This is a genomic window from Cystobacter fuscus DSM 2262 (genome assembly GCF_000335475.2).
Taxonomy (GTDB): domain Bacteria; phylum Myxococcota; class Myxococcia; order Myxococcales; family Myxococcaceae; genus Cystobacter; species Cystobacter fuscus.
Genome location: NZ_ANAH02000074.1, coordinates 56,506 through 114,176 on the forward strand (window position 1 = coordinate 56,506; position 57,671 = coordinate 114,176).

Below are 57,671 nucleotides of genomic sequence, written 5' to 3' on the forward strand. Positions count from 1 at the left end.
CGCGCGATGTACCCCGCGAAGTCGGAGCAGAAGGATATGGAGGGGAATCAACCCGGAATCCCCTCGGTGAGTGGTCCGCCGTCACCAGATTCACAGGAGAGCTGATGACGAGGTTGCCTTCAGGCACACCCCATCCTCCGGCTCGCATCCTTCATCGCGGGCTATCGCGCCTGCCAATCCACGAATGGCCTCCAGGATGAGGAGTACATGCTGTTTCGCGATTGGCTGCGCGACGTGAAGGGAGAGTTCCCGCCGGAGGGATGGGACCAGAAGTACCTGAGCGACTGCGCCGGAGACCACGAGCGCGCCATCCACAAGTTCCTCGACTTCGTCGCCGAGTTCGTCGCCCTGCGCGAGCAGCAGCGCCCGCGCCGGGGATGAGACAACTCCCACCCATGGGAGGGGCAGGCCCCTACTCCGTGGGGCACTCCTGGGACCGCGGTTGGAACGCGGCAGTCCCCATCCCCTGCGGCGCCTCGGGCTCGGCCGCGGGCGCGTCTTGCGAGTCCCGGGGCAGGCGCACGGTGAACGTCGTGCCGTCCTCCGCCGTGGAGCACACCGACACCGTGCCCTGATGCGCCAGCACGAGCTGCTGGACGATGTACAGCCCCAAGCCCAATCCACTCCCCCGTCCCGTCCTCGCCGGCCCCGCCTGCCGGAAGGGATCGAACAGCGTGTCCAACAGGTGGCTCGGAATGGGCGTCCCCCGGTTGGAGATCTCCAACACCCTCCACCCCGCCCCCTCGTCCCGGCACCGCACCCGCACGGGCGTGTCCAGCGGCGTGTGCTCCAGCGCGTTGCCCACCAGGTTGCTCACCACCTGCGCGAGCCGCTCGAAGTCCCACACCCCCTCGCACGCCCCTTCAATATCCAACAACAGCGTGCGCTCGGGGTGCACCGCCATCATCTCCTCCACCACCTGCTGGCACACCTGCGGCAGGCCCGTGACCGACAGGTGCAGCGGAATGCGCCCCGCCAGCCGCGCCCGCGTCAAATCCAGGATGTCGGAGATCATGTTCCCCATGCGCGCCGCGCTCGTCTCGATGCGCTGCAACAGCCGCTGGTGCAGCACCGGCACCCCCCGCCGCCCCAGCTCCCGCGCCGACAACGCAATCGCATGCAGCGGCGAGCGCAGGTCATGCCCGAGGATGCCAATGAAGCGCTCGCGGAAGCGCGCCTCCTCCGCCATGCGCTCCAGCGCCCGCTTGCGCTCGGTGATGTCCATGATCGAGCCGATCATCCGCTGCACACCGCCGCGCGCGTCTCGCGCCGCCCGGCCCCGGTCCAGCACGTCCACGTACGTGCCATCCTTGCTCCGGAAGCGGTACTCGGCCGTCCACGACTCGCCCCCTTCCGCCACCAGCCGGTGCAGGCTGCCCACCACCCGCTCCCGGTCCAACGGGTGGACCTGCTCCGCCCACCAGGACACGTCCCCCATCTCCTCGGGGTGGTAGCCGAACATCCGGTGGCAGGCCTCGCTCCAGTAGATGTGGCCCGTGGCGGGCAGCCACTCCCAGAGCACGTCGTTGGTGGCGAGCGCCGCCAGGCGGTAGCGCTCCTCGGCCGCGCGCACCGCCTCCTGCGAGCGCAGGCGCTCGGTGATGTCCATGGCCACGCCCAGCACGCGCAGGGGCAGGCCCTCCTCGTGGAAGGACTGGCCCACCACCTCGTAGGTGTGCACCGTGCCGTCCGGCCACGGGCCTCGGAACTGGAAGGCATGCGCCCCCGCGGTGGAGCGCATCCGCGCGAAGGCCTCGGCGATGCGCACGCGCTCCTCCGGTTGGGCGCGCCCCAACAGCCACTCCACCGTGTTGCCCAGCCCCTCCGGCGGCGCCCCGAAGAAGTCCTCGGCGTTGGCGGACAGCGAGAAGCTCCCCCGCGCCTCCGACCACTCCCACGTCACCATGTGCGCCGTCTCCAGCGCCAGCGACAGGTACGCCTCGCGCTCACGCGCCTCGCGCTCCTGCTCCAGCGCCTCGCGCGCCCGCTCCAGCGCCTCGCGCAACACGCGCTCGCGCTCATGGGCCTCGGTCCGGTCGGACAGCCACAGCGCGAACCCATCCCCCTGCTTCACCGCTCGCGCCTGGAACCAGCGCTCCTCGCCGCCCCGCCGCACGTGCAGCTCGAAGCCGAGCGGCGCGCCGCCCTCCACCACCGCGCCGAGCACCTCCGGCTCCGGCAGGCCCGCCACCCCCTGCCACGCCGACAGCGCCCGCGACGGTGCCGACACCCACGGCTCGGCCGCCGGATTGAACGCCGTCCACTCGAAGTCGAGCAGTACGCCCGTCTCACCCCGCACCGACTGGAACAGGATGTATGGGTCGGGATACTCCCCATGTAACGCCCCGGTGTGAGCGAGCCTGGCCATTCCCGATGAATTCACGCGCTTCCCCCCGTCGACCCGCTCCCAGTCGAGCATGGAGCCTCGGGGGAGGCGCGGGTACGAACGCGCGACAGTATGGCACGAGAGCCGGCTCGAAATCCCGTCCACCCACGCAGAACTCCAGCTTTCCCCTTAAAAACGGCCCTTGAGCCCGAGGATGGGCAGGGCGATGGGGACGGAGGTGGGCGTCTTGTTCAAGGGCACGCCAAAACCACCCTCGTAGCTGAAAGCCAGCACCTCCTGGCTGAGGGTGACGTTGAGCATGTCCAGGTAGGCCTCGAGCGAGAAGGTCTCGTAGGCCCACGCCTTGGACAGCCGCAGATCGAAGCGGAAGAAGGGCGGCAGCCGGTCCGCGCGGTCCAGGTCCACGGGAACCCACGAGGGCCGGCCAAGGAAGTCCGTGCCCTCCACCTGGGTGCGGCTGGTGAGGTTGCCGGTCTCGGGCCGGCCGCTGTTGAAGTGCAGCACGCCGCCCAGGGTGATGTTGTTGGCGAACTTGTAGCTGAGCACCAGGTTGGCCACGTGCGTCTGGTCGAAGACGTAGGGCAGGTTGCCCTCGGCCTGGCCGATGACCTGCCCGCTCGCGTCGTAGCGGTAGAAGCGGGTGAGGCGGGTGCTGCGCTGCAGGGAGTAGGACAGCCAGCCGAACCAGTTGCCGCCCAGGGGACGGCGGATGAGCAGCTCCAGGCCATAGGACAGGCCCCGGCTGGGGTCGCCCTGCCCCAGCCCGCCGATGCCCGGAATGGGCTGCTCCTGCCGCGCCAGGCCACGCACGGAGCCCTGGCCCACGGTGGTGGGGGGCGGCCGGGGACGTCCGGGCTCACCTCCACCGGGATCCGGGGGCGGCTGCGGGTTGGACGGCGGGGACTCGGCGCCGAAGGGCGTGAGCTCCACGGTGCGCGGCAGCGGGTTGACGTAGCCGTCCAGGCTCACGTCGAAGCCCGCGAGGCCCTGGTACTCCACGCCCGCGGAGATCTGCACCGCCTGCTGCAAGCCCTGCTTGAGCGCGGCGATGTCGATGACGGGCAGGCTGATGAGCGTGGTGGGCGTCTGGTGGTAGAGGCCCACGCCGCCCTTGAGCGTGAGCGTGTCCGTCAACTTGTGGCGCGCCGTCACCCGCGGCTCGGCCACGAACGCGTTGACGCCGCCCGAGAGGTAGTAGTTGTCCAGGCGCAGGCCCGGCACCAGCGTCCAGCGCGAGCCCTCGGGCTTCCACGTGAGCTCGGACCACAAGCCGCTGAAGGTGGCGATCGCCAGGGGCTGATCGATGCGCACCTCATCGATGCCGCCGTCCGGCAGCTGGCTGCGCGAGAGCAGGTACACGAGCGCGCGCGTGTTCTCCACCTCCAGGCCACCGCGCAGTGACAGTCCCTGGCCCAGCTCGCGCGCGTAGCGCAGGCGGGCGGTCACGTTGCGCTGGTCCACGTTCACGGTGAGACCGTCGCCGCCAAAGCTGTCGCCCTGGACGGCGAAGCGATCCAGCCCCACGGTGACCCCGCCCTCCAGATCGCCGCCGGCGACGGGTTGGCCGTAGCGCAGGTCCAGCCGGTGGAAGAGCACGGACAAAAGCTGGGTGGAGCCCTCGTCCGTCACCGCACGGGAGCCGAAGGTGTCCGAGGAGCCGAAGGCGAACAGGCGCAGCCGGCCCGGCCCCACCTTCTGCTCGACACGCGCCTGGTAGTCGTAGAAGTCCAGCACCAGCTTCGAGTCGTTGAAGCCGGGCGGCTGCAGCGCGTTGGCCGCGAGCGCGATCAGCCAGGGCGTGTACGACAGGCGCCCGGCCACCGAGACGTTGGTGCCCGTGGACTGGAAGGGGTACTCGAGGAAGAGGCCGGCGTTGAGGAAGTCCGCGTAGGCGCTGCCGTGCAGCCGATCATCGCGCGGGCGCGTGAGCCGGCCCTCCACCGCGCCGCCGGTGATGCGGCCATACGGGGTGGGCGGGTTGCCGGGGTAGAAGTCGATGGTGTCGATGAAGTCCGGGTGGATGACCGCGGGCCCGAGGAAGAGGTGGAAGAGGATGGGGACGCGAATGCCGTCGAGGAAGTAGCCGGTGGCGGCCGGCTGGCTGCCGCGCACCACCGGGTAGGACACGCCCGAGAGCATGCTGCCCACGCCGGGCATGAGCATGACGACGCGGAAGGGGTCTCCCAGGGTGCCGGGAATCTCGCGCAGCTCGGCGTCATGCAGGGTGACGCGGGACACCTCGGTGCGCTCGCGATCGCCGCGCACCACCGTCTCGTAGGGATTCACCACGAGCGGCTCCAGGCCATACACCACCTCGAGCGCCTCGCCGGCCTGGAGCGCCTCGCGGAAGAAGCCGGGTTTGTGGCCGGCCGCGGTGACGCGCACGGTGTGCGAGCCCGGAGCGAGCCGGGCCTCGAAGCGGCCGTCCGCTCCCGTCTCCACGGGCGCGTCGCGCACCCCGTCGAACTCGAGCACGGCGCCGATGATGGGCTGGCGGTTGCCCTTGGTCCGCACCAGGCCGCGCAAGGAGATGGGCGGCAGGGGCTCGCCGGAGGAGGAGACGTCGGCGGGGGCCACGGGCGCCTGGAAGTGGTACTCGAAGGTGAGCCGCACCGGCACCGGCACGCCCTCCACCTTCGCGGGGGAGAAGCGCAGGCGCGTCGCGGCGTGCAGCGCGGCCTGATCGAGCAGCGGGTGGGCCCCCTGGAGCAGCCGCGCCTCGTCCACCTCGCCATCCTCGGCCACCAGCAGCTCCAGGCGCACCGTGCCCGCCACCGGCTGGGCGGCGAGCGCCTCGGGGTAGCGCGCGGGCGAGTCGGCGAGGAGCGCCGGGGGCTCGAAGCGCGGGGTGCCGCCATCCGAGCCCTCCGCGCCGCCCAGGGAGAAGCCGCCGTCCTCGCGCAGCACGTCGCGCTCGGTGGACACGACGCCCGCGTCCTCGGTGGAGCGGGGCACGTCCGTCAGCTCGCCGACGCTGCCCTGCGGCGAGGTGGGCATCTGGGCGCGAGCCGGCGCGAGCGGCAGCAGCACGGCGAACAACACGCCCAGCAGAGGGAGAGCACCGCCCATGCCGCCTCGCCGCTCGTCGACCACCATGCGCGAACCCCCATTCGGGAAAGGGGGACCATGAGGCCAGGGCTCGCCCTCCGAAGACAAGTCCCAAAGCGCGACGGGTGTGCGTCCGCTAGCGCTTCTGCAGCGCCGAGGCCACCAGGCCGATGAGCTTGAGCTGGGTGCCATCCAGCTTGCGCAGGGTGCGCATGAGGCGGCGCAGCTCGGGCACCTCGTCGTACTCCTCCGGCGTGGACTCGGCCGCCCACGTCGGCACCTCGCCGGTGTTGAGCCCCAACAGCGAGTCGGACGGCATGCGCAACGCGATGCACAACCGCCGCAGCGACGGCACGCTCGGCAACATCCGGCCCCGCTCCAGCCGCCCATACACCTCGGTCGCCAGCCCCACCCGCTCCGCCACGTCCGCCTGGGTCAATCCCGCACGAACCCGCGCCTCTCGCGCGAGCTCGCCCACATTCGCTGCGAGCTTGCTGGTCGAAGGTTGTCCCATCGCGGTTTCCTGGCCCTCCGTAAGCCGACCCATCAGGCCGTCTGCTTAGGGTCGGACAGGTGGCCCGTGACAGGATGAGAGGGGTAGTTGGAAGAACGGGGGACTCTAAGAGTGCTCGGATTCCCGAGGGGAACCCTCGTACCGCCCCACGGGTCCACCGGGCACGCGCCTCAGAGGCGAACCCGATGTGTCAGGTGGGATTGTGGACCAGAGCCAACAGGTGAGGGGAGAACCCTTCACATCCTGGACTTGGTTGAGGACCTGTTACCTCCACCCCGAAACCACCTTCCAATGTCATGTCGCTGGCTATCCTGGTTTTACACGTCTGTCGGACGCCATTTCACCGCCGGGCCCCGGGTCCGCCTAGGCTGTGCGGCGTGCAGACTCCGGGTCATGCGGTACTCAACCTCGCGCTCCTGGGCGGCCATGCGTCCCCCGCGCTCGCCGTCCCCATCCTCGTGGGAGCGGTGTTGCCGGACGTGCCCATCGCCGTGCTCTACCTGCGCGAGCGCTACGTGCGCGGCCTGAGCGACGAGCGCATCTGGAGCGAGAGCTACCAGCGCCCCTTCTGGCTCAACCTCATCCATGGCGCGCACTCCCTGCCCCTGTCGCTCCTGGGAGGAGTCGTGGCGCTGGCACTGGGAGTGGCGCCCCTGGCCGCCTTCTTCGCCAGCGTCTTCCTGCACGCCCTGGCGGACTTCCCCCTGCACGTGCATGACGCCCACCGTCACTTCCTGCCCTTCAGTCAGTACCGCTTCATCAGCCCCATCTCCTACTGGGACGTGCGCTACCACGGCCGCGCGGTGGCGCTCGGCGAGGCGCTGCTCGTGCTCGGCGTGTCGGCGTGGCTGTGGCCGCGCGTCCCGGGGGCCGCGCGCGCGGGGCTCGCCGCCGTGACGGTATGGTACGCCATCAACTACTGGAAGAGCTTCCCGAGATGATGACGCCGCTGGCCTCGTGCGCCGCGCACTGGGTGGAGCTGAGCGCGGCGGCCGCCGCCCTGCTGGTGCTCGTGAAGGCCGTCAAATACCGCGACTTCACCGAGACGCCCGCGCTGCTCTGGGAGGACGTGGGGTGGGTGGTGCTCGGGGAGCTGGCCGTGGCGCTGCTCGCCCTATGCGGCCCGGTGGGGCACGTGGTGGGCACGCTCGCGGGCACGCTGCTCTTCGCCGCGCTGTGGCTGGACGCGGTGCTCTTCCGCGTCTTCACCATCGAGCTGGGCCCGGGGGGCGTGGGCAGCGTCATCCTCTCCGTGCTGTACCGGGAGCTGGCCGAGCTGGCCTTCGCCCGCCGCTTCTTCGCCGCCCACCGCTTCTTCGCCACGCTGCCCCTCACCGCGCTGCTCGTCCACGCGGGCGTGCCGCTCGCGCCGCCCGGAGCCCCCTCGGTGGGACTCGCCCTCGTGCTCGGCGCCGGGCTGAGCCTCACCGCCGCCACCAGCGCGCCCGCGCGCGCGCGCCGGCAGGTGTTCGCCGCCAGTGCGCTGCTCGTCCTGGCCGCCCTGGCCGGGGGGTTGGCGCCGCCGCTCGCCCTGGCACTGGCCGTGGCGGGCCTGGGCACGTGGGCCGGGGTGGGGCTCGTGCCCTCGCGCCGCGCGGGGGGGCCCCATGGGGTGCGCCACTTCTTCATCGAGCGGCCCCGGCCCGAGCCCCCCGGCTTCCAGCCCCGGCCGGAGCACGCGCCCCTGCTCACCCAGGCCCCGCGCCCTCCCCGTCCGAGCGCCGCGCACGGCCTGCTCCGGGGAGAGGACGTGCTGCTGTTCACCTTCGAGTCCGTGGGCCAGTGCCACCTGGACGCCGTCAGGCCGGGGGGAGCCCGCGCGCCCTTCCTCGAGGGGTTGTGGCCCCGGGCGCTGCGCTCGCGCCACCACGCGTGCGTGTCGCCGACGACGAACAACGCGCACCGGGCGCTCTACACGAGCGGCTATGGCGAGGGCCCCTCGGCGGGCCTGCGCGCGCTGCGGGAGGCGGGCTACCGCACCGTGTACCTCACCACCGCGCGCACGGCCGACTATGGCCTGCGGGAGATCCTCGACGCGGCGGGCTTCTCTCATGTCATCGACCGGGAGGACCTGGAGACGTCGGCGGGGGGGACGCCGCCGGATCAGGCCCTGCTGACCCGGGGCCTCGAGCGGCTCGCGGCGGTGCTGGCGGGACACCGGCCCTTCCTGCTGCACGTGCACGCCACGCACACGCACGTGCCCTACCGGGTCGCCGAGCCGGAGCGCTTCCACCGCTTCGACATGGCCGAGGACCGGGGCCGCTTCTTCAATGGCATCGAGGAGGCGGACTGGCTCTTCGGGGCGCTGCGCGACGGCTTGCGCGAGCGGGGACTCATCGACGAGCCGCTGGTGGTGCTCAGCAGCGATCACGGCCAGGCGTTCGGCGCGCTGGGCTACCAGTCCCACGGCAGCGCGGTGACGCGCGAGGAGCTGGACGTGCCCCTGGTGATGCACCACCCGCGGCTGCCCGCGCGGGAGGTGGCCTTCTCCTCGCACTTCGACGTGCTGCCCACGGTGGTGGACCTATTGGGGCTCGGCCATGACACGCCCGTGTGGGGCGAGTCCCTGCTGCACGAGGACCGACGGCCCGAGCTGCTCGTGTGGGCGGGCCATCCCTCGCGCCGCACCACGTCTCATTATGGTTTGTTGCTGCGGGGGGAGAAGCTGATGGTGGACCTGACGCTGGGCCGGTGCCTGCGCATGGACTGGGAAGAGGAGCACGTGGAGACGGTCGAGGGGGCGGAGAAGGCGTATCTCGAGGCGCTGGTGTCCCGGTTGATGAGCCTGCGGGGTGTCACGTGAGGGTCGCACCGCTGTCGCGTCCCGAGCGCCCCCGGGTGCTCGTCCTCTGCCCGGGAGCATGGGACAAGGTGGCGCTGGAGACGCGCTTCGATGGGCGCTACGAGCTGCTCTACGACGGGGAGCGCCTGGTGGAGAGCCCCTCGCTCTGGGAGGGCCTGCGCTTCGACGTGTTCCGCTGGGTGGAGCGCACGGCGGAGGCGTGGCGGGACCAGGGGCTCACGGGAGTGGTGGGCACGGGGGACTACCCGGGCTGCATGCTGGCCTCGCTCGTGGGCGAGCGGCTGGGCCTGCCGGTGCCCCCGCCCGAGGTCGTGGTGCGGCTGAGCCACAAGTACTACAGCCGTCAAATCCAACAGACGTGGGTGCCCGAGGCCACGCCCGACTTCGAGCCCCTCCATCCCTTCGCCGGGCCGCCCCGGATGAAGCGGCTCGGCTATCCGCTGTTCATCAAGCCCGTGAAGGGCACCATGTCCATCCGCGCGCGGCGGGTGAACGACGCGCGGGAGTGGCGCGAGGCGGTGCGCTTCTCGTGGCGCGAGCGCCTGGAGAAACACCTGCTCTTGCGGCCCTACCAGCACCTGCTCGAGCGCTACACGGATGCCCAGGTGCCCGCCTGGTATTTCATCGGCGAGACACCGCTCGCGGGCGCACAGGTGACGGTGGATGGCTTCGTCGAGGGGGGAAAGGCCGTGGTGATGGGGATCGTCGACTCGGTGATGTACCCGGGGACGATCAGCTTCCAGCGCTTCGAATACCCCTCGGTGCTGCCCGAGTCGGTGCAGGCGCGGATGCGCGAGGTGGCGACGCGGCTGATGGAGGGCAGCGGCTTCGACCACGCGTGCTTCAACGTGGAGATGTTCCACGACGCGGCGAGCGATCGGGTGACGGTGATTGAAGTGAACCCGCGCATGTCCTACCAGTTCGCGGACCTCTACGAGCGGGTGGACGGGATGAACACCTACGAGGCGCAGCTCGCGCTGGCGGTGGGGCGGCCGGTGCCCTGGAGGAGGCGGGCGGGACGGGACGGCGCGGTGGCGAGCTTCGTCATGCGCCGCTTCAGCGACGCGCGGGTGGCACGCGTGCCCTCGGAGGAGGAGCTCGCCCGGGTGAAGGAGCGCTTTCCGGGCACCGTCATCCAGGTGCTGTGCGCGCCGGGGGAGCGCTTGTCGGAGCATGACCAGGACGTGGGCAGCTACCGCTACTGCATCGTCAACCTGGGCGCCCCCACACGCGAGGAGCTGCTCGCGCGCTACGAGCAGGTGGAGCGGATGCTGCCCTTCACCTGGGAGTGATTCACGGCGCCCAGCGCTGGGGGCGCGAGCGCAGCGTGGTGAGGCCCATCGCGTCACACCACGCGAGGTAGCGCTCGCGGGGGACGCCCGCCCAGGCCAGATCCTCGAGCGACTCGCGCAGGGGCGCGTCCGTCACCACGGTGGCGAGCCGGCGGTAGAGCAGCGCCTCCTCGCGGTGGGCGCGCAGGGTGGCCGCGAGCTTCTCCGCGCCCCGGGGCCGCACCGTCCACGTGGCCGCGTCCTCGGGGATGCGCTCCAGGTGGCCGTACTCTCCGAGCAGCAGGCTCGCGCCCTTCTCGCCGAAGCCGGGCAGGCCGGGGATGCCATCCGCGGCGTCGCCCACGAGCGCCAGCAGGTCCGGCACGCTCGCCGGCGCCACGCCCAGCCGCGCCCGCACCGCCGCCTCGTCCATCTCCTTGTGTTGCTTGCGGTCCACCTGCACCACGCGCTGGCCGCGCACGCACTGCCCCAGGTCCTTGTCCGGGGTGAGCAGGCGCACCTGCTCCACCTGGCCGGCCCAGCGCGCGGCGGCGGTGCCCAGCGCGTCATCCGCCTCCAGTTCCTTCATGGACCACACGGTGAGCCCGAGCGCGCGCACCGCCTCCTCGGCCGCGTCGAACTGCGCGAGCAGCTCCGGGGGGACGCCCTCGTCGGACTTGTACCCGGCGAACAGCTCGTTGCGGAACGAGTGGATGGGGTTGTCGAAGGCCACCGCCACGTGGCTCACCGCCTCGTGCTCGTCGTGCAGGAGCGCGAGCAGCGAGGCGGCGAGCCCCACCGTGGCCTTCACGTCCCGACCGTCCGGAGATTGGACGCCAGGACGAGGTGAAAAGTGGGCACGGAACAGCTCATAGGTCCCATCGACGAGGTGCAGGCGCATGGGCCCCAGGTGTAGCCTATCCGCCGTACCTGCGCTCCCAAGCCGCATGCCTCCGGACATCTCCCAGGCCCCGCTCACCACGCCGCGGTTGCTGCTGACCCTGCTGCCGCCGGATGCCGCCGCGCGCGTGCTCGCCTATCACCTCGCCAACCGAGAGCACCTGGGACCCGTGTCACCCGCGCGCCCGGACAACTTCTTCACCGTCACCTGGTGGCGCTCGCGCCTGGCCCAGGACGCCGAGGACTGGCGGCGCGGCCTGGCCCTGCGCCTCTTCCTGCTGTCGCGCGCGGCCCCGCCCACCACGAGCCCGGTGCTGGGCAGCGTGTCGCTCAACGACATCCGCCGCGGGCCCCTGCAATGCGCCGAGCTGGGCTTCGGGCTCGACGCGCGCCACCAGGGCCTGGGGTTGATGAGCGAGGCGGTGAGCGCCGTGTGCGACCATGCCTTCGGGGCCCTGGGCCTGCACCGGCTGATGGCCAACCACCTGCCGGACAACCACCGCAGCGCCGCGGTGCTGCGCCGCGTGGGCTTCCAGGTCGAGGGGCTCGCGCGCCAGTCCGTCCTCATCGAGGGCCGCTGGAGGGACCATGTCCTCACGGCACGCGTGGCGCCCGAGCCGCACGAGGACTGAGCCTTACTGGGAGCGGCGCTGGGCGAAGAGCCAGGTGCTCACCGCCTCGTCGAGGTAGACGGTGTCGAAGATGTCATGGCCCAGGCCGGGCAGCTCCGTGTAGCGCACGGAGGTGTTGCCCACGGCCTTGAACAGCTCCAGGAAGGCGCGGCTCTCGGAGACGGGCACCTCCTTGTCCGCGTCGCCGTGCCACATCCACAGGGGCACGCCCTTGAGCCGCTCCACCACGGTGCGGTCCGCCGAGCGCTCGGCCACCGACAGCACGGCGGCGAAGCGCTCCGGGAAGCGCGCCGCGAAGCGCACCGCGCCCTGGGCCCCGATGGACTCCCCCGCCAGGTACACCCGTCGGCGATCTCCCCCGTACTCGGCCAACGTCCTGTCCACGGCCTGCAGGGCGAAGTCCGCCACGTCCCCGCTCCAGTCCGCGCCGGGCGGACACTGGGGAAGCACCAGCAGGGCCGGGTAGCGCTCGGGGTACAGCCGCACCGCCGCCGCCAGACGCTGCGAGCGCTGCCGCGTGCCCTCCGTGCCGCGCGAGTTCGCCCCATGCAGCGCCAGGATGACCGGCCATACCTGTCCGGGGCGGTAGTGGGGTGGGAGATAGACGGAGTAGGAATACGACACCCCGCGCACGGTGAGCGTCTTGGCGACGAACGAGCCCGGAGTGCCCGGAGGAGACGCTTCCTGCCCCGGCGAGCCCGTCATCAACCACGCCACCAGCACCATCGTGACCGCGCCCATGGAGCTCCTTGGACTGTCCGTCCACCGCCAGCGGCGAGGGTCGAACGAGCGACAGAAGCTACCTCCGCGCACGAGTACCGGAAGCCCCCGCCAGAGGGACCGCGGGGCAAGGGTTGCGTTTCCATCACCTCGGCCGCGCGGCGTGACAAGCCGGGAAGAAAAGTGCGGCCACGCGCGGACCCGGTGGTTTCCCATTCAACGAGTCCGTGCGCGGCCAGCCCGCAGCCAGAAGCACCTTGGAGGGGTTTTGCGCTGACTGCTCCTCCAATATACACGGAGGTATTCCGTTTTTCACCGTCTTCGCGGCTTTTTTCGTTCTGGGCGGTAATCCGGGCCAGAAGCGAATCCGATGCCTAACGTCTGCCGGACATCATCGAGCCGATGAAGAGCAGCACGATGGCGCCGATGATGGCGCCGATGAAGCTGCTGGCCTGGAAGAAGCGCCAGCTGCCGCCGCGGATCACCGAGGCGAGGAAGCCGCCCATGAACGAGCCGCCGATGCCCAGCAGGGTGGTGGCGATGATGCCCATGGCCTGACGGCCCGGCATGACGGCGCGGGCGATGAGGCCCGCGAAGAATCCCAAGATGATCCACGAACACAGGCCCGAGCCCATCTCCGCTCCTCCTCGACCTTAAAATGGGTGACGAAAACCCCAGTGTGCATGAAGTACGACCGGGGGCGAGTTTCCATTGCGTGCCGGCGGATCAGCCGCCCGCGCGGGCCACCTCGCGCAGGCTGGCTTCCACCCCCGCGAGCAGCTCGTCCAGCGCGGCGTCCGGGATGTTGAGCGCGGGGGCCACGTACACCGTGTCGCCCAGGGGGCGCAGGTACAGGCCGCGCCGCCGCGCCGCCTCGTACACCCGCCAGCCCGCCCGGGCCAGGTAGCCTCCGCCGCCCAGGTCCACCGCGCCCACCAGGCCCAGCGCCCGGGGCCGCGTCACGCCGGGGATGTCCGCGGCCATGCGCTCGAAGGCGGCCTTCACCCGGGGCGCCTTGCGCGCCACCTGCCCGAGCACGTCCTCGTCCCGGTACACCGCGAGCACCTCGCGCGCCACCGCCGCGCCCAGCGGGTTGCCGCAGTACGAGTGCCCGTAATACAGCGCCCGCTCGCTCCCGCCCCCGAAGCCGCAGAACACCCGCTCGGTGGCCAGCGTCGCCGCGAAGGGCAAGAGGCCCCCCGACAGCGCCTTGGCCAGACACAGCAGATCCGGCACCACGTCCGCCAGGTCGCACGCGAAGCGCGCCCCCGTGCGCCCCAGGCCCGTGAAGACCTCGTCGGCGATGAGGAAGGTGTCCACCGCGCGCGTGGCCTCGCGCACCGCCCGGAGGAAGGCCGGCGCGTACACGTGCATGCCCGCCGCGCCCTGGATGAGCGGCTCGAGGATGACGGCGGCGATCTCGTCCGGGTGCGCGCGCAGCGTGGCCTCCACCTGGGCGAAGGCGCGCTCCCAGCCCGCGGGCTCGGCGGGGGAAGGCACGTGCACCACGTCGAAGAGCAGCGGCCCGAAGACGTCGCGGAACACCTCCACCCCGCCCACGCTCGTGGCGCCGATCGTCTCGCCATGGAAGGCCCCCGAGAGCGTGATGAAGCGCGTGCGCGCGGGCCGTCCGTTCTGCGCCCAGTACTGGGCCGCCATCTTGATGGCCACCTCCACCGCCGTGCTCCCGTTGTCCGAGTAGAAGACGCGCGAGAGCCGCTCCGCCCCGGGCCCCCCCGCGCCCGGCGCCAGGGCGACGAGCTCCGAGGCCAGCCGCGCGGCCGGCGCGTGCGTCACCCCCGCGAGCGAGGTGTGGGGAAAGGCCCCGGCCTGCTCGGTGAGGGCGCGCACCAGCCGCGGGTGGCGATGCCCCAGGGTGGACACCCACCACGAGCCGTTGGCGTCCAGATAGCGCGTGCCATCCGCGTCGAACAGGTAGGGCCCCTCGGCGCCCACGACGACGAGGGGATCCGTCGTGGCGATGTACGCGTCCATGGGGGTGTAGGGGTGCCACACATGCCGCTTGTCCAGGGCGACGACTTCCGAGCGCTGCATTCCACGTCCTCCGACTGCCACCGGGGCGCGCGTGCCTACCACGGGGCCCGGCCGGGAGCGCGTCCGGAGTGGACCCGGGGGAGGAGGCCCATGCCGCCGGGCGAGGGGTGGCCTGACTGTCCGCCGAGCAGCACCGGGGGTGCGGAGGAGCGGCGCGGGCGGGAGGGACACGTTAGATGGAGCCCGTGGCCGCCAACCTCCGCCTCCGCCTCCTCGAATCCATCACCGATGTCTCCGCCACCGAGTGGAACGCCCTCGCCGGACCCGAGGCGCCTCCGTTCATCCGCCATGAGTGGCTCGCCGCCATGGAGGAGAGCGGCAGCGCGACGCTCGAGTCGGGGTGGGAGCCCCAGCACCTGACGCTCTGGCGCGACGGCAAGCTCGTGGCGGCCTCGCCCGCCTACCGCAAGCACCACAGCATGGGCGAGTACATCTACGACTTCTCGTGGGCGGGCGCCGCCGAGCGGCTCGGCGTGGAGTACTACCCCAAGCTCGTGGTGGGCGCGCCGCTGTCGCCGGCCACCAGCGCGCGCTTCCTCATCGCCCCGGGCGAGGACGTGCCCGCGCTGCGGCTCACGCTCCTGCGCGCGGCGGTGGAGAGCGCGAAGGAGAGTGGCTGCTCCTCGGTGCACTTCCTCTACCCGCGCGAGGACGAGGCGGACATGCTGGGAGCCGAGGGGCTCGCGCGCCGCATCACCCTGCAGTTCCACTGGAAGAACCCGGGCTATCGCACCTACGACGACTACCTCTCGCGCTTCGACGCCAAGCGCCGCTCTCAAATCAAGCGCGAGCGGGCGGCGGCCACCACCCAGGGCATCACCGTGCGCACGGTGCGCGGGGGCGAGGTGGGCGAGGAGCATGCCCGGCGCGCCTTCGGCTTCTACGAGGCCACGTGCGCGAGCCGGGGCCCCTGGGGGCAGGTGCAGCTCACCGAGGACTTCTTCGTGCGCATCTTCCGCGCGATGCCGGACACGGTGGAGCTCGTGCAGGCCGAGCGCGCGGGCAAGGTCATCGCCGGGGCCTTCAACCTCGCCACGCCCGAGCGCCTCTATGGCCGCTATTGGGGGTGCCACGAGGAGCATCCCTTCCTGCACTTCCACGTGTGCCTGTACCACTCGGTGGAGGACAACATCCGCGCGGGGCGCCGCGTGTTCGAGCCCGGCGCGGGGGGCGAGCACAAGATCGCCCGGGGCTTCGAGCCCACGGCGGTGCACAGCGCGCACCTGCTGTTCAACCAGACGCTGGACAAGGCGGTGCGCGACTTCCTCCACCGCGAGCATGCGCACCTGCAACCCGCCGTCGAGCAGGCCGAGCAGGTCGCGGGGCTCAAGCCCTGGCCCCTGCCCGGCCGGGCCTCGGGGACGTGACGCCCGCTCGCCCGCCCTTCTGTGGGACGGGCGATGGATTGTATCGGAAAAGTGAAGGGGCCGGGGGCAACCCGCTCTAGAGTCGCTCCGCTATGAAAGCGCCTGAGACGGATGAAGCCTTCGTGCAGTGGTATGAGGACTGCTGGGCGGACCGGGACGAGGTGGAGTACCCCAAGCTCTTCGGCAATATCAGCGAGGAGGTCTACACGCTGGATGTGACGGGTGCGCTGGAAGCGTGGATGGACAGTGGCGAGCCCTCCGCGGCGAAGGAACTCGATCCCAACTGGGGCCCCATGGGAGTGCGGGTCGCGCCCCCCACGCCCGAGTACCCCTACTGGACGTACGTGACGAGCGGCCTGTCCAACCCCTTCACCCTGTCCCCCGGAGAAGAGGTGCAGGAGGGGGCGATAAGTGGGCTGGGCTACGAGATGGTCATCCACACGCCCGAGGAGGAGCGCTGGCCGGTGCTGCGGCTCATGGACATGATGGCCTACAACCTGGTGTGCGCGCGGCTGTTCGCCGTGGGGCACCGCTACCCGGTGGAGGGCACGCTCACGGGCGGCGAGTCCAAGCTCAACGGCTTCGTCTTCGTGACGGATCCCTCGCGCCCCGCGCACTTCCAGCTGGAGTCGGGCCGCGTGCAGTTGCTCACGCTGGTGGGCGTGACGAAGAACGAGATGGCCTTCAGCCGCTCCAACGGCATGGATCGACTGATGGCGAAGCTGGTGGCGGCGGGCACCGGCTACATCACCCACCCGGGGCGGGAGCAGGTGCCGCTCTAGCGCTCAACCCCCGCGCGACGAGGCGCTCACGCGAGGCGGCCCAGGAGGACGCCGCCCGCGTCCACGCCCAGCGCCCACTCCCGGCCGGAGATATCCACCCGGGGCCCGAGCGGCAGCGGGTGATGGGACCAGGTGCTTCCCCCATCCTCGCTCACGTGCAGCGCGGGCTCGATGCCCCGGGCCGGCTCCACGCCGCGGGTGAGCACCCGCAGCACGCCCTCGGTGGCCACCAGCCGCACCGGCTCGCGGCCCGCGGGCAACGGCTCGCCCCAGCGCACCCCGGTGTCCTGACGCTCGCCCACCCGCGTCTGGCCGTCCACGAGCGCGGCGACGAAGGCCCCGTCCACGTCCACCACGCGCGCGGCCCCCACCTCCCGGGGACTCCACGTCTGGCCTCCGTCCAGCGAGAGCGACAGGCCCTGCCCCAGGAGCGCCACGCCCCCCTCCACGCGCCGCAACCGCTCGGTGCGCGGGTCCCGCTCTCCAGCCAGGCGGACCTCCTTCCACGTGGCGCCCCCATCCGCGGTGTGCCCGAGGAACCCGGCGCCCAGCACCCAGAGCTCCCGCTCGCTGACGGCCAGCACCTGCGAGAGCGTCGGCGCGCCCACGGGCCCTCGCGCCCGCCACTCGCGGCCCCCATCCACCGACACCAGCAGGTGGTAGTCCGAGCCCGTGCCCGAGGCGCGCAGCGTGCCGACGATGGCGGCGCCCACCGGGCCGGAGCAATCCAGGGCCTGCACCCAGCCCGCCCCCTCCCAGACGCTCGTCGGGTTGCCCGCCGCCACGCGCAGCAGCCGGGCGCGCCGGGCCTTCATCCGCTCCAACAGGCCTCCCTCCGCGGGCTCCTCCACCCCCCCCACCCACCCGAGGCCCTCGGGGCCCACCCCGACCGCGCTGGCCTTCAGGCCTCCAGCCAGCTCTCCCAGACGCTCCCAGTCTCTCTCCGGCACGCGTGAACCTCGGAATGCGAAGAAGTGCGGCGGGAAGATGCCAGCCCCGTCCAGAGCAGGGAAGCGAACAGGTGGGGGGGACAAGACAGGAGCGCCCGGGGGCCCGCTTCCCCGCCTGCCCGGTGGCGCCCGGCGAGGACACCCTCCAGCTTCCTGCCAGCTCAAATGGGGGAGGAACACATGAAGAAGGCAACTGTGGGAGTGGTGGCGGGCGTGGCGGTGCTGACCCTGGGCGCGGGCACGGCCCTGGCACGCGACGAGGTCCGCCGGGAGTCCGGCGCGGACATGCGGGGCGTGTCCGTGCTCGTCGGCGGAGGCGTGGAGGGCTACACCAGCTCACTCGGCTCGAACATCCGCCCGGGCGCCGCCTACGGCGCCACGCTCATGCTCCGTCCGTCCAAGGTGCTGGGCGTGGAGCTCGGCTACTCGGGCGCGGCGAACAACTTCAACCGTGGCACGGTGGCCACGTCCGGCACGACGCGCGGCCCGGACGTGATGCGCAACGGCGCCCAGGCGGTGGCCACCCTCGGCCTCACCGCCGCGCCCCTGCAGCCCTACGTGCTCGCGGGCGTCGGCCTCAGCCGCTACAACGTCCGCGCCGAGGCCTCCGGCTTCCAGGACGACACCGTGGGCAACGTGCCGCTCGGCGGCGGACTGCGCCTGCACATCGGCGACTTCACCGCGGATGCGCGCGTGAACTACAACGTCCTGCTCGATCAGCAGTTCGCCACCGCCGTGCCCTCCACCACCCCGGGCACCCCGGTGAACGAGGCCTTCAGCAACGGCGGCACCTACACGGGCACCCTCAACCTCGGCGCGACCTTCTGAGCCACGCCCTCGAGGCTCCCGGGGCCGGGGGATGCACGAACGGCCGCGCTTGTCTGTGAACGGCTTCACACCCGAGCCGTGAAGCCGTTCACAGCCATCCGCCTCCATCCGCGCTAGAACGGAGGATGGGCTCGGGAACTCGCGTTCCGTCGGTCCCGAACGCCGTGCCCAGGGCAGTCCGCCCGGGCGCGGGCGCGCGAAGGCCACGCCTCCAGGGTGGCATCGCGCGGGAGTCCGGAACGCCGAGGCCGTTGGAGGGGGGGAAAACGGCCGACGTCGACGCGCCCAGGGGGCGGGGAGGGGGCCGCGCCAGCAGGGCGCGGTCCCACGCAGGTCCTACTCCACGTCCCGACGCAGGCGCTCGACATCCAACAGGGTGATCTGCCCCCCGTCGAGGGTGAGCAAGCCGTCCTGCACGTAGTGGCGCAGCCACTTGTTGACGCTCTCGCGCGTCACCCCACACTGATTGGCCAGCTCCACCTGGGTGCGCTTGGGCAGCACGATGCCCCCCCCGGGGCCCGGCTGCCCCTGGGTGCGCGCCAGCTCCAGCAACACCCGCACCAGCCGCGCGCGCCCTTCCAGGAAGGCGGCGTCATGCACCAATTGGGTGACGCGCCGCACCATGCGGCTGAGCACCGCCAGCAGGCGCATGGCCACCAGGGGCCGATCCGCGAGGAAGCGCCGGAAGTCCTCCTGGTGCAGGCTCAACAGGTGCGTCTCCTCGCGCGCCACCGCGTCCGTCGAGCGCGGCTCTCCATCCAGCAGCGCCAGCTCCCCGAAGGAATCGCCCCGGTGCAGCATCGACAGGATGACCTCCCGGCCCTCCGAGGAACTCAACCGGATGGCCACCTCGCCCCGGCGGACGATGAACAAGGCCGTCCCCACGTCCCCCTTGTGGAAGATGACCTCGCCCTTGGCGTAGCGCCGCTGCTGCATCAGCCCCGACAGATGCCCCAGCTCCTCCTCCGAGAGCTGCTCGAACATGGGGATCTGCGCCAGCAGTTGCGAATAGGGCGGCATGAATCAACCTCGGCGTCCAAGACAGGGGGAACTGGCAAGCAGGAAAGTCTCTACTTGCTGGTCACCGGGACCAAAAGGAATTTGGTGATGCTCCCGGCGCGGAATGCTCGCTCGTGGGCATGCCGACGACGGTGGGGCGGCAGTCCGAGCGAGGGGCCACGACCCATCCCCACCCCCAGGGTCCGCTTGCCAAGAGAGGGGGGGCGGGTGTAACGCCTAGGGAGAGCAGCACGCGTGGATGCCACGAAGGTGGTCCTCGAAAACCGACGAGCATGACCGCAGAGGCATCATCCACCCTTCCCACTCCCCGGCCGCCCCAATGTCCCCGTTGTGGGACACTGGTACCGCACACGCCGTCGGGCACCCAGGTCATCCGCTGCGCGGGGTGCGGGGCCGCGCTCCAGGTGATTGTGCGTCCCCTGGACGTGCCGCGCACGCCCGCGCCCTCCGCCGCCGTGGAGGAAGGGGCCTCCCGCCCCCGTCGCCGCCCCATGGTGGAGGTGCCCGGTCCCCGGCGCGCCGACGCCCAGCCCGTCCCCACCTTCACGGTGGAGTTGTCCCAGTCCGACATCGACACCGAGGGGCTCGAGCCCCAGGACAAGCCGCCCGCCCAGGCCCCCGCCGCCGCGCCCCTTGCGCCGCCTCCTCCACCGCCCGCCATCCTCGACACGCCCTGGTACGCCGAGGACATCGAGCGGCTGCCCGAGGCGAACGCGAGTCTCGGACAGCTCGCCCTGGAGAACTTCGAGTCCCTGCCTCCCCTGCGCCTGCGGCCGGATGTGCCCTCCGCCTCGCGCGGCCCCCCGTCCACCTCCCAGCCCCCGTCCTCCCGCGGCAAGTGAACACCGCCCGGCTGGTCGGAGAGCGGGCGAGCCACGTCCGCTGGAATCCCGTGCGGAAGGGTGCGGTATCATCCCGCGGGCGCGGGCTCTCATGGCGCACCGCTTCTCGTGGAGGGAGTGAACGCAGCGTGATGAGGAACGCAACCAGCAGGGAGCCACTCAAGGGCCTCCCGGCGGATCTCCAGACGGCGCGTCGGGGCTGCGCCGACCTGGGCCCTCAGGTCGAGCACATCGCCGAGCAGCTCGCCGCCGCGCTGCGGCAGGCGTCGCAGGAGCTCCACCGGCTGGAGACCCAGCGCGACGAGCTGCGCCGGAGCGCTCGCGACACGCCGCCTCCCGTGATGCCCAGGCTGCTCGAGCGCATCGAGGAGCAGGGCCAGTGCGTGCAGCGGCTGGAGCGCGCCCACCAGGGACTCCAGGAGCTGCGCGCGGCGCTCGGCTCCGTGGGAGAGCACCTGGAGCGCGGCCTCGAGCAGCAGTCCGTGGACCGGCACGAGCACGAGGCCATCCTGCGCGAGGAGAAGCGGATGTGGCTGCGCGAGCTGCTCTCCCTGCGCCAGCGGCTGGAGGGCGCGGAATCGGCCGCCGAGCGGCCTCGCGCCGGCAACGAGGACCTGGCCCGGCTGCGCGCCGAGAAGGAGCGGCTCGCCCAGCGCGTGACCGAGCTCGAGCGGGACGTCTCCGCCCGGGACGAGACGCTGCTGGCCAAGGAGCAGACGCTCGCGGACCTGCGCAAGATGGTGTCCCTGCTCACTCCGGCTCCGCCCGCGCCCCCCGCCGCTCCGCCTCTCGCCGAGCGCCCGCCGGCCGTGCCGGAGCCCAGCGCGAGGCCGCGCTCCGCCCCGACACCCACGGAGCAGCTGTTCGGCAACTCCACGATGCAGCTGGCCCAGCACCTGCTGGAGTCGCTCGGCACCGAGGACGTGGAGGAGGCCATGCCCGCGCCGCCCCCGCCTCCGCCCAAGCCCGAGCGCAGGGCCACCAGCCGGGAGATCCGCTTCGGGCCGCTCGACGAGTTCACGGTGGGCCCGCCGTCCCTGCCACCGCCGGTGCCATCCATGTCGCCGCTGGTTCCGGGGATGCCGCCTCCCCCGCCACCCGTCATGCCCAGGGCCAGCGCGCGCGTGCCCAGCGCGACCCGCACGCCCTCCACCATCACGCCCACGGTTCCCCTGATGGAGCGTCCTGGCACGCTCGTCATCAGCGAGGACATGTTCAACGACGTGCTCGCCGAGCAGGACGAGCCCGGCTCCACCGGTAGGAAATGAGCAACCCGTCTGGCCACCCCACCCTGCCGGCGCGCTTCGGCCGCTATGTCCTGCTCAGCCACCTGGGGCGCGGGGGCATGGCGGACATCTACCGCGGCGTGGCGCTCGGGGTCGGGGGCTTCGCCAAGCCCGTGGTCGTCAAGCGCGTGCTCCCCGAGGCCATCCTCCAGGAGTCCGCGGTGAAGATGTTCATCGAGGAGGCGCGGCTGTCGGCGCTCCTGCAGCACATGAACATCGCGCAGATCTTCGACTTCGGGGAGCAGCGCGGCGAGTACTTCATCGCCATGGAGTTCATCCATGGCCGCGACCTGCACGACCTGATGCGGCGCATGGCGGCGCGCGGCCAGGGCATCCCCGTGCACATCGCCTGCTACATCGCCATGGAGGTGCTCAAGGGCCTGGACTACGCGCACCGCGCGCGCTCGGCCGCGGGCGAGCCCCTGCAGCTGGTGCACCGCGACGTCAACCCCACCAACATCATCATCTCCTTCGAGGGAGAGGTGAAGCTGCTCGACTTCGGCGTGGCGCTGGTGGGCAACTCGGGCAGCACCAACAACGTGCGCGGCAAGCCGGGCTACATCCCGCCCGAGCAGCTCGCGCGCAAGAAGGCCGACGGGCGCGGAGACATCTTCGCGCTCGGCATCACCCTCTACGAGATGCTCGCGCGGCGCCATGCCTTCAAGCAGGGCACGGTGATGGACGTGCTCAAGCAGACGGTGGCGCTGCGCGCCCGGCCCCTGCGCCTGCAGGACGCGGCCCCCTTCCTGCCCGCGCCGCTGTGCAACGTGGTCAACCGCAGCGTGCTGGCCAACCCGGACGAGCGCTACCAGACGGCCGCCGACGTGCTCGACGCGCTGGATGAGTTCCTCCTGTCCGCCGGGCTGCGCGTGTCCCAGCGCGACCTCGCCGCGCTCATGGCCACCTGCTACGAGCCCGAGGTGCGCGCGCCCCCCGTGCAGCCGCCCATCCCCCCGGACCTGCTCGCCCAGGAGGCTCCCCCCACGGCCACCAGCCCCACGTACACCGTGCGCGAGCCGGGCGGCGGGCTCTATCTCATGAAGCTGGGCGAGGAGGACGTGCAGCTGCTCTTCGCCTCCGGCAAGCTCTCGCCCGACGTGCAGGTGTCCCAGTCCGGCGGCCCCTTCCTGTCCCCCTCCGCCTTCCCGCGCCTGAGCGCCTCGGCGGACGCCGCCCGCGAGCGCCTCGCCGCCCGGCGCGCCACCGCTCCCCGCCCCCGCTACGCCGGCAACCTCACCCTCGCCTCGCCCCTGCGCGTCATGGCGCGGCTGATGCTCGCGCGCGTCACCGGCCGGCTGCACTTCGAGGACAACCGCGTCCACAAGGAGCTGTTCCTCAAGGCGGGGCAGATCATCGCCGTGCGCTCGAGCCTCGCCGCGGACCGCTTCGGCCCCTTCCTGCTGAGCAAGGGCAAGCTGTCCACCGAGCAGTGGCAGCGCGCGGTGGAGGGCACGCGCCCCTTCTCCGGCCGGCTCCTGGAGGCGCTGCTGTCCTCGCGCGCCCTGTCGCCCGCGGAGCTCGCCGAGTGGACGCTCGAGCACCGCCGCTCCGTGGCGCTCGGCCTGCTCACCTGGGCGCGCGGCCGCTACGCCTTCTTCGAGCACGACACGCCCATCAACGATGGCTCCGAGGAGCGGCTGGGGGGCCTCGCCCTGCTCAACGAGGGCCTGCGCATGCACTACCCCCTGGAGCGCCTGGTGCGCGAGCAGGAGCCGCTGCGCCACAAGCCGCTCTACCGCAACCTGGACGCCCCCGTGACGGCCAACGACCTGAGCCTGTCGGCCTCCGAGCTGCGCGCCGCCTCGCTGCTGAACAAGCCGGGCCATACCCTCTCCGGCGCGCTTGCGGAACTCAAGCGTCCGGAGGATGAAGTGGCCCTGCGCCGGGTGGCGTTGCTCTTCACCGAGGTCGGGCTGCTGGCATCGGCCTGAAAGAGCGGCCCGGCGGACGAGGGGCGCCGATGGGAATCGTTCTCGGAATCGATCTGGGCACGACCAACAGTTGCATGGCCCGGGTGGATCCCGCCACGGGGCAGGCCCGCGTCCTGCTCAACCGCGAGGGCGAGCGCACCACGCCCTCCGTCGTCGCCTTCGACGCCTCGGGCCGGGTGACGGTGGGCAGTGCCGCGCGCCGCCAGACCGCGCTCCACCCGCGCGACACCATCTTCGGCGCCAAGCGCCTCGTGGGCCGGCGCTTCGCGGACCCCGCCGTGCAGGCCATGCGCAAGCTGCTGCCCTACGAGGTGGCCGCCGACCCCGCCGGCAACGCCGCGGTGCGCGTGCATGGCCAGCTCAAGAGCCCCTCCGAGGTGCTCTCCCACGTGCTGCGCTACCTCAAGGACAGCGCCGAGAACAACCTCGGCCAGCCCGTGGACGGCGCCGTCATCACCGTGCCCGCCTACTTCGACGAGGTGCAGCGCCAGGAGACGAAGCTCGCGGGCGAGCGCGCCGGACTCACCGTGCACCGGCTGCTCAACGAGCCCACCGCCGCCATGCTCGCCTGCCGCATGGACGAGTCGCGCGCGGAGAACATCGCCGTGTTCGACCTGGGCGGAGGCACCTTCGACATCTCGCTGCTGCACGTGGAGGGCGAGGTGGTGCAGGTGCTCGCCACCTGCGGCGACAACCAGTTGGGCGGCGACAACATCGACGAGCTGCTCGTGGACGCGCTGCGCCGCATCTTCCTCAAGCAGACCGGCCAGGATCTGGGCACCCACCCCGAGGCACTCTGGCGCCTCAAGGAGGCCGCCGAGTCCACCAAGCGCGTCCTCTCCGAGCGCGAGCAGACGGCGTTGGATCTGCCCTACCTCACCACCACCAGCGGTGGCGAGCCCCTGCACCTGTCCCTGCCCTCCTTCTCGCGCACGCTCCTGGAGAACCTGTCCCAGCGCGAGCTGGAGCGGCTGCGCGGCCCGTGCGAGCAGGCCATGCGCGACGCGGGGCTGGCGCTCGCGGACATCCACCGCGTGGTGCTCGTGGGCGGCATGACGCGCATGCCCGCGGTGCGCGCGCGCGCCGAGCGCTACCTGGGCCGTCCCGGCGAGCGCTCCGTCAACCCCGACGAGGCCGTGGCGCTCGGCGCCGCGCTCGAGGCGGACATCGTCGCCGGGGACTCGCCCGCGGCGCCCCAGGTGCTGCTGCTGGACGTGCTCTCGCGCAGCCTGGGCATCCGCACCGAGGGCGGCCGCTTCAGCGTCCTCATCCCCCGCAACACCACCATCCCCACGCGCGAGACGAAGGTGTTCACCACCACCTTCGATCAACAGACGCACGTGGACCTGGAGGTGTACCAGGGCGAGTCCCCCCTGGTGGAGGGCAACCGCTACCTGGGCGAGCTGCGGCTCACGGAGCTGACGCCCGCGGCGGCCGGAGCGGTGCGCGTGGCGGTGGACTTCACCATCGACGCGGACGGTATCCTCCAGGTGACGGCGCGCGAGCCCGCCACCGGCCGCAAGGCCCAGGCCACGCTGCGTCCCCCCACCGCCGCCTCCCCCTGAGAGGGCCCCCGCCATGTCCCAGGACGCACCCCCGGATCAAACTCCCCCGCCCAACCCCTTCACGGTGCTCGGGCTCCAGGGCACCGAGGACCTGCCCGCCATCCGCAAGGCCTTCCTGCGCATCGCCGCGCACTCGCACCCGGACCGGCTGCGCGCCAAGTCCCCGGAGGAGAAGGCCCAGGCGCTGGAGGTGTTCCTCGTGGCCAAGAAGGCCTTCGAGACGCTGAGCCAGCCGGACAAGCGGCGCGAGTGGAGCGAGAAGATGGCCCCGAGCAAGCTCCGGCCCTCGATTCCGGTGCGCCCCGGCTCCGCGCCCACCCCGGCCTGGGGCGTGCCCGTCTACGTGCCCTCGCCGCGACCGCCGCCGGACACCGCGGCGCAGCAGCTCTACAAGCTGGGGATGCTCGCCCTCGAGGCGCAGGACTACGGCAAGGCGCTCGGCATGTTCTCGCGGGCGGCCCGGCTGCTGCCCACGCCGCGCTACCAGGCCATGGAGTTGGTGTGCCGGGGCCACCAGTACCTGAGCACCCGCTTCTTCGATCGCGCCCGCGAGAGCTTCGAACAGGCCCTGCAACTGCACCCCGAGTGCCGCGAGGCCCAGGTGAGCCTCGAGCTCGTCGACAAGCAGTCCGGCCGCTACCTCAAGGGACGCTAAGAGGGACGCCAGGCACCCCGCGTCACTGGATGGTGATGGGGATGTTGTAGAGGAAGCACACCGGCACCTTCTGCGGCTTGTACTGCCAGCCGTCGCGGATGCCGGAGATGATGTCCGAGTCCGCGCCGGGCACGGACTTCACCGCGGTGACCTCGTAGACATTGCCCTCCGTGGACACGCAGATGCGGTAGAGGCCCGTGAGCGTGCCCTGGCCGCGGTGCGACTGCTTGAAGACCTCGGACAGCCGCGGCGGCGTCTGCCGCACCACGTCACGTTGGATCACGAACGGGGGCACGTTCTTGGGCTTCACCACCTCGCCCGTGCCCCCCAGGGTGCCGCCGAGCTGCCCGCCCACCGTCCCACCGACCGTGCCCCCCACCACTCCCCCGGCCACTCCGCCCTCCACCCCTCCCGCGACCCCCGCCGGATTCTCCGCCGCGGGCGTGGGCTCGGGTTCCGGCTCGGGCTCGGGCTCGGGTTCCGGCTCGGGCTTCTTCGGCTCTTCCTTGATCGGCTCGATCTTCTCCGGCTTGCGCAGCACCACCTCCTTGCGGGGCGTGGGCTTGCGCTGCTGCTGCACCACGGGGCGCGGACCGCCCGCCGGGGGCGGCGGAGGAGGCGGCGGCAACTGGCGCAACAACGTCAGCTCCACCTCCTTCTTCTCCTCCGGTTTGGCCTTCGGCGTGGCCATCAACACCAACGCAGCAATCAGCCCTACGTGGACAACCACGGAAAACAGGGCAGGACCGGCCAAGTGGGAAGATGTGGAAGCAGTCTGCTGCTCGAACATGGGGCCTGGAGCGGAGAGGTTCTTCCTCTCAATACCACAGTCCCAGGCGCTGTCTTCCCTACTCCCCGGGTCAAGGGGTGAACTCCATGTGAAAAGCCACCCCCTTATTGGAAATTGGGACGAAGTGTTGATAGATGACCGTCCCGGCCGCGGTGTCGTGCGCAGTCGGGCGTTCGTGCCGTGAGCCCCCCCTCCATTTCCCCCGAGGCTCTCGTGCGAACGAAGCAGAAGTGGGCGCTCACGCTATTGACGGCGTTGGGTGCCATGTCGTGTGGTGATTCGCAGCCGGTCGATCCGTACCAGAGCTTCATCGATGGCACGAGGCTCGATGCGAAGTTCCAGCCCACCGCGGGTTGTGGCCCCCTGGACAAGGAAGGCAAGCCGAGCACCCTGAAGTGCTACCAGTACTCCAAGGGCTGGTTCAACGGCGAGGAGCGCAGCTTCCACAACCTGGCGCTCACCACGCCCAAGGATCAGCTGGTGAAGACCAGCACGGCGACGGGCATCTCGTACGACTTCCCCGAGGGTTGCGCGACCGGCAAGCCGTTCGATCAGCGCACGGACACGTACCCCGAGGACATCCAGTACTCCGTGTTCGACACCCTGCCCCTGTCGACCAGCGCGATCCCCCTGGTGCGCGTGAAGGGATGGACCGGGGTGTCCAGCTTCACCTGCAATGCCATCAAGAACGATCAGTCCCTCAAGGACGGCGTGTTCGGCGGCGGCGAGGCGGAAGGAGAGAGCTACGCGGTGCGCGCGATCATCGACCCGACGTTCGCCTACGCGCGTCCCAATGACACCGCGCCCCTCACCCAGTTCACCTATGGCTGGCACCGCGCCCTGCTGCTCGCCTACCTGGACGGCGGCCCGGTGCCCGTGGACGGCAACGGCAACGTGAAGACGATGGATGGCCTGTGGCTCAAGCCCAGCTCGAGCAGCGCCAAGCCCACCGACCTCAACGCCCGGCTCGTGTTCCAGGCCCGCCCTGGCGAGGCCAACTGGTCTCCCGTGGTGCGGCTGCGCGAGGTGACGGCCAACACCACCTTCAAGTCGCTCTGCTACACCGAGCCCTGTCCCGAGGACGCCTTCAACATGGCGACCACGCCCGTCACCTACACGGGTGTGCTCTTCCTCGGACCTGTCCTTCCCGCTGTTCCCGCCCCGTGACGTCCACCCCCTCTTCCGAGCTCGCCCCCATGACGACTTCCCTTCCGCTTCGCGGCCGGGCGCTATTGCTGGCGCTCCTGGCGCTCGCCGTCCTGCCGCTGCCCGCGCTCGCCGCGGGCGAGAACTACGGTCGGCTCTCCGGCTATGTGTACGACCCCACCGGCACCCCGCTGTCCGAGGTGCCCCTGACCCTCAGCGGCCCCGCGCTCCAGCAGCCCCAGGAGCGCAGCAGCGGCGAGGACGGCCGCTACGAGTTCCCCCTGGTGCCCCCCGGCGAAGGCTACACCCTCGAGGTCAAGGTCGAGGGCTTCACCCCCATCAAGCTCACCAACATCTCCGTCCGGCTGGGCCAGACGACACCGGTGGACGTGAAGCTCGAGGTGTTCACCGAGACGCAGGCGGTGGCCACCTATGAAATCACCGAGCGCGTCAATCCCATCATCAACCCGGACTCGGCCGAGACGGGCGCGGTGGTGACGGCGGAGAAGGCCGCGTCCACGCCCGTGTACAACCAGGTGCAGACCATCGCCCAGCTCGTGGCGGGCGTGGGCCCGGGCAACTCCCCGAGCCTGCGTGGCGGCCTGTCGCGCTGGGGCAAGTTCTACGTGGACGGCATGGACACCACGGACGTGTCCGACGGCTCCATCACCGCCACGATGAACTACTACGCGGTGGAGAACTTCGAGGTCATCACCGGTGGCCTGGACGCGCAGTACAACGCGCTGGGCGTGGTGCAGAACATCGTCACCAAGACGGGCTCCAACAACTGGACCTATGACGCGACGCTCGTGCTGCAGCCCGCCTGGAGCGCCGCCAAGACGCAGTACGCCTCCAACCAGCCGCTGAACACCGGCAACCTGCTCAACAGCACCACCCGGCAGGCGGAGACCACGTTCTACGCGCCCCTGCTCGCCTTCGGCGGTCCCATCGTCAAGGACCGGCTGTGGTTCTACGCGAGCGGCCAGTGGAACTTCTCGATGCGAGAGATCCCCCTGACCATCAAGGGCCAGCAGGAGAACCGGCCCCGCGACACCCAGACGAAGCTCGCCCGGCTCAAGCTCACCTGGCAGCCCACGAGCCGTGACCGCGTGTCCTTCGCCGTCAACGTCGACAACAACACCATCACCAACAACATCGGCAGCGCGACGACGTCGCCCGAGGCCGAGTCGCGCATCGACCGCGGCGGCTACTTCCTCATCGGCAACTACGACCACAGCTTCAGCGACAACGTCCTCTTCCAGTTGCAGACGGGCGCCACCTACAAGCACGCGTACCTGGGTCCGCAGAACGATGACATGAACGCCATCTCGCACGCGGACGAGAACGACAACTTCTTCACCACGGGCTCCTCGGGCTCGCTGTCCAGCAGCATCGCGGGCAACTACTCCACCGAGGACAAGTGGCGCTTCCAGTTCGACCCCACCGTGCTCGTCAAGGCGGGCGCGCACCAGATGAAGGGCGGCGTGCAGCTCGGCTACCTGATGGGCACGCTGAACGTGGGCACCACCGGCAACTACCGCTACACGGACAAGGGCGGCATCTGCAACCCGGAGGACCCGAGCACCTTCGGTTATTGCAACACGCGCGCGGCCTTCTACGGCAGCAATGATGTGCTGGGCAGCAACACCACCAGCGGCGCCGTGGCCCAGTTGGGCGCCTTCGTGCAGGACCGCTGGACCGTCAACCGCCAGCTCACGCTGATCGCCGGTCTGCGCGCCGACGTGGGCCGACTCTACGGCGACGATGGCGCCTTCGTCACCAACCTGGTGGGCATCGGCCCGCGCGTGTCGGCGACGTATGACCTCACCAATGACCGCAAGACCCTGCTCAAGGCGCACTACGGCCGCTCCAACGAGGTCGGCGACGTCTTCATCGCGCAGCGCGCCAACCCGGACATCCAGCGCTACACCGCCACCTTCAACCCGGCGGCTGGCGCCTTCCCGGACTGTGGTCCCGGCACGCCCCTGGCCAACAACGTCTGTACCCGGAGCGGTGGTGCCAACGGCCGCTCCTTCGCCAGCACGCACACGCCGACGAGCGTGGACGAGGTGAGCCTGGGTCTGCACCGCGAGGTGAGTCAGGGCGTCGTGCTCGGCACAGACCTCACCTACCGCCGCTATAACAACATGTGGGTGGACGAGGAGATCAACCAGATCTGGGACGCCACTGGCACGCGCGTCATCGGCAACGTGAACGGCACGGCCGGGGAGGTGTTCCTCATCCACAACCCGGACAGCGCGTGGCGCGACTACAAGGGCGTCGACCTGTGGGCGCAGGGCAAGCTGGGCGGGTGGGATCTGCTGGCCAGCTACACCCTGGGCTTCAACAACGGCACCGTGGCCAGCTACTTCGACGGCTACGGCAGCAACCCGCGCACCCAGTACCTCTTCGAGGGCCCGACGCCGGACGACATCCGCCACACGCTCAAGGGCGCCATCAACTACGCGACCTCCTTCGGTCTCGATTTCGGCGTGCGCATGCGCTACCTGACCGGCACGCCGCTGTGGCAGTACCAGTCGCTCACCAGCCCCAACGCCACCAACCTGTACCGCTCGCCGCGCGGCACGGGCTACACGGTCAACCGGGGCCTGGCGAACTTCAACGACCCCTCGACCATCTCCGAGCTGCGCAATCCCGACCTGTTCGTCATCGACGCCCAGGCCCGCTACGACGTGGGCCGCCTGTTCAACATCAAGAACAAGTTCGAGATCACCGCGATGGTGGTGAACGTGCTCAACAACACCAGCACCACCAGCATCATCGACCAGTACGCGGCATCCAACTCCAACTACGGCCTGTCTCGCGGCCGTAACGGTGGCCTCCAGGCGGAGTTGCTGCTGCGCTTCCGCAACTAGCCGTTAGAGGCGGTGTCCCGAGCGGTTCAGGGACACCGCCTCTCCATGTGGGAGTGCTTCCCCTGCTTCGGGAAGACGGCACACCGGGAGCATCCTGGCTCCAAGAGGAAGTGCCGATTCCCAGGGCCCGGTGCGGAGCGGGCCGGTGGGCGGCCCCAGGTGCAAGTGCCCCCGGGATTTCACGGGCTCGACCCGGGCACTCACACCACCCGCGAAGTGCCCATTGCGCTGGTCCCCCACGGCCCAATTCCCATCATCAAGAGGACGGCTCGCTGGGCGGAATGTGGCTACCGCCCACGCGGAGGGCCGCTCGCAAATCGAATCGTCAAATCGGGTAGTCTACCTTGTACGGCCATTCGAGAGCGTCCCGAGACAAACCGAGACGAGCAAGCTTGCTCATCAACGCATTCTCGCCGACCACGACTTCATCATCACGCGAATGCAGGTCGTCTTCGCAGATCCAGCGTTCCTCTCTCACCAGGGACTCGCTCACCTCGATAACGCGCACTCGAAAGATGGGCTGATCGTAGGTCGGTGATTGCCCCAGACGACTTAAAAACGCGGCTGCGCTGGGCTTCGCCGGATCGAGTGGATACACACCCACCCACGCGAGCCTCCCGGGCAGTGAAGGAGCCAGACTCGCGGCAAGCGATCGTCCTTGCCGCAAGAGGTCAAAAGCCGATTCAATATTCATCAGAAGTAGATCCGAATGACATTGCCAGAAAAATCGTGAACTTGCAGGTGATCCTGGCCATGAGGAAAGGACTTCGCCCCCTCATCCCAGTGATACGAACCCTCTTTCGTGCCGAAGAATCTCTTTGACTCCGTCGGAGACATTCCAGTCACGTTCCGGTAGCCCTCCCCCTGGTATCTTCCGAGGAAAAGCTCTTCTGCTTCGGAACGACCTTTGACAGTCACAGACTTCGCCCCTTGACTCAGCTCCGCATCAGCACGCTTCAGCGTTTTGCTGGACCAAGGAATTGAATTTTTGTCTCCAGGACTCGAGGCACTACCGGGAGTGCATTCGTTGTGGACCCAGGCATTCAGGGTACCCGCGAAGTACGTGTGGTACTCCGCCACCTCGAAGTTGAAGACATTGGCCCGCGCCTGTGCCCAGGTCGAGGTCCCCACCTTGAGCCAGCCGCCGTGGGCACTGGCCACCTGCTGTCCAGGCATGAGCATCGCAGCTCCCACCCAGCCCAGGTCCCTCACCCAGAATGGGTGTTCCCCCGTGACGCCCAGGACGCTCGTCTGCCCTGACACCTCATCCGTCAGTTCCACCTGCAACACCCGCTGCTCGGGCGTGAAGAAGGTACGCACCACTGGCTTCCAGTCCATCACTCCCGTCGTCTCGCTGCGCGACCAGACGAGATCTCCTGGCTTTATCTGCTCGATTGCCTTGGAGCCTTGTCGGGTGAGGACTTGCGTCCCCGCGACGAAGCAATTTCCAGGAATGGAACAGCCGCCTCCCTCGCACCCCTTGCGTGCGGACGCCAAACCATCGCCCACGTCGTCCGCCTTACTCGCCAGTTTCGCAGAGGACTCCGCCCGGTCGGCGGCTCGCAAGGCAGCTCCCGCCTTGTCGGCGTTCCTGATGGCATCCACCACCTTGTCGGCGGCCCGATAGCCTTGGATCGCGGCTCCCGCGCCTCCTGGGACACCAGGCGTTATCAGGGCCGCGCCATCGACGAAGAAGCCGACAACATCGACGAGCTTCGCGATCATGCTCGTGTTCTCATCCCACGATTTGATGCTGGCGATGTTCATGCCCAGACTGAATCCGTCCCAAGGGCTTTCGGCAATTTTGCCCGTCGGATCCACGTAAGCCACTGGATTGCCCCCCACGTATCCATACAGGTTGCACTCCGCCGGACTGTCCACGCAGCGCTCCGGCTCCGCCAGGAACAGAGGATCCGGGGTCAAGAACCGGTTGATCATCGGATCGTAGTCGCGCACCCCCATGCGAACGAGTTCTAGATCCGCGTCGTAGCCCTTCTGGACATAATCCACGATCGCCGCGATGTCTGGACGGAAGGTCCGGCTGCCAAACGGAGAGGCCAATCGGGGAGTGCCATCCAGGTCAGCCATGATCGTGCCGCGCGCATCCGTGGCGAGCAGGTGGAAGGAACTGCCCCGTACGAGACCCACCAACTGCCCGGAGAAATTGAAAGGCTCCGTCAGCCCCCCCGCGTCCAGATAAGAGCCCTGATCCAGATACGCCACCACGGGAGTCGTTCCGCTGAACTTCAGTAACCGCTGGCCGTTCTCGTCGTACAAGAACCGCCACGTGTTGCCCCCACGAGTAGCGAGCGCCAGATGACCATGCGGGCCGTAGTTGAAGGACAGGTCGCCCTTCCTGAGGGTGCGGCCGAGGGCATCGAACGTGTACAACGTGTTGCCCGCGGTGAGGGCGCCACTGTCCCAGGTCAGGTCGCGGCGCGCGCCCTGTTCCTCGATGCTCGTTGGCAGGCCCGGGCCATTGAACGCATAGGAGTAGACGTTCTCCGCATCGCGAGCATCAGTCAGGAACCCTTGCGCCGAGTAACCGTAATGGCGCTGCAGGTTCTTGCCGCCGACGACGAAGGCTTCCCGGTCCGGGAATCCCCTCGCGTTGAAGCGCAGGGCGTTGGAGGAACTCCATCCTCCCGCCGCCCAGTGCGATATCGACAGGCGTCCGCGGGTCAGCGGATCATACCCCAGCAGGACATGGTCGCCCGTAGAGAAGATCGCAGCACTGGCTTGGCCGTTGGAATCATAGGCGAAGGTGGCCAATGGGTAGCCATTGAGCCACACTTCCGACAACCGGCCGTGGGCATCCCATCGATGCTCCTTGCTAGAGACCGACAGCAATCCTCCGGTCGCGTCCCAAACCGAGGTGGTCGTCTGCCGCGCCTCACCATTGTCCGCGTAGGTGAACTCCGACTCCACCGTACGCCAGCCATCCAGTCGCAACACGTACCGGGAGAGCTTGCCGTCCGCGCGATAGTCGAAGGTCTTGAGATAGCCCTCGCCCTGGACGGCCGACAGCTCTCCCAGGTACGTGCGCCGTCCGGGTTGGTCCGGTGTCGCCCCGTCATAGAAGAAGCGGTAGTGCTGGACGGCCCCCTGGAGCAGGTCCGTGTGCTCTTCCACCGACTTGCGTCCGATGGCGTCATACGTCCACGACTCCGAACGCTGAGCCACCCCCTGCGCGGACAGGAAGCGCCGGCTTCGCAGCAACCCCGTGACGGGTTCGTACTCATGGACGAGGGTAGCGAGCCCTTCTCGGGTCACCTGCTTCACCCGGCCATGCGCGTCATAGGTGACCCGATGGGCCTTTCCATCCGGAAGGAATACACGCCGCACCCGGCCGAGCGCATCGCGCTCAAAACCGTACAGGGTGCCATCCGGCTCCTCGCGGCGAAGCACCTGCTCCGAGGCGTTCAACCAGAAGCGCGTCCGATAGACATCGTTCTCGACCCGCTCACGCCGCAGAAGGCCAGACTCCACATCGAGGCTCGACACCACCTGCCGCTCCACGTCCGCGTGGAGCTTGGAAGACGCGGCAATCTCATGGCCCAAACCAGCGGAGCGCCGCATGGCCACGGGCTGCATTCCCGTGCGAAGACTCTGGTAGGTGAACGCCGCCAGCTCCGAGGTCGCCGGCTCGGTGGGCCGGTTGTGCTCGCGCGTCTCGAGCTGCTCCGGATGGAACGTGGTGACTCCGTCGAACGCCCACCCCTCGGGAATGAGCTGGGCACTGGCGACCTGCGCGCCCGAGGCCGTGCTCCACTCCACCGAACGGCGCCGGGCTCCTGAAAGGCCATCCACGAGCGTGGTGACATTCACCACCGCGGGCTTCACGTCCGTGGCGAATTCATAGGCGAGCAACAGCGCCGGGTCCGCCTCCGTTGCGTGGCCCAGGCTGTTCCAGTTCTTCTGGAGACGTTCCTGCCCATCGTAGCGGAACGCCTGCGTGTAGAGCTGCGTGCCATGCTGGCTGGAAAGGGAGCGGATGGCGTCCGTGAGCGGCTCTCGCGAGGTCACCTCCAGGACCGAGCCGTCCGGAGACGTCACCTTGCGCAGCAGGGTGCTGTCCGGCTCCAGGGTGAAGAGCGTGTGGCCCCGGCCAGGCACCGAGACGCGCTCCACGGAGTAGTCCGAGCGGTACATCACCTCTTGCAGGGTGAGCAGCCCCTCCTCGCCCGGGCTTTGCACCCGCTCCACCAGGCCCACCACGTTGCGCGTCAGCCATGCCTCGTGACTGAAGTTGAGCGACCTGTCCGCATGCTGGCCGGAAAGGATGATGCGGTCCTCCAGACAGTGCAGATTCTTCACCAGGCCCGGCACCACGGCGCGACGGCGCTCCGTGGTGAGCGAGCCATTCGCGGTATGGAGCACCGTGCGCTCCGGGCACACCGTCTCCTCGTAGGCGGGATAGTCGTAGTCGGTACGCTCCTCCACGACCTGCGTCCCACTCTGCAGCGCCTGGGCATACCCCGCGCGCGCCTCCTTCAACCGCCGCCAGGGCCGCCCCTGGAACGTGGCCAGGTCGTAGCCGCGCTCCTCGTAGCGGATGACTCCCGGCGTGCGTGGGTCCGATTCGCTGGACGACACGACGAGCCCCGCGTTCGTGTCGTCGTTGAGGAAGTGGACCTGCTCGACGAGCGAGGGCGCATGGCGCACCACGCTGTCGAACCCCAGCAGATGCAGTCCCTCGGGATGTACCCGCAGATGAAAGTACTGATACGAGTACGCGACAGGATCCTGGCCCGAGGAAGAGACCACCAGCCGCTCGAGCACCGTCGCACGCTGGCGCCCCCCCGGCTCCGCGGAGGCCCGTGCGTACTCGAAGGTCAACACGGTGCCCTTGCCGTCGTCCGCCGTCCACAGCAGACCTGTTTCCGCTGCGTTCAGCGCCACCGACATCGTCCTGCCCTCGATGGCCTCCACCACGACCACTTCCGTGTTCCCACTGCCCGCGACGTCCACCACCATGGGGTAGCTGGCGATGAGTCCGAGCGGGTAGAACATCGCGGGCACACGGATGTACTGCAGCCGGGTCCCGTCGTTGATGAAGACGAACACCAAGCCGTCCAAGGCCAGCAGGGCATCCGCCGCGCCATCCTTGTTCACATCCACGAAGTGGAGCTGGTAGTTCGAGAGGTTCCCCAACACCACGCCATCGACGAGGAAGGGAATGATGATCGCCTCGGGGTTGAACTCGTACTTCGCTCCCGTTCCAGGCCAGACCGCCAGACCGGAGTCGAAACGCGAGACGATGTCCAACAAGCCATCACCATTCATGTCGTGCAACCACGACGCATCCGCGGGGAAGGCTGGAGACAGGAAACGGGTGATGGGCGAGCCAAAAGCATACCCGGAGGCATCACTTTGATTGGGGAGCACCCGGTAGCCCCCACTGAAGATCTCGATGAAGTCGGGGCGGTGGTCGCGATCCAGGTCCACCAGCCGGTTGTTCGGACCTGGCTCCCAATAGCCGGGGAGTTGCAGGGTGTGCACGGCGACACCGTCACGGCCACACACCGTGAGCTGAGAGGAGGACTGTGCGCCATAGCGCACATCCAGCACGCTGTACTCCGTATCCGTGGGCCGCAACTTCACCAGTTGGCGTACGGGGTTCTCCTCGTAGGGCTCCCAGCGGCACGGCCTATGGACGGGACCACTCGGGGCTGGCAACTCCTGGAAGGAGAAGCCCTGAGGCCCCTGGAGCACCAGGAGATTGCTCTTGTTGTGCTCGAGTTCGAGCTGGCCGTTCTCGTCGACGTCGAGGGGCGCGGAGCGGGTGGGATAGAGGACGTCCCAGCCCAGACGCTTCACCACCGGGTCGAATTGGGGCACGGGCCTGAACTCCGCGGAGGTCAGCTTCGCGGTCCCCACGTGGTACGTGTAACGGACGGGGGGTTCGGACTCACCCGAGGCGAACACCCGGACAATTTCTTTCAAGTAGAAGGCCGGGCTGAATGTCTCCTCCTCGTAGGAGAGGACGTAATGCCATCGCTCGCGGAAGGAAGCGGATGCCGGTTCCCAGGCGGACACCCTCACGGACTGGACGCGCCGGTCCAGCACCAACGCCCGCGACGAGCGCCAGTCGGAGAACGGAACCCGGACGGATTCGTAGATGAAGTCCAGTTGGTACCGCGCGGTGTTCCCCACCCCTCCGAAGGACACGGTCTTGAGGAAGGGCCGTCCGGAGGCGTTCTGCTCATAGGTGAGCCGCGTCTTCCTCCCCGTCGCCGTGACCACTTCGGTGAGCGGCCAGGAATAGATTCCGGCACGGGTCTGCACCCGGGAAGGGCCGCCAAACGTATGCTTGCTGCCATCGGGCAGGAAGGCCACGAAGCCATCCGCGGTCGTCTCTACCCGTACGTGGGCGGACAGGCCCCGCGGGTACCAACTTCCATCCAATCCCTGGACGAGTTCACCCCAAGGACTGGTCAGTCCATCCGTGGCGTAATCCAACGCGCCCACCTGCCGGAAACGCGTCAGGAAGAGGTTCGAATGCCAGCCCATTCCCCATTCGGAAAGGCCCTGCTCCACGGAGTACTGGGGGAAGACCGGCGCGAGCAGGGGGCCGTGATCCGATGGCACCGCGAAGGGCGACTCCAGCGAGTAGCCCCCCCGGCTGAGGTCCGCCGCCTCGAAGGCAACGCCCGAGAGTTGGCCCACCAGGGAACCCCGTTGGGGGGCCGACAACGTGGGCGGTTGGATCAGCGAATCTGAAAAAGGATGGGCTTGCGCCACGGTAGCGAGGCTGGCCCATAGGCCCGCACAGGCTGAGAGCAGTTTCTTGGAGAAGGGAAATCGCACGAGTCGTCGCTAAGAATGAAGAAAAGGATGAAAAGGCCGGCCCGGGCAAAGCCCGAACCGGCCGACCACTTCATCACTGGATGGGAATCAACTCACTACTGGCAATTCTCCAACCAACCCAGCCCTCCCTGCTCGACCGGGCGGACGGACACGGTGAAGAAGAGGATGATGTCATCCGCTTCCCAGAGACCACTCAGGTCCGGCGAGCTGAAGTCGATGGAGAACTTGGTGAATGGAGACAGACCATTCGCGACACGGGTCGGGGCCGCGTAGTTGAGGAACCTGGAGCCCGCGTTGGCGATGGAACCATCATAGGTCGTCTTCACATTGAACGTCGTCCACTCTCGGGTGTCCATGAAGTACGAGACCGGACCATCTTCCCTGGGGAATACGAGCGATTGATCGAACTCGACATTCACGCGGATGTTCTCGCTCTCGGTGCGCTGTTTGGCCAGGGGATTGATCCAGACGAAGTGAATGCCCATGGCGTCGATGACCGGCGCGGCTTCGTTGCACCCCAGCTTCGAGGAGCCAGGGCTGACGCCGGCGGCATACAGGTCCGCTGGTGTCAGGACGATGGAGGCCCGCGTCTTGTTATCCACGGCGGCCCAGAGAGCAGCGGAGCGCTCCGTGTCCGCGGTGCGGAAGAGGCTGGGCTGCCTTGGGTGTGAGGGCACGATTACTGGACGCGGGAAACGCAACGCCACCTGCGTGGGAACCAGGGACGGAGTCCCACCCCTCGCATCTTCGAGGACACCGATCAGGTCCGTCACCAGATCATGAGCTGATTGGACGTGGAGGCGAAGGGTGTCCTCGACCTTGATCTGAATGAGCTTGTCGAGTTGGTCCTCGTAGTAGTCGCCCGTGAGTGTCTCGAACACACCCGGATGGCGCAGATCGACGATGGGATAGAGCTGTGACATCACCTTGTTCAGGACGAGGAGCGAATAGCCACTCAAGGTGTCCGCGTCCAGTTCCCTCAAGGCCCACGAGGACACCTTCCTGGTCATCCGCAGTTCCGCGTTGGACAACTGGAGCTGTTCATTGAGCGCGCGCGTCTCCAGGACGAGCCGGGCCATGCTCAGTTCCACGGTGCGTGCCTCCACCTTCTTCTCCAGCACCGCCAATTCCGCATCGAGCCATGCCTCGTAGATGCTCATGATGTCCGGGAAGTTCGTCAGTCCTCCCAGTTGAAGCAGGGCTGTCGAGCGCAGTTGCGCCTTGTCGCTGGGCAGCAGGCGACCACTGGCGAGGAAGTCGTCGGTCTGGCTGCGAATGTCGAGGAGGGTCTTCGCCATCTGGGTCGCCACCTCCGCGACCACGGAGCCCAGTGGCCGCACCCGGGTCATCGTCACGTTCAAGCCAACGCTCGTATCCACCGCGCAGCCGGTCTTGTCATTCACCACCAGGTAGACGTCCGCATCCTCCTGGACAGAGAACGAGGTGTAGGGCGACTGCACCACATGGATGTCCAAGATGGAGGCATGGTCGAGCGCCGTCGCGCCGCGCTTCATCACCACGGCCAGCAGGCTTCCCACGGGCATGTCCGGGAAGGGGGTGTTCTGCAGGCGGAGACCACGATGGAAGCTCGCCGTCTGGCGGCTCTCGCCGCCCAACGTACTGCTCGTCGAATTGGTGACACCTCCGCTCGTACCATGGTCGGACTTATAGCAACTCTCGACCCGCTCGTAGGCCCTGGCGCTGAAGACAGGCACTGACTCGTGGCCGATATTGAGCGACATCTCGGCCCCCGCGCAGTCACTGTACGAATTGGATTTACTGTAGAAGGTTCCATTCTGGTTCACGCGCTCCGTGGCGCTGGCCTTGAAAGTGGAACCCTCCGTGGAGATCGAGAAGCCCTCGGGTCCCGTGGTGAACCCCCTGCCTTGACTGCTGACCACGATTGGATTGGTGATGAAGGGCGCCTGCTGGGCGGTTTGCAATGCACAGGTCGGCGACCACGAACCCGACGTATCGAAATTGACCACGTCTCCCTTCTTGATGCTCAGGGAAGGCTCATCGTTTCCAGGGCCAGTCCCTGGCCACTTGTAGAACGACACCACCTCCACACCACTCTTTCCCTGGCTGGTGTCCCGTCGCGCGTTGTCGGCCGTGACATCCGCCAGGGTGCGGGAGACGCGATCATAAGCCACACGATTGTCACCGGCTTCCTTCTTGAGTTGCTGGTTGAGGATCTGAGCGAAGAGCGCGTAGCGCGCCTGCTGGACCTCGATGTTGTGACGCAGTGCCGCTTGATTCCTGCTGAACTCCTCGAGTTCGCTTACCTTCTGCTGAAGTTCCGCCAACAGCCGGGACTGGCCGCTCCGGGTCGAGATCTCCTGTTGCAGCGCCACCACGGCTTCCTTCCGGTTGGCGGAGTACGTATCGAGCTTGTTGCCGAGGTTGTCGTTGTCCGACTTCACACGGCTGATGGTTTGCTCCTGCTGGGCCTCCTGAATGCCGCGGTACAGCGTGTTCTGCAGGGTGGGCTCCAACAGGCCCGTGCGCTCATGGCTGCGCGTACGCGCCAGGGCTTGTTGGATGTGTTGAGCCAGCGGAACCATGCCGGGGCTCATGGACTCGGGCAGCCCACTGGAGAGCAGCTCCTTCCAGGAGTCGGCCTTGGACGCGTAGACGGGATTTTCCAGGAGCGAGTCGCGCACCGCGTTGGCCACCGTGGTGTGGTTGCGCTGGATTTGAGTGAAGACCTCCCTCCAGTTGACACCCACCTGGTTGGCCTTCCCAAGCTGGGTCTGGAGCCTGCCCGCGTCATCCAGGTTGGCCAGCAAGCCCCAGAGCTGACTCATCTGGGAGCTGTCCTCGGTGGGGCTGCAGCGCTTGAACCGGCAACCCAGGTCATGAAGGGGACGCAGTGACTCCAGGCGGTGAGTCAACCCCGTGAAGGCCTCCCCCATGACCAGGACAAGGGCCGAGGAAGTCATGGGCGGAGGACCCGAGACCGGCAGCGCGGCCCGCAGGACGTCACGCTCCACCGCCATGGAGAGGTTGGACACGTTGCCCAGGTAGGTATCGAGATAGTCGGTGAGTTGCTCCGCGGGCAGCGAGGGGATCTCCGTGTCCAGGTGAACCCGGGTCGCATACGCGGCGTCCCAGAAGGTGCTCAAGAAGCCGGGAAGCTTGTTCCCCACGCGCTCCTTGAAGAGCACCGGATCAGAAGACAGCTCCGAGCGCAGATTCACGTACCAGGTGTCCATCGCACGGAGCGCGTAATGCAGTTGCTGAGGGTCCACGACCGGCTCGCCCGCCGTGGGGGTGCTCAGGGACAAGGGGGTCACCTGCCGCGTCACCAGGCTCGCCATCAACGAGAAGAAGGAATCGCGATAGGCCGCGCTCGAGCAGGCGTCACCCACGGGAATGAGGGTGATGTCCGATGCCAGACCCAGACACTGGGAGAGGTAGGAGTCACGAGCGGAGCGGGGCACATGCGCCGGCTCCAGGAGCGAGCAGAAGCCGAGCTGCTGGTTCAAATTGCCCAGGTCTCCACACGCCGAGGTCACGGGAGGCGGGGTGAAGGGAGAAGGACAATCCAGCCGCACGCTCTTGTACGGGTCGGTGTTGTACAACTGGAGGATCCGCGCCTGCTGACCGTCGCTCAGCAGAGAGCCCTTACGCTCGAACAGGAGCTTCAGACGCTCGACGAGCTGGTTCGCCAGCGCTGGACGCGACACCCCGGAAAGTGGCGCCCCCTCGGGGAGGCCGGCGACATCGTTCTGCGCCCCCAACATACCATCGAGACAGTTGTAGAGTTCTCTCGCCTGCTGCTGGGTCTGAGCCGGGTTGTCGAGCGGCTTGTCCTCACAGGTCAGGCAACGGGTCGACCCGAATTCCACGGCGGGAGTGGGGACGGAGCCGTTCAGGTTGAGCAGCTTCTTCCAGGCCACCTGGACCTTCGGATCCGACTTGAGCGCATCCACCGATTGCCCCGGCGCGGAGAAGAACGGGCCCGCGTCTGTGCCACAAGCGTTCGGGTCGAGCGACTCCAGGAAGGCGGGGTGGCGGCAGGTCCCGTACAGAGGTTCGGGGCAACTGAACGCGGGGCACCGTGAGTCGTTGTAGACGGTCCCCATGATGGGAGCATTGTAGAGCGTGTATCGACACTCAGTACTACCTCGCTCAATCCAGAAATCGTAGATGATATCGTCCCGCAGCTCTTCTGGGTACCCCGCCACATCATTGAGAACCTGTTTCTGGCAGGGATAGACGGTATCGTAGACATTGATCGTCTCGCAGTTGTAAGGCAAGCCCCACTCATCGTACTGACACTGCTCGTATGAATAAGAGAATTCAGGCTCTACCCACACGGTGCGATCCACTCTCTGGGTTCCGACAACCTGTTCACAAGGCTGGTAACAAGTCTTTGGTTTCGTCCCAACCTGGGGACACTTCGGATCGTCCGTTCGCGCGTTGTAGCACTTGAGCTTCAGCTCCTGCGGCCCGGAACAGGTCCGCGAGTCCGTCGAGCCCGCGTTGGCCGCGGACGTCTTCCAGGAGAGTACGCTGTCGGAGCACGAATCCAGTTCCTGCTCAACGACATCCATTGGCTCGATGCCGATCTCCTGCTCAGGCACCCCGCCACACGCGAGCAGCCACATGAGACAGCTCGCCATCCACACACTTACCCTATTCAAAGATCCCCCTCGGAAATCCCGTGCGAAGAGTTCGCCACGGATGATCCGTCACCTGGACATTGACGGAGCCGCGCCAATAGCACGAGACACCATGGGTTTGTTCTGTTTAAGCGCCAGATGCGTATGCATGGCCGCCATCTCAAATTCTCCATATCCTGGAATGAACTCCATCGAAGCGCAGGGCCAAAGCCGATCAATCGCCCCCCTGGAACCAGCGGATCGCCGCACCGGAGGGTCGTCGACTACAGTGCCGCCGCTATGTTCCGCGTCCAGAGTGGTCTCTTCCTTCCTCTCGTGCTGTTCCTCGCGTGCACCACGCCGACCCGGGCGGTGCACCCTACGCCACGCCCCACCGACGGCCCCGAGCTGGTGCTCGTGGAGAGCAGTCCGGTGGAGGCCCGGATGGACCACCCGGACATCCCCGATGCCTGGGAGGTCTGGCCGGACATGGTCAACGGGGCCACGCGCTCGATTGATCTCGCCGAGTTCTACCTGAGCAACGCGCCGGGCAGCCGCCTGGAGACGGTGATTCAGGCCCTCGAGGCCGCGGCGGACCGGGGCGTGAAGGTGCGTGTACTCGCCGAGGAGAAGTTCGCGAAGACCTACCCGGAGACGCTCGAGCGGCTGGCGAAGCGGCCGGGCATCACCGTGCGCCGCATGGACACGGCCGCCTCCATGGGCGGCGTGCTGCACGCGAAGTACTTCGTCGTGGACGGGCGCGAGGCGTACCTGGGCAGCCAGAACTTCGACTGGCGCTCGCTGGAGCACATCCAGGAGCTGGGCCTGCGCGTGCGCGTCCCCGGCGTCGTGCGCGCGCTCGCGGATGTCTTCGAGCAGGACTGGGCCCTCGCGGGAGGAGAGCCCAAGCCCACCGTGTCCAATTCGGCGGGTGGCCCGTTCTCCGCCCGCGTCGAGGGAGGCGAGGTGTCGGTGACGCCCGCGCTCAGCCCCCAGGGCTACCTGCCCGACCCTGGCACGTGGGACCTGCCGAAGCTCGTGGGCCTCATCGATGGCGCGAAGCGCTCGGTGCGGGTGCAGGTGCTCACCTACAAGACGAAGGGACGCGATGGGACCGTCTTCACCGACCTGGAGGACGCGCTGAAGCGGGCCGCGGCACGTGGGGTGACGGTGGAGCTGCTCGTGGCGGACTGGAGCCAGCGCAAGGGCACCATCGAGGGACTCCAAGCCCTCCAGGCGCCGCCAGGATTGACGGTGAAGCTGTTCACCGTGCCGCCCTGGTCGGGAGGCTTCGTTCCCTTCGCGCGCGTGGTGCACGCCAAGTACCTGGTGGTGGATGGCGAGCGGGCGTGGGTGGGCACGAGCAACTGGGAGAAGGACTACTTCACCCAGAGCCGCAACGTGGGCGTCATCGTGGAGGGGCAGGCCTTCGCTCGCCAGCTCGAGCGCTTCTTCTCGGACAACTGGGCAAGCCCGTATGCCTCGCCCGTGGATCCTCGCGCCACGTACACCGCGCCCAACATCAGCGGCTCGCCATGAACCTCATCCTCCTGTCCACGCCCCTGTTCTTCATCTTGATGGCCCTCGAATGGCTGGGCGGGCGGCTCCAGCACCGGCGCGTCTTCCGCGGCGCGGATGTCTTCGCCAACCTGTGCCTCGGCACGGCCCAGACGGTCTTCGCCGCCGTGAGCGCGGGCCTGCTCGCGGGCTCCTATGTGACGCTGTATTCGCTGCGCCTCTTCGACATCCCATCCACGTCCGCGTGGGCCTGGGTGGTGCTGCTGCTCGGCACCGACTTCTGTTACTACTGGTTCCACCGCGCCTCGCACCGCATCCGCCTGACCTGGGCCGCCCACGCGCCCCACCACCAGAGCGAGGACTACAACCTGTCCGTCGCCCTGCGGCAGGGCCCCATCCAGCCCCTCTTCTCCCGCGTCTTCTACCTGCCGCTCGCCCTGCTGGGCTTCCCCCCCGCCATGTTCGCCACCGCCGTGGCGCTCAACACGCTCTATCAATTCTGGGTCCACACCGAGCTCATCCGCACGCTCGGCCCTCTGGAGTGGATCTTCGTCACGCCCTCGCATCACCGCGTGCACCACGCCTGCAACGGGCGCTATCTCGACAAGAACCACGGCGGCATGTTGATCATCTGGGATCGGATGTTCGGCACCTTCGAGGCCGAGCGCGAACAGGTGACGTACGGCACCGTCAAACCGGTGGGCACCTTCAACCCGCTCGTGGCCGCGTTGACCCCCTTCCGGGAGCTCGTGGCCACCATCCGCGGGACGCCTCGCTTCCTCGACAAGCTCAAGGTGCCCTTCATGCCGCCCGAGTGGAGTCCTCCCGGCGTGGAGGCCCCCTCCCTCGACGTCCCTCCGGGGCGGCCCCGCTTCGAGGTGCACGCCCCCCGCCGGGTGGCGCTCTACGTGCTGCTCGTGGGCAGCCTGTCCTTGGCCCTCATCCTGGCGTTCCAGGTGCGGATTTCCTCCCTGTCCCCGGCCGTGCGGCTCGCGTTCGTGGCCTGGTTCCTCGCCTCGCTGGGAGGACTCGGGGGCGTGCTGGAGGGCCGGCGCTGGGCACGCCCCGTGGAGGCACTGCGGCTCGTGGCGGCGCCCTTCCTGATCGCGGCGCTCTGAGTTCCGCGACTCCGTTCACGGGGTCGACCAGAACAAGGTGCCACCCGGCCCGGTCCCGGTTTGCCGTGGGAGCAGCATCACCTTCGCGCGTCCTCTTCCAGCATCGCTTGAAGTTCCGGGTGGGAAGAGATCAGAGCGAGTTACGAACGGGCGCTGCATCGAGTAGCCGGACGATGTGTCCAGCGTGTTGATGGTGAGCTTCCGGTTGCCCGTGAGGGTGAGACTACGCGCTACCATGTGCCTGCCCCTCCTTGAGATTCTGCGTGTAGCCCGAAACCGCATCCACCCAGATGAACTCAAAGACACCCCTGAAGCGGACCCCTTCCGCCGAGGCCGTCACGATCAGGCCCTTCTCCTCGCTCCTCGCGATGTCGATGTCCGCGATGATGTTGGAGGTCCATCCCCGCAGCTCAAGGCCCAACACGCCAATACACAGCAGCCTGACTTGAGCCGTGTTGGCACAAGCTTTGATCCACTTCGGCGGAGGCGCGACGGGGAAATCGTTCAAATCAAACCGGATACTCACCGTGTCGCCATCATCAGCGAGCAGTCCCACCTCGAGCAACCGCACCTTCCGCAGCGAAGGGGCGACCGGATACAACTTGCGGAGAAATACCGTTTTATCGAGCAAATCCACCCAGTCCATACACAGTCCTCGAAGTCGAAACCAGCCGTTCACCGCCCACACTCGATTGAGAGATTGCTCTCTCGCCCGTCGGCGTCCCTTGCATCCTTCGCGAGGACGTATCCACCAAGCCCAACGGACGAATCAATTTCGTAAAGCACCAACTCACCGGCCAGGATGGCTCGCGTACACCGAGCCGGGATCTCCAACTCGCGACATCGCTCGCTCGTCCCCTCACGTGACGCGGACCAGACATATAAATCGAGCAAGACATTCTGCTCGCGGAACGGGCCCAGCTCCACGTCTTCCACTCCCGAAAACTCCAGGAGGGCGTCCGAGCCATCGCGCATCCGCAGCCTCAAGCTCAGCCTCTTCGCCTCCCGGTGGTTCTCCACCGCCACGACTTCCGCATCATGCACGTCCAGATGGAATGCGCTCACCCTGTCCCTCTGCTCCCCTCACGACCCACCCATCCGGTGGCTCGCGCACGACCGGTGCTCAATCCACGCTCGTGGTTGACTCCAACCGCCGCAACATCTCGAGCCCCAACTCGAGCTTGCGCCGACTCGAGATCGTCAGAGACGGGTGTGCCTTCTTGTAGTCACGAACAGAAAATACCTCGACGATTGGCTCCACCGCGACTGACAACCTGTCTACCTCGACGACCACCAGGAGATCCGGCCCGGCGACCACCGTGTAGATGTCTTCGCCCTGCTCTGGAATCCAGTCCACGACAAAGGCCTTCTTCAGCCCGGGGCATACCGCCGTCAAGGCGGAGAGCAGCCTCGAGTTCTGGCCTTCGAACAGCCAGGAATTAGAACTCTCGAGTTCCTGGCTCAGCCGCTCGGTGTCAGGTCCCGGCTTGAACATTCGCGGAGCCACTCAGGCGAACAGCTCGAGCAGATCGTCCCGGGTGATGGCCGTCGCGGTGGAGGCCTCGCTCAGGGCCGCCTCGAAGAGGGCGCGCTTCTTCTCCTGCAACCCCAGGATGCGCTCCTCCACCGTGCCCTGCGACACCAGCCGGTAGACCATCACCGGCCGCTCCTGGCCGATGCGGTGCGCCCGGTCCGCCGCCTGCGCCTCGGCCGCCGGGTTCCACCAGGGATCCATCAGGAACACGTGGTCCGCCGCCGTGAGGTTCAAACCCGTACCACCCGCCTTGAGCGACATGAGCAGCACCGGCGCCCCATCCTGCCCCTGGAAGCGCTCCGTCACCTCGCCCCGGTTCGCCGTCGAGCCATCCAGCCGATCGAAGGCAATGCCCGCCATCTTCAGGTGCGGCTCGATGAGATCCAACAGCGACGTCCACTGCGAGAACACCAGCGCCTTGTGCCCGTCCAACACCGCCGTGCCCAGCGCCTCCACGAGCGTCTGCACCTTCGAGGACGTGTTCGCCCGCTGGCCCGGCACGAGCGCCGAGTGGCACGCCGCCTGACGCAGCCGCAACAGCGCCTCGAGCGCCTTGAGCACGTTGCCGCCCTCGTTCAACAGCGCCACCACCTCCGCGCGCGTCGCCGCCATCACCGCGTCGTAGACCGAGCGCTCACGCTCATCCAACGACACGTGCATGACGGACTCGGTGCGCGGCGGCAGCTCGGGCGCCACCTCGCGCTTGAGCCGGCGCAGCACGAAGGGCCGGATGCGCCGACGCAAGCCCTCCGCCGCCCCCTTCTGCCCATCCGCGATGGGCCGCGCCACCTTCTCCTCGAACTGCCGGCGCGCCCCGAGCAACCCCGGGTTGGTGAAGTGCATCAGGCTCCAGAGTTCCTCCAGCCGGTTCTCCAGCGGCGTGCCGCTCAATGCCAGACGGAAGTTCGCCTGGAGCCCGAACGCCGCGCGCGCCACCTGGCTCTCCGGATTCTTGATGGCCTGGGCCTCGTCGAGCACCACCGCGTCCCAGGTGCGCCCCCCGAGCACCGCCGCGTCCAATCGCAGCAGGGCATACGTGGTGATCGTCACATCGGCCGACTCGTCCAGGGCCCGGCCAGGCCCGTGGTACACGCACACCTTGAGCGAGGGGCGGAAGCGCTTGAGCTCCCCGGCCCAGTTGGGCAGCACGCTCGTGGGACACACGACGAGCGAGCGCGGACCCAGCGTGCAGATCGTCTGGAGCGTCTTGCCGAGGCCCATGTCGTCCGCGAGGATGCCGCCGAGCCCCGCGCTCTTCAGGAAGCCCAGCCAGCTCACGCCCTGCAACTGATAGGCGCGCAGCGTCGCGGTGAGATCCGCCGGCAGCACGGGCGCCGGCAGCTTCTCGAAGCCCTCGACGAGCGGCGCCAGCTTGTCGAGCCCCGGCGGAGGCGGCTGCTCCAGCGTCTCGCACAGCGTCTTCAACTCCGGCAGCGCGAAGGCGGCCACCTTGCCATCGGCCTGCCGCGCCGCGAGCAGATCCGCCACGCGCGCGCCATTCTTGTCCAGCCACGCCCGGGGCAGCGGCGCCCAGCCACCCCCCTCGAGCGGCACGAGCCCCAGCCCCTCGTTCCAGGCACGCACCACCGCCGCGGCGTCCACCGTCTTCGGCCCGCCCTTGACGCCCTCCACCTGGAAGTCGAGCGTGAAGCGCACCTCGGGCATGCCGGGGCCCTGCGCGTTGGACTCCACGCGGAGCAGAGGCACCAGCCGCATGTCCGGGCTCACCACGCCCGCCGCGTCTCCGGCCAGGTCTCCCCGCCAGCGCCGCAGCTTGTCCGCCCAGCGCACCATCTCCTGGCCCTGCACCGTCACGCGCCGCCCGGGCACCAGGTTCAGCTCGTCGCGTAGCTGGTGGATGAGTTTCTGCTCGGCCACCTCGTCGCGCACGGGCACCGAGCCGCGCAGGTACACCATGCGCCCGTTGTCGATGCGCACCGAGGGCGGCGCGCCGTAGACGAGCGTGGGCATCACCGACAGGCCCGACTCCAACTGCTGCAACTCCACCAGGATGCGCGGCTTGAGATCGCGATCCAGCGACGGCAGACGCCGGCTGCGCATGTCGATGGGCATGCGCCTGGCCAGCTCCGGCAGCACCTTCGAGGAGATCTCCCCAATCTGCTCGGCCGAGAAGGTGCGCGTGCTCGGCAGGTTCTCCAACCACGCACCCGTCACCTTCGTCTCGCCCAGGCGGGCCAGCGCATCGCCACACACGGCGACGCCCGGACTCACCACGTCGGTGATGCGCGGATCCTTCGCCACGGTGATGACGAACTGCCCGCCCCGGTCCTCCACCAGCGCGCGGGGGTAGACGATCTCATCCGAGACGGCGACGGGCATCCCGTCGAGCAGGACGTTGCGCGCCCCCTCGAGCACCTTGAGCAGGGACTCCAGACGCTCGGGAGGCAGGGCGCCCCGGATGCGCTTCTCCAGGAGCCGGTCCGCGAGCAGATCCCCCTGCTCCACTTGGAGCTTCGCGGCGCGAGCGGGCCTGGCCATGAGCGAGGCGAGGCTGTCCTCCAAGGGCTCCGTCTTGCCGTCGGCGTGGGCGATCTCGCGATGCAGCTCCAGTCCGCCCTCGGCGCGGGAGAAGCGGTACACCACGCGCGACCAGCGCGCCGCGGTCACCTCCAGGGGTGTGTCCTGCTTCTCCGCCTGTTGCACGGAGATGGCCGCGGCCACCACGTGCTCGCACGGGTCCACCTGGCTCGGGCAATCGCATTCCCAGACATCGTCGGCCGGGTAGAGCGACACGGTGAGGGCCACCGTCTTCCCGGGCGCCTTCACCCGAAGTTGCAGCTCCTTGTCCGTGCGCTTCTGCAGCGCGACGGCCCCCGAGCGGGCGAGGTTCACCCCGACGGTCCAGATGCCAGGGCGGGCTTCCTTCCGGACGGTTTCCAACAACTGAGCGAAGGCGGACATGGGAGGTGCTCCTAACCCTCCCGGCGTGCGCCGCGCAACCCGGGCGTTCACCCGAGCGCGCGCAGCGTGTCCGCCACCTTGCGCAGGTCCTCCTCGAAGTGCAGCCGGGCCCGCACCCGTGCCCGCTCGTCGGGCATGCGCAGGAGCGCCGAGGGGTGGAAGGTCGCCATCCACGCCTTCGCCCAGGGCGTCTCGAACACCTGCCCCCGGCTCAGGTTGATGCGGAAGCCCGGCCCCAGGAAGGACTGCGCCGCCGTGGCCCCCAGGCAGAGAATCATCCTCGGCCGCACCCGCTCCACCTCCGCGTGCAGCCACGCCTTGCACGCGAGCATCTCGCGCCGCCCCGGCTTCGCGTGCAGCCGCTGCTTCTCCTCCCCCATCCACCCGAAGTGCTTCACCGCGTTGGTGACGTACAGCTCCTCGCGCTTCAGCCCCACCCCCGCGAGCACCTCGTCCAGCAGCCGGCCCGCCGGACCGATGAAGGGCCGGCCCTCCCGATCCTCCGTGTCTCCGGGCTGCTCCCCCACGAGCATCAACCGGGCGTCCTCCGGTCCCTCACCGAACACCGTCTGTGTCGCCCGCTCGTGCAGCGGACACGCCCGGCACCCCTTCGCCGCCTCGGCGAGCGAGGCGATGTCCCGCTGCTCCGGCAGGAAGCGGCTCGACTCGGACAGCTCGAGGCGCGGGCCCACCATGCGCGCGGTGCGCTCCGGCGCCTGGCGCACCAGCTCCGGAATGAGCCGGGCCTCCGGCAGCGTCGCCCAGTGCTTCCGGGGCATCTCCGCGCGCATGGCCCTCACGTTGAGCCGCGCCGGATTGAAGGTCGACGCGTAGTACGTCCCCCACATCTCCTCCAGCACGTCCCCCTCGGGCGCTTCCGAGCGCGGCACCCCGGGCCCGAACAGGAGCCGCTCCAGGTCCCACGACACGCTCGCGTCCGGCGTGAGGATGCTCCAGCGCATGGAGGGAAAGCGCCGCGCGAAGAAGGGCGCCACGTAGCGCACCACGAGGTGCTCGGGCCGGTGCCACGCGATGAAGTACTCCTCCCCTTCCCGCTCCACCCGCCGGAAGCGCACGAAGGCCTTCATCTTGTGCGCGTCCCGCTGCACCGCCTTCGCGAGCATGAGCAACCGGTACACGTCCGCGTCGCTCTCCACTTCCAGCAGCTTGCGCTCGCCATGGGTGAGCCGCCACAGCACCCGGTAGAGCAGGCCCCAGCGCTCGGGGGAGCGGTGACAGGCCACCTTCTCCGCCAGCTCCAGGAACGCCGGGGGCACCGCCAGCCCCGCCACGGGCGCACTCGCCGGCACCGCCTCCGGCGCGAGCAGCGAGGCCTGCGCGTCCCGCTCCTCCGTGAAGAGCACCCGCTCCGGGGGCACGCCCCGCACGAGCAACCCCCGCGCCGCCGCGCGGAAGGACTCCAGGTCCGGCCCCACCTCCACCCGCATCAGAGCTCTCCCGTGCGCGCCTCGTGGGCCGCGGTGAACAGGGAGAGCTGCGTGGCGGGCGGCGTCACCCGCTCGGCGAGCCGGTGCGAGTCCAACAGCCCCGTGGGCCGGTGGTCCGCCGTCACGATGAAGGGCTTCACCCGCGTGAGCGGCACCCGCAGCCGCGCCAGGTCCGCGAGGGTGATGCGGTGCCACCGGCGGATGCGAATCAACCGGTCCACCGTGCGCACGCCCATGCCCGGCACGCGCAGCAGCCGCTCGCGCGGGGCCCGGTTCACATCGACGGGGAAGGCCTCGCGCCGGCGCAGCGCCCACGCGAGCTTCGGATCCATCTCCAGTGACAGGTCCGGATGCTCGGGTGGCGCGAGCTCGTCCACGCGAAAGCCATAGAAGCGCAAGAGCCAGTCCGCCTGGTACAGCCGGTGCTCGCGCACGAGCGGCGGAGCCTTGGCGGGCAGCCGCGCGTCCACGAGCGGAATGGGGCTGTAGGCCGAGTAGTACACGCGCTTGAGCCCGAAGCGCGAATAGAGCCGGCTCGCGGTGTCGAGGATGGCGGCGTCCGGCGTGGGCGTGGCGCCGACGATCATCTGCGTGCTCTGCCCCGCGGGAGCGAACTTCGGCGCCTTGGGACTCTCCACGCGCTCGGCCTTGGACTGGGCCACCCGCGTGGAGATCTCCTTCATCGTCTCGCCCGTGACGGCGAAGCTCTTCTCCGGCGCGAGCTTGCGCAAGTCCGTCTCCGTGGGCAGCTCGATGTTGGCGCTCAGCCGGTCCGCGTGCCGGCCCGCCGCGTCGATGAGCTCCTTCGAGGCGCCCGGCACCGTCTTGAGGTGGATGTAGCCCTGGAACTGGTGCACCTCGCGCAGCGTGCGCGCCACCTCGACGAGCTGCTCCATCGTGTAGTCCGGGCTCTTGATGACCCCGGAGCTGAGGAACAGGCCCTCGATGTAGTTGCGCTTGTAGAAGTCGAGCGTGAGCCGCACCACCTCCTCGGGAGTGAAGCGCGCCCGGGCCGTGTCGCTGGAGATGCGGTTGATGCAGTACTGACAATCATAGATACAGAAATTGGTGAGCAATATCTTCAGCAATGACACACACCGGCCGTCCGGCGTGTAGCTGTGGCAGATGCCCATGCCCTCCACGCTGCCGAGCCCCTCCTTCGCAGCCTTGCGTTGGCCGCCGCTGCTCGAACACGAGGCGTCGTACTTCGCGGCATCGGCGAGGATCTCCAGCTTCTTGCGCACGTCCATGCGGAAATCCTAGTCACGCCCCCTGACGCGAGGCGCCGTGAAGCGAATCAGCGGACAAACGGGCAGGCCATCGCCTCCTCGAGCTTGCCTGGCTGGCTTGCGTGCCGGGCGAGCGGATGCTCTCATGCGCGGCGTTGCTGGGAGGGGTTCCCCCCCGCATGTCTGTCTTCTCATCACTCCGATTCACCCCCTATCCCCGAGGTCCGCAATGTCGTCGACGATCTATGAAGCGCCGGGTCAGAAGGGCAGCAAGGTCCAGTACCTCCCCCGCTACGGCAACTACATCGGCGGGGAGTTCGTGCCGCCCGTGAAGGGCCAGTACTTCGAGAACATCAGCCCCGTCACCGGCAAACCCTTCTGCGAGGTGCCGCGCTCGACCGCCGAGGACGTGGACAAGGCGCTCGACGCCGCCCACAAGGCCCGCGCCGCCTGGGGCCGCACCTCGCCCGCCGTCCGAGCCGACATCCTCCAGAAGATCGCCGACCGCATGCAGGCGAACCTCGAGATGCTCGCCGTCTCCGAGACGTGGGACAACGGCAAGCCCATCCGCGAGGCACTCGCCGCGGACCTGCCGCTCGCCGTGGACCACTTCCGCTACTTCGCCAGCTGCCTGCGCGCCCAGGAGGGCAGCCTGTCGGAGCTCGACGCGGACACCGTCGCCTACCACTTCCAGGAGCCGCTCGGCGTGGTGGCGCAAATCATCCCCTGGAACTTCCCCCTGCTCATGGCGGCGTGGAAGCTGGCCCCCGCGCTCGCCGCCGGCAACTGCGTCGTGCTCAAGCCCGCCGAGCAGACCCCCGTCACCATCCTCAAGTTCGCCGAGCTGGTGGGCGACCTCCTGCCCCCCGGCGTGCTCAACATCGTCAACGGGTTTGGGATTGAAGCGGGCAAGCCCCTGGCGAGCAGCAAGCGCGTGGCCAAGGTGGCCTTCACCGGCGAGACGACCACCGGCCGGCTCATCATGCAGTACGCGAGCGAGAACCTGATTCCCGTGACGCTGGAGCTGGGCGGCAAGTCGCCCAACATCTTCTTCGCGGACGTGTTCTCCAAGGACGATGACTTCGCCCAGAAGGCGCTCGAGGGCTTCAGCATGTTCGCCCTCAACCAGGGCGAGGTGTGCACCTGCCCCTCGCGCGCGCTCGTGCAGGAGAGCTTCTACGACGACTTCATGCACAAGGCCGTCGAGCGCTCCCGGAGGATCGTCCAGGGCAACCCGCTGGACACCGCGACGATGCTCGGCGCGCAGGCCTCCAATGATCAGCTCGAGAAGATCCTCTCGTACATGGACATCGGCCGGAAGGAAGGCGCGAAGGTGCTGCTCGGCGGCGAGCGCGCGAGCCTGCCCGGGGCGCTCGCCGAGGGCTACTACGTGCAGCCCACCATCTTCGAGGGCCACAACCGCATGCGCATCTTCCAGGAGGAGATCTTCGGCCCGGTGGTGTCGGTGGCGAAGTTCAAGGACATGGAGGACGCGCTGGCGCTCGCCAATGACACGCTCTACGGCCTGGGCGCCGGCGTGTGGTCGCGCGACACGAACACCGCCTACCGCGTGGGCCGCGCCATCCAGGCGGGCCGCGTGTGGGTCAACTGCTACCACCTCTACCCGGCGCACGCGGCGTTCGGCGGCTACAAGCAATCGGGCATCGGCCGCGAGACGCACAAGATGATGCTCTCGCACTACCAGCAGACGAAGAACCTGCTCGTCAGCTACGACCCCAAGCCCATGGGTTTCTTCTAATGCCCATCGAGCGCGTCACCGTCACGCCCGCCGCCGAGTCCCTGCTGCGCAAGATGCAGGGCCTTCACGGCCCCCTGATGTTCCATCAGTCCGGAGGGTGCTGTGACGGCAGCGCGCCCATGTGCTTTCCCCGGAAGGAGTTCCGCGTGGGCCAGGAGGACGTGTACCTGGGCACCATCGTGGACACGCCCTTCTACATCGGCGGCTCCCAGTTCGAGTACTGGCAGCACACCCACCTCACGGTGGACGTGGTGAAGGGCCGTGGCAGCGGCTTCTCCGTGGAGGCTCCCGAGGGGGTTCGCTTCCTCATCCGCTCCCGGGTCTTCACGGACGACGAGTACGCCGCCCTCCAGAAGGAGGGGCCGCCGCCCCGGGGCCCCCAGCCGGACTGAGCGTCCTACTTCCTCCCCCCCGAGGTGCATGCCCACCGGGAGCACTCGGGGGGGAGGCGGAGTTGGGTTACAATGGGCGTTCGTTCCTGGAGAGTGAATGACGCCTGGCCATCGCGAGTGGAGGATTGGGCCCCATACGCTCCGCTTCGAGCCTCCCGACCTCCTGCGGATCGACTTCCACGGAGTGCTCACCCTGGAGGACGCCCCACGCATGGTCGAGATCTACCGCGAGTTGGGCAGGGCGGTGCGCCTGTACGTGCTGGGCAGCATGAGCGAAGCCGAGCCGCTCGAGCCCGATGTCCGGCACTACCTCAGCGAGCACATACGCTCCGAGTGGTTCGAAGCCACCGTCTATTTCGGGGCGCGTCTGGTCCACAAGGCGTTGATCAAGGGGGCGGTGATCGCGGCCCAACTGGACGGGTCCACGCAGAAGGAGATGGAGCAATCGCTGGCGGCCATCCACTTCGTCGCCACGCGGGAGGAAGCCGAGCAGCTCCTCCTCCAGTTGCGCGCGAGGGCGAGCGACCGGGTCGCCTGACGCGGGCCCGCCGAGCGGCGGATTACAGGTTGGTGAGGCGGGCGAGCTGGATGTTCGAGTTGAGCATCTGCTGCGCCATCATCAGCTTGCCACCGTCCTGGAGCGTGGAAGAACGGCTCCGGGCGTCGGCGAGCGCGCCCTGCTCCTGGGCGAGCATGCTCAGCTCGCCGTTGCTGATGGTGCCCTGCTTGACGCCCTGGCTGAGGGCCCCCAGCTGATTGGCCTGGGTCTGGGCCACCGGATTGAAGGGCGCGAAGGAGGACTTCGAGCCGTTCTCGAACGCCGCCTTGGTGTTCATGACGTTCTGCGTGCTCATCTGGGACAGGTTGGCCGCCTCACCCAGGGTGATCTGCCCGTCCGCCGAGGCGCTCTTCGTCGCCGCGGCCAACTGCTGCACGCCCTGCATCAACTGGCCGAGCTCCTGCGAGGTGATGTTGCCCGAGCGCACACCCTGGGAGATCTTCTCCAGCAGCGCGCCCTGCTCCGTCTTCAGGTTCTTCAGCAGGGTGGCGGCGTCTCCGAAGGGAAGCGCGGTGTTGGCGCCCGGAAGCTGCGGCTGGCCGGCGCCCGGAAGCTGCGGCTGGCCGGCGCCCGGAAGCTGCGGCTGGCCGGCGCCCGGAACCTGGCCGTGGGCACCGCCATTGAGCAGACCCTGCAGGGCCTGGAGCATCTGCGCGAGCTGCGCGAGCGGATTGGACTGGCCCTGGGGTCCGCCCACGCCGTGCTGCGGCTGCGGCACGCCCTGGCCCATCTGGGGCGCGAAGGAGTCCTTCTGGCCGAGGGTCGACTTGATCTGCTGGAGCGCCCCGGCGAGCTGCGACATGGACTGGAGCAACTGGCTGGCGAGCTGGGCGTTGATCTTGCCCTGGCCCTGGGAAACGTTGGCCTGCACACCCGCGAGCTGGCTCAGCGTGTTGAGCAGGGCGGCGGGGTTGTTCTTGAGGGAGGCGATGGACACGGGCGGCTCCAGGATGGGGAGGCGACTCGGAGGAGAGTCGGAGACAGCGATGCCGAGAGGTAGTGCAGTGGGCATGCCATGGCCCGTCGGCGGACTCCACGGGGGCGGGCTTCGTGAAAACGGGGAGTTGCGGCTCTGCTCCCACGGCTTGGATCACGGGGCCGCCCCAGTTCCCTGGTGACTGGAGTCACCAGTGGTGACAACGGTCCGCGGAAAACGGCGAGCGCCCGGAACCTCGCGGCTCCAGGCGCTCGTCACGTCCAGGCGAGGGGGAGGCTCAACGCCTCACTTCACGCCCACCGCGGTCCAGGCGTCCTTGACCTTCTGCACCTCCACCGACTTCGCGCCGTACAGGTCCGTGGCCGCCTTGACGGTGGCCTCGCGCGCCTGGGCGAAGGTGGTGTTGGGCGTCATGTACGTGGTGAGCGCCCGGCCGAAGATCTTCTGGCTCTTGTCCATGCCGATGCCCCCGTCCACTCCCAGGCCCGACGTGCGGTTCTTCCCGCCCTCGGTCACCAGGTAGAAGGCGTTGTTGGCGATGCCGCTCGAGCCGTGCACCTCCGTCTGCTTCGGGTAGTTGCTGTAGTGGTCGACCGAGTAGCCGTCCTTCGTCGGCTCGTCCATGTACCGGAGGGCATCCCCCGAGCCGTTGGCCGGCGTCCACGCGTCCTCGCCCACCTTCCAGTCGAACTGCACCGACTTGTTCTTCTGCGCGGCGTACCACTCCACGCCCGAGCCGATGATGTCGCTGAAGGACTCGTTGAGGCCGCCGGACTCGCCGTCGTAGATGAGGCCCGCGGTGCGCTCGGTGAGGCCGTGGGCGATTTCGTGGCCCGCGATGTCCAGCGTGGTGAGCGGACCGGCGTTCTTCCCGTCCCCATCGCCGTAGTTCATCTTCTCGCCGTCCCAGTAGGCGTTGACCATGGCGCTGCCGTCCTGCTCGTTCACGTGCACGTAGGAGACGAGCTTCTCGCCCTTGCCGTCCAGCGAGTCGCGGCCCAGCACGTCCTTGATGAAGTCGTACGTCATCTCCGCGCCGTAGTGCGCGTCCACCGCCGCCTTGGTGCGCGCGTTGTCACCCGCCTCACCCCACACGTCGTTGGCGTCGGTGAAGGGCGTCGTGCCGCTGGCCGTGGACTTGTTCTTCGCGTCGTACGTCACCACGCCCCCGCCCCGGCTCTTGTCCTCCAGCGCGTAGGAGCCATTGGCCTGCTTCGTGGTCGAGAGGTCCACCTTGCCGCTGTAGAGCGTGGTGTCGTCCACCTTGCCCGCGGCCGGGGTGGTCGGCGTGGAGGGAGTGGACGGAGGAGTCGTCTGGGACGGGCCCGCCTTGGCGTGCGGCACCTCGATGCCACCCATCTGGTTGAAGCTCTTGAGCAGCGCACCGGTGTTGGCGTCCACCAGGTAGTTCATGCGGCGAGGCCCCTGAGCGGCCTTGAAGCTCGAGGTGTTGCTGAGCTGCACGTGGTAGGCGGCGTGGTACTGGCCGTCGTTGCCCTTGACGACGACGCGCTCGGAAGTAGGGGCGCGGTCCGTGGAGCCAGCGAACTGCTTCTGGGCGAGGGCGAGCGCGTCCTTGGCCTCGAGCTTCACGGGCGCCGAGCCCAGGCCCTTGGGGATGCTGGAGAGCTGACCGGTGACGTCGGCCACCTTGCCCTCCTTGTCCAGGTGGCTGATGACCTGCTCGGCGAAGACCTTGGTGCCCTCGTGGGTGCGGTCCAGGCGCACGTGCGTCATGCCCAGCTCGTCCTTGAACACCTGACGGGGCGAGACGGAGGCGGCGGCGCCCGGCGAGGCTGCCACGCCGCGCGTGGAGCCCCCGAGGAAGTCGAGCGACTTCTGGATGGCGGCCTTCGCCTCCTGGCTGTCGAGGGACAGGGGGCCGGAGCTGGCGGAGGAGGCCGCGGAGGCGGAGAGGGCCACGGCGGGACGGGCGGCGGTGGCGAAGGTCGAGCCGGACTCGAACCCCTTGGAGGCAGCGGGAGCCTGCTGGCTCTTGGGGGCGGCGATGGGCGCCTGGGTCGCGGCAGCGGGGACGACGGGGGACTGCGGCGCGGCGACCGGGGTCTGCTTGTTGGAGACGATCATGGCAGTGGGGCTTTCTGATCCGGGGTGGGAGGGGCTCACCCCGTGTAGTCGATGTGCGCCACATGGAGCATGATGTGTGCCACGCACCGCGTCAGGGGCTTTGATGATGCAAGCCCTTGATTTGACTCAGAACACCGTGCCGGAGACGTCAGACGACGGGTCACAGCCTGGTAACAGGTGTCACCACGACAAGCGGTGAAGCCCCCTCGGAGAAGGGGGGTGGACGGGCCCTGGTGACAACGTTTCGTCGGATGGTGACACGAGTCATCAGGAGAGGTGATGGGCCCGCCCGCGCCGTCCCGCGGGGGCCCGGTGCACTCCTGAAACGACCTGGGATGTCGGGTGGTGCTCACCCATCCAGGACATCGAGTCGACCTCGCAGGACACGTGGCGCGCATTGACTTGGGAGGTCGAATCTGGCC

Annotated in this window: 42 protein-coding genes (1 of these 42 running past the window's edge); 21 read left to right on the plus strand and 21 right to left on the minus strand. The window is 68.7% G+C overall.

Features of this window, described 5'->3' with window-relative positions:
- On the plus strand, nucleotides 1–105 hold the 3' portion of the coding sequence (locus D187_RS48285) for a hypothetical protein (RefSeq protein ID WP_002623791.1). It extends 516 nt beyond the left edge of the window; 105 of the gene's 621 nt are visible here — the last part of the coding sequence; the start codon falls outside the window, past its left edge; its stop codon occupies nucleotides 103–105.
- 102 nt (nucleotides 106–207) lie between these two features.
- The gene (locus tag D187_RS56210) at nucleotides 208–381 is read left to right on the plus strand and encodes a hypothetical protein (RefSeq protein ID WP_002623792.1); all 174 of its coding nucleotides are present in this window, start codon (nucleotides 208–210) and stop codon (nucleotides 379–381) included.
- Between the two features lie 31 nt (nucleotides 382–412).
- On the opposite strand, the gene D187_RS56645 is transcribed toward D187_RS56210, so the two are convergent.
- From D187_RS56645 to D187_RS48300, 3 genes are all read right to left on the minus strand, one after another.
- On the minus strand, nucleotides 413–2,368 hold the full coding sequence (locus tag D187_RS56645) for a sensor histidine kinase (RefSeq protein WP_162159774.1): 1,956 nt from the start codon (nucleotides 2,366–2,368) through the stop codon (nucleotides 413–415).
- Between the two features lie 147 nt (nucleotides 2,369–2,515).
- The gene (locus D187_RS48295; protein ID WP_002623794.1) at nucleotides 2,516–5,443 is read right to left on the minus strand and encodes a TonB family protein; all 2,928 of its coding nucleotides are present in this window, start codon (nucleotides 5,441–5,443) and stop codon (nucleotides 2,516–2,518) included.
- A gap of 88 nt (nucleotides 5,444–5,531) precedes the next feature.
- Nucleotides 5,532–5,909 (minus strand): helix-turn-helix domain-containing protein, encoded by a 378-nt coding sequence (locus D187_RS48300; RefSeq protein WP_002623795.1) that lies wholly within the window; start codon nucleotides 5,907–5,909, stop codon nucleotides 5,532–5,534.
- A gap of 377 nt (nucleotides 5,910–6,286) precedes the next feature.
- Between D187_RS48300 and D187_RS48305 the strand changes: the two genes are divergently transcribed.
- Genes D187_RS48305 through D187_RS48315 form a run of 3 tightly spaced genes read left to right on the plus strand, consistent with a single transcriptional unit; the run spans nucleotide 6,287 to nucleotide 10,004 of the window.
- Nucleotides 6,287–6,850, plus strand: a complete 564-nt coding sequence (locus tag D187_RS48305) for a hypothetical protein (protein WP_002623796.1) — start codon at nucleotides 6,287–6,289, stop codon at nucleotides 6,848–6,850.
- Complete coding sequence (locus D187_RS48310; RefSeq protein WP_002623797.1) at nucleotides 6,847–8,712, plus strand: sulfatase-like hydrolase/transferase; 1,866 nt, start codon at nucleotides 6,847–6,849, stop codon at nucleotides 8,710–8,712. The genes D187_RS48305 and D187_RS48310 overlap by 4 nt, the downstream gene beginning before the upstream one ends.
- A complete protein-coding gene (locus D187_RS48315) occupies nucleotides 8,709–10,004 on the plus strand; it encodes an ATP-grasp domain-containing protein (RefSeq protein ID WP_155894085.1) in 1,296 nt (431 codons plus the stop codon). Before D187_RS48310 ends, D187_RS48315 begins: the two co-directional genes overlap by 4 nt.
- 1 nt (nucleotide 10,005) lies before the next feature.
- Here the strand turns inward: D187_RS48315 and D187_RS48320 are convergent, their stop codons facing one another.
- Nucleotides 10,006–10,884, minus strand: a complete 879-nt coding sequence (locus tag D187_RS48320; protein ID WP_002623799.1) for a 5'-3' exonuclease — start codon at nucleotides 10,882–10,884, stop codon at nucleotides 10,006–10,008.
- A 46-nt stretch (nucleotides 10,885–10,930) separates the two neighbouring features.
- Here D187_RS48320 and D187_RS48325 point away from each other — a divergent pair, with 46 nt between their 5' ends.
- Complete coding sequence (locus D187_RS48325) at nucleotides 10,931–11,515, plus strand: GNAT family N-acetyltransferase (RefSeq protein ID WP_002623800.1); 585 nt, start codon at nucleotides 10,931–10,933, stop codon at nucleotides 11,513–11,515.
- Nucleotides 11,516–11,518: 3 nt separating this feature from the next.
- Here D187_RS48325 and D187_RS48330 read toward each other — a convergent pair whose 3' ends face one another.
- The 3 genes from D187_RS48330 to bioA all read right to left on the minus strand — a co-directional run bounded on the left by D187_RS48330 (nucleotide 11,519) and on the right by bioA (nucleotide 14,290).
- Nucleotides 11,519–12,256: a carboxylesterase family protein gene (locus tag D187_RS48330; RefSeq protein ID WP_002623801.1), complete on the minus strand. Its 738-nt coding sequence runs from the start codon at nucleotides 12,254–12,256 to the stop codon at nucleotides 11,519–11,521.
- 353 nt (nucleotides 12,257–12,609) lie between these two features.
- Nucleotides 12,610–12,870 carry a GlsB/YeaQ/YmgE family stress response membrane protein gene (locus tag D187_RS48335; RefSeq protein ID WP_002623802.1) on the minus strand — a complete coding sequence of 87 codons (261 nt, stop codon included), beginning with the start codon at nucleotides 12,868–12,870 and terminating at the stop codon, nucleotides 12,610–12,612.
- Nucleotides 12,871–12,961: 91 nt separating this feature from the next.
- On the minus strand, nucleotides 12,962–14,290 hold the full coding sequence (gene bioA, locus D187_RS48340) for an adenosylmethionine--8-amino-7-oxononanoate transaminase (protein ID WP_002623803.1): 1,329 nt from the start codon (nucleotides 14,288–14,290) through the stop codon (nucleotides 12,962–12,964).
- Between the two features lie 176 nt (nucleotides 14,291–14,466).
- On the opposite strand from bioA, the gene D187_RS48345 reads away from it, so the two are divergent.
- Together D187_RS48345 and D187_RS48350 are read left to right on the plus strand one after the other, a co-directional pair.
- A complete protein-coding gene (locus tag D187_RS48345; RefSeq protein WP_002623804.1) occupies nucleotides 14,467–15,657 on the plus strand; it encodes a GNAT family N-acetyltransferase in 1,191 nt (396 codons plus the stop codon).
- A gap of 92 nt (nucleotides 15,658–15,749) precedes the next feature.
- Nucleotides 15,750–16,439, plus strand: a complete 690-nt coding sequence (locus D187_RS48350; protein ID WP_002623805.1) for a suppressor of fused domain protein — start codon at nucleotides 15,750–15,752, stop codon at nucleotides 16,437–16,439.
- Nucleotides 16,440–16,465: 26 nt separating this feature from the next.
- Here D187_RS48350 and D187_RS48355 read toward each other — a convergent pair whose 3' ends face one another.
- Complete coding sequence (locus tag D187_RS48355) at nucleotides 16,466–17,389, minus strand: WD40/YVTN/BNR-like repeat-containing protein (RefSeq protein ID WP_002623806.1); 924 nt, start codon at nucleotides 17,387–17,389, stop codon at nucleotides 16,466–16,468.
- Between the two features lie 180 nt (nucleotides 17,390–17,569).
- On the opposite strand from D187_RS48355, the gene D187_RS48360 reads away from it, so the two are divergent.
- Nucleotides 17,570–18,217, plus strand: a complete 648-nt coding sequence (locus tag D187_RS48360; protein WP_043435803.1) for an outer membrane beta-barrel protein — start codon at nucleotides 17,570–17,572, stop codon at nucleotides 18,215–18,217.
- 336 nt (nucleotides 18,218–18,553) lie between these two features.
- Here D187_RS48360 and D187_RS48365 read toward each other — a convergent pair whose 3' ends face one another.
- Complete coding sequence (locus D187_RS48365) at nucleotides 18,554–19,237, minus strand: Crp/Fnr family transcriptional regulator (RefSeq protein WP_002623808.1); 684 nt, start codon at nucleotides 19,235–19,237, stop codon at nucleotides 18,554–18,556.
- Between the two features lie 404 nt (nucleotides 19,238–19,641).
- Here D187_RS48365 and D187_RS48370 point away from each other — a divergent pair, with 404 nt between their 5' ends.
- The 5 genes from D187_RS48370 to D187_RS48390 all read left to right on the plus strand — a co-directional run bounded on the left by D187_RS48370 (nucleotide 19,642) and on the right by D187_RS48390 (nucleotide 25,516).
- A complete protein-coding gene (locus D187_RS48370; RefSeq protein WP_155894087.1) occupies nucleotides 19,642–20,079 on the plus strand; it encodes a hypothetical protein in 438 nt (145 codons plus the stop codon).
- A 128-nt stretch (nucleotides 20,080–20,207) separates the two neighbouring features.
- A complete protein-coding gene (locus D187_RS48375; protein WP_155894088.1) occupies nucleotides 20,208–21,347 on the plus strand; it encodes a hypothetical protein in 1,140 nt (379 codons plus the stop codon).
- On the plus strand, nucleotides 21,344–23,296 hold the full coding sequence (locus tag D187_RS51510) for a serine/threonine protein kinase (protein ID WP_002623811.1): 1,953 nt from the start codon (nucleotides 21,344–21,346) through the stop codon (nucleotides 23,294–23,296). Before D187_RS48375 ends, D187_RS51510 begins: the two co-directional genes overlap by 4 nt.
- 29 nt (nucleotides 23,297–23,325) lie before the next feature.
- Nucleotides 23,326–24,861 carry an Hsp70 family protein gene (locus D187_RS48385; RefSeq protein WP_002623812.1) on the plus strand — a complete coding sequence of 512 codons (1,536 nt, stop codon included), beginning with the start codon at nucleotides 23,326–23,328 and terminating at the stop codon, nucleotides 24,859–24,861.
- 13 nt (nucleotides 24,862–24,874) lie between these two features.
- The gene (locus D187_RS48390) at nucleotides 24,875–25,516 is read left to right on the plus strand and encodes a J domain-containing protein (RefSeq protein WP_002623813.1); all 642 of its coding nucleotides are present in this window, start codon (nucleotides 24,875–24,877) and stop codon (nucleotides 25,514–25,516) included.
- A gap of 22 nt (nucleotides 25,517–25,538) precedes the next feature.
- Here the strand turns inward: D187_RS48390 and D187_RS48395 are convergent, their stop codons facing one another.
- Nucleotides 25,539–26,207 (minus strand): PaxA, encoded by a 669-nt coding sequence (locus tag D187_RS48395; protein ID WP_155894089.1) that lies wholly within the window; start codon nucleotides 26,205–26,207, stop codon nucleotides 25,539–25,541.
- 312 nt (nucleotides 26,208–26,519) lie between these two features.
- On the opposite strand from D187_RS48395, the gene D187_RS48400 reads away from it, so the two are divergent.
- Both D187_RS48400 and D187_RS48405 read left to right on the plus strand, forming a co-directional pair.
- Entirely contained in the window at nucleotides 26,520–27,473 is a 954-nt protein-coding gene (locus D187_RS48400) for a hypothetical protein (RefSeq protein WP_002623815.1), read from the plus strand.
- Nucleotides 27,474–27,502: 29 nt separating this feature from the next.
- Nucleotides 27,503–30,328, plus strand: coding sequence for a TonB-dependent receptor (locus D187_RS48405; RefSeq protein WP_002623816.1), 2,826 nt, complete (start codon nucleotides 27,503–27,505; stop codon nucleotides 30,326–30,328).
- Between the two features lie 325 nt (nucleotides 30,329–30,653).
- On the opposite strand, the gene D187_RS56220 is transcribed toward D187_RS48405, so the two are convergent.
- From D187_RS56220 to D187_RS48415, 3 genes are all read right to left on the minus strand, one after another.
- Nucleotides 30,654–31,022: a hypothetical protein gene (locus D187_RS56220; RefSeq protein WP_155894090.1), complete on the minus strand. Its 369-nt coding sequence runs from the start codon at nucleotides 31,020–31,022 to the stop codon at nucleotides 30,654–30,656.
- Complete coding sequence (locus D187_RS48410; RefSeq protein ID WP_051256862.1) at nucleotides 31,022–36,997, minus strand: polymorphic toxin-type HINT domain-containing protein; 5,976 nt, start codon at nucleotides 36,995–36,997, stop codon at nucleotides 31,022–31,024. Before D187_RS48410 ends, D187_RS56220 begins: the two co-directional genes overlap by 1 nt.
- A gap of 236 nt (nucleotides 36,998–37,233) precedes the next feature.
- Nucleotides 37,234–41,400, minus strand: a complete 4,167-nt coding sequence (locus D187_RS48415; protein ID WP_155894091.1) for a hypothetical protein — start codon at nucleotides 41,398–41,400, stop codon at nucleotides 37,234–37,236.
- 645 nt (nucleotides 41,401–42,045) lie between these two features.
- On the opposite strand from D187_RS48415, the gene D187_RS48420 reads away from it, so the two are divergent.
- Both D187_RS48420 and D187_RS48425 read left to right on the plus strand, forming a co-directional pair.
- Entirely contained in the window at nucleotides 42,046–43,284 is a 1,239-nt protein-coding gene (locus D187_RS48420; RefSeq protein ID WP_002623820.1) for a phospholipase D-like domain-containing protein, read from the plus strand.
- Entirely contained in the window at nucleotides 43,281–44,381 is a 1,101-nt protein-coding gene (locus tag D187_RS48425) for a sterol desaturase family protein (RefSeq protein ID WP_002623821.1), read from the plus strand. The genes D187_RS48420 and D187_RS48425 overlap by 4 nt, the downstream gene beginning before the upstream one ends.
- A gap of 223 nt (nucleotides 44,382–44,604) precedes the next feature.
- Here the strand turns inward: D187_RS48425 and D187_RS48430 are convergent, their stop codons facing one another.
- Genes D187_RS48430 through D187_RS48455 form a run of 6 tightly spaced genes read right to left on the minus strand, consistent with a single transcriptional unit; the run spans nucleotide 44,605 to nucleotide 51,535 of the window.
- Nucleotides 44,605–45,027: an Imm50 family immunity protein gene (locus tag D187_RS48430; RefSeq protein ID WP_002623823.1), complete on the minus strand. Its 423-nt coding sequence runs from the start codon at nucleotides 45,025–45,027 to the stop codon at nucleotides 44,605–44,607.
- A gap of 29 nt (nucleotides 45,028–45,056) precedes the next feature.
- Entirely contained in the window at nucleotides 45,057–45,446 is a 390-nt protein-coding gene (locus D187_RS48435) for a hypothetical protein (protein WP_002623824.1), read from the minus strand.
- A gap of 58 nt (nucleotides 45,447–45,504) precedes the next feature.
- A complete protein-coding gene (locus tag D187_RS48440) occupies nucleotides 45,505–45,876 on the minus strand; it encodes a hypothetical protein (protein WP_002623825.1) in 372 nt (123 codons plus the stop codon).
- Nucleotides 45,877–45,888: 12 nt separating this feature from the next.
- Entirely contained in the window at nucleotides 45,889–48,837 is a 2,949-nt protein-coding gene (locus D187_RS48445) for a DEAD/DEAH box helicase (protein ID WP_002623826.1), read from the minus strand.
- A 47-nt stretch (nucleotides 48,838–48,884) separates the two neighbouring features.
- A complete protein-coding gene (locus tag D187_RS48450; RefSeq protein WP_002623827.1) occupies nucleotides 48,885–50,285 on the minus strand; it encodes a UdgX family uracil-DNA binding protein in 1,401 nt (466 codons plus the stop codon).
- Entirely contained in the window at nucleotides 50,285–51,535 is a 1,251-nt protein-coding gene (locus D187_RS48455; protein ID WP_002623828.1) for a putative DNA modification/repair radical SAM protein, read from the minus strand. Before D187_RS48455 ends, D187_RS48450 begins: the two co-directional genes overlap by 1 nt.
- Nucleotides 51,536–51,743: 208 nt before the next feature.
- Here D187_RS48455 and adh point away from each other — a divergent pair, with 208 nt between their 5' ends.
- The 3 genes from adh to D187_RS48470 all read left to right on the plus strand — a co-directional run bounded on the left by adh (nucleotide 51,744) and on the right by D187_RS48470 (nucleotide 54,203).
- The gene (adh, locus tag D187_RS48460) at nucleotides 51,744–53,273 is read left to right on the plus strand and encodes an aldehyde dehydrogenase (RefSeq protein WP_020918784.1); all 1,530 of its coding nucleotides are present in this window, start codon (nucleotides 51,744–51,746) and stop codon (nucleotides 53,271–53,273) included.
- The gene (locus D187_RS48465) at nucleotides 53,273–53,665 is read left to right on the plus strand and encodes a DUF779 domain-containing protein (protein ID WP_002623830.1); all 393 of its coding nucleotides are present in this window, start codon (nucleotides 53,273–53,275) and stop codon (nucleotides 53,663–53,665) included. The genes adh and D187_RS48465 overlap by 1 nt, the downstream gene beginning before the upstream one ends.
- Before the next feature lie 97 nt (nucleotides 53,666–53,762).
- Nucleotides 53,763–54,203, plus strand: a complete 441-nt coding sequence (locus D187_RS48470; protein ID WP_002623831.1) for a hypothetical protein — start codon at nucleotides 53,763–53,765, stop codon at nucleotides 54,201–54,203.
- A gap of 22 nt (nucleotides 54,204–54,225) precedes the next feature.
- On the opposite strand, the gene D187_RS48475 is transcribed toward D187_RS48470, so the two are convergent.
- Nucleotides 54,226–55,161 (minus strand): hypothetical protein, encoded by a 936-nt coding sequence (locus D187_RS48475; RefSeq protein ID WP_002623832.1) that lies wholly within the window; start codon nucleotides 55,159–55,161, stop codon nucleotides 54,226–54,228.
- Between the two features lie 285 nt (nucleotides 55,162–55,446).
- Nucleotides 55,447–57,249, minus strand: a complete 1,803-nt coding sequence (locus D187_RS48480) for a M4 family metallopeptidase (protein WP_020918785.1) — start codon at nucleotides 57,247–57,249, stop codon at nucleotides 55,447–55,449.
- Nucleotides 57,250–57,671: the final 422 nt, after the last annotated feature.

Excerpts from the sequence above, each read along its gene's own strand:
- D187_RS56210 (WP_002623792.1), top strand. The coding sequence starts at position 208 with ATGCTGTTTCGCGATTGGCTGCGCGACGTGAAGGGAGAGTTCCCGCCG.
- D187_RS56645 (WP_162159774.1), bottom strand. The coding sequence starts at position 2,368 with ATGGCCAGGCTCGCTCACACCGGGGCGTTACATGGGGAGTATCCCGAC.
- D187_RS48295 (WP_002623794.1), bottom strand. The coding sequence starts at position 5,443 with ATGGTGGTCGACGAGCGGCGAGGCGGCATGGGCGGTGCTCTCCCTCTG.
- D187_RS48300 (WP_002623795.1), bottom strand. The coding sequence starts at position 5,909 with ATGGGACAACCTTCGACCAGCAAGCTCGCAGCGAATGTGGGCGAGCTC.
- D187_RS48310 (WP_002623797.1), top strand. The coding sequence starts at position 6,847 with ATGATGACGCCGCTGGCCTCGTGCGCCGCGCACTGGGTGGAGCTGAGC.
- D187_RS48320 (WP_002623799.1), bottom strand. The coding sequence starts at position 10,884 with ATGCGCCTGCACCTCGTCGATGGGACCTATGAGCTGTTCCGTGCCCAC.
- D187_RS48325 (WP_002623800.1), top strand. The coding sequence starts at position 10,931 with ATGCCTCCGGACATCTCCCAGGCCCCGCTCACCACGCCGCGGTTGCTG.
- D187_RS48330 (WP_002623801.1), bottom strand. The coding sequence starts at position 12,256 with ATGGGCGCGGTCACGATGGTGCTGGTGGCGTGGTTGATGACGGGCTCG.
- D187_RS48335 (WP_002623802.1), bottom strand. The coding sequence starts at position 12,870 with ATGGGCTCGGGCCTGTGTTCGTGGATCATCTTGGGATTCTTCGCGGGC.
- bioA (WP_002623803.1), bottom strand. The coding sequence starts at position 14,290 with ATGCAGCGCTCGGAAGTCGTCGCCCTGGACAAGCGGCATGTGTGGCAC.
- D187_RS48345 (WP_002623804.1), top strand. The coding sequence starts at position 14,467 with ATGGAGCCCGTGGCCGCCAACCTCCGCCTCCGCCTCCTCGAATCCATC.
- D187_RS48350 (WP_002623805.1), top strand. The coding sequence starts at position 15,750 with ATGAAAGCGCCTGAGACGGATGAAGCCTTCGTGCAGTGGTATGAGGAC.
- D187_RS48360 (WP_043435803.1), top strand. The coding sequence starts at position 17,570 with ATGAAGAAGGCAACTGTGGGAGTGGTGGCGGGCGTGGCGGTGCTGACC.
- D187_RS48365 (WP_002623808.1), bottom strand. The coding sequence starts at position 19,237 with ATGCCGCCCTATTCGCAACTGCTGGCGCAGATCCCCATGTTCGAGCAG.
- D187_RS51510 (WP_002623811.1), top strand. The coding sequence starts at position 21,344 with ATGAGCAACCCGTCTGGCCACCCCACCCTGCCGGCGCGCTTCGGCCGC.
- D187_RS48385 (WP_002623812.1), top strand. The coding sequence starts at position 23,326 with ATGGGAATCGTTCTCGGAATCGATCTGGGCACGACCAACAGTTGCATG.
- D187_RS48390 (WP_002623813.1), top strand. The coding sequence starts at position 24,875 with ATGTCCCAGGACGCACCCCCGGATCAAACTCCCCCGCCCAACCCCTTC.
- D187_RS48395 (WP_155894089.1), bottom strand. The coding sequence starts at position 26,207 with ATGGCCACGCCGAAGGCCAAACCGGAGGAGAAGAAGGAGGTGGAGCTG.
- D187_RS48405 (WP_002623816.1), top strand. The coding sequence starts at position 27,503 with ATGACGACTTCCCTTCCGCTTCGCGGCCGGGCGCTATTGCTGGCGCTC.
- D187_RS56220 (WP_155894090.1), bottom strand. The coding sequence starts at position 31,022 with ATGAATATTGAATCGGCTTTTGACCTCTTGCGGCAAGGACGATCGCTT.
- D187_RS48420 (WP_002623820.1), top strand. The coding sequence starts at position 42,046 with ATGTTCCGCGTCCAGAGTGGTCTCTTCCTTCCTCTCGTGCTGTTCCTC.
- D187_RS48425 (WP_002623821.1), top strand. The coding sequence starts at position 43,281 with ATGAACCTCATCCTCCTGTCCACGCCCCTGTTCTTCATCTTGATGGCC.
- D187_RS48430 (WP_002623823.1), bottom strand. The coding sequence starts at position 45,027 with ATGGACTGGGTGGATTTGCTCGATAAAACGGTATTTCTCCGCAAGTTG.
- D187_RS48440 (WP_002623825.1), bottom strand. The coding sequence starts at position 45,876 with ATGTTCAAGCCGGGACCTGACACCGAGCGGCTGAGCCAGGAACTCGAG.
- D187_RS48445 (WP_002623826.1), bottom strand. The coding sequence starts at position 48,837 with ATGTCCGCCTTCGCTCAGTTGTTGGAAACCGTCCGGAAGGAAGCCCGC.
- D187_RS48450 (WP_002623827.1), bottom strand. The coding sequence starts at position 50,285 with ATGCGGGTGGAGGTGGGGCCGGACCTGGAGTCCTTCCGCGCGGCGGCG.
- D187_RS48455 (WP_002623828.1), bottom strand. The coding sequence starts at position 51,535 with ATGGACGTGCGCAAGAAGCTGGAGATCCTCGCCGATGCCGCGAAGTAC.
- adh (WP_020918784.1), top strand. The coding sequence starts at position 51,744 with ATGTCGTCGACGATCTATGAAGCGCCGGGTCAGAAGGGCAGCAAGGTC.
- D187_RS48465 (WP_002623830.1), top strand. The coding sequence starts at position 53,273 with ATGCCCATCGAGCGCGTCACCGTCACGCCCGCCGCCGAGTCCCTGCTG.
- D187_RS48470 (WP_002623831.1), top strand. The coding sequence starts at position 53,763 with ATGACGCCTGGCCATCGCGAGTGGAGGATTGGGCCCCATACGCTCCGC.
- D187_RS48480 (WP_020918785.1), bottom strand. The coding sequence starts at position 57,249 with ATGATCGTCTCCAACAAGCAGACCCCGGTCGCCGCGCCGCAGTCCCCC.